The 54,733-nt window shown below is 75.4% G+C and carries 47 protein-coding genes, 2 pseudogenes and 1 riboswitch; of the genes and pseudogenes, 18 read left to right on the forward strand and 31 right to left on the reverse strand.

Annotation, left to right across the window (positions count from 1 at the left end):
- Positions 1–61 precede the first annotated feature (61 nt).
- Entirely contained in the window at positions 62–2,014 is a 1,953-nt protein-coding gene (locus ABTY40_RS28055) for a potassium channel family protein (RefSeq protein ID WP_352062103.1), read from the forward strand.
- A gap of 202 nt (positions 2,015–2,216) precedes the next feature.
- Here ABTY40_RS28055 and ABTY40_RS28060 read toward each other — a convergent pair whose 3' ends face one another.
- The 5 genes from ABTY40_RS28060 to ABTY40_RS28080 form a co-directional block, all read right to left on the reverse strand.
- Complete coding sequence (locus ABTY40_RS28060) at positions 2,217–2,462, reverse strand: hypothetical protein (protein ID WP_345287761.1); 246 nt, start codon at positions 2,460–2,462, stop codon at positions 2,217–2,219.
- 61 nt (positions 2,463–2,523) lie between these two features.
- Positions 2,524–3,000: an NUDIX hydrolase gene (locus ABTY40_RS28065; protein ID WP_352062061.1), complete on the reverse strand. Its 477-nt coding sequence runs from the start codon at positions 2,998–3,000 to the stop codon at positions 2,524–2,526.
- Between the two features lie 72 nt (positions 3,001–3,072).
- Positions 3,073–4,293: an FAD-dependent oxidoreductase gene (locus ABTY40_RS28070; protein ID WP_352062062.1), complete on the reverse strand. Its 1,221-nt coding sequence runs from the start codon at positions 4,291–4,293 to the stop codon at positions 3,073–3,075.
- Positions 4,290–5,708 carry an FAD-dependent oxidoreductase gene (locus ABTY40_RS28075; protein ID WP_352062063.1) on the reverse strand — a complete coding sequence of 473 codons (1,419 nt, stop codon included), beginning with the start codon at positions 5,706–5,708 and terminating at the stop codon, positions 4,290–4,292. The genes ABTY40_RS28070 and ABTY40_RS28075 overlap by 4 nt, the downstream gene beginning before the upstream one ends.
- Positions 5,705–7,159 carry an FGGY family carbohydrate kinase gene (locus ABTY40_RS28080; protein ID WP_352062064.1) on the reverse strand — a complete coding sequence of 485 codons (1,455 nt, stop codon included), beginning with the start codon at positions 7,157–7,159 and terminating at the stop codon, positions 5,705–5,707. The genes ABTY40_RS28075 and ABTY40_RS28080 overlap by 4 nt, the downstream gene beginning before the upstream one ends.
- A gap of 305 nt (positions 7,160–7,464) precedes the next feature.
- Here ABTY40_RS28080 and ABTY40_RS28085 point away from each other — a divergent pair, with 305 nt between their 5' ends.
- Together ABTY40_RS28085 and ABTY40_RS28090 are read left to right on the forward strand one after the other, a co-directional pair.
- Positions 7,465–8,439, forward strand: a complete 975-nt coding sequence (locus ABTY40_RS28085; RefSeq protein WP_352062065.1) for a hypothetical protein — start codon at positions 7,465–7,467, stop codon at positions 8,437–8,439.
- A 150-nt stretch (positions 8,440–8,589) separates the two neighbouring features.
- Complete coding sequence (locus tag ABTY40_RS28090; RefSeq protein WP_352062066.1) at positions 8,590–10,119, forward strand: amino acid permease; 1,530 nt, start codon at positions 8,590–8,592, stop codon at positions 10,117–10,119.
- Between the two features lie 18 nt (positions 10,120–10,137).
- On the opposite strand, the gene ABTY40_RS28095 is transcribed toward ABTY40_RS28090, so the two are convergent.
- The 3 genes from ABTY40_RS28095 to ABTY40_RS28105 form a co-directional block, all read right to left on the reverse strand.
- Entirely contained in the window at positions 10,138–10,908 is a 771-nt protein-coding gene (locus ABTY40_RS28095; RefSeq protein WP_352062067.1) for a GntR family transcriptional regulator, read from the reverse strand.
- A 243-nt stretch (positions 10,909–11,151) separates the two neighbouring features.
- Positions 11,152–12,540, reverse strand: a complete 1,389-nt coding sequence (locus tag ABTY40_RS28100) for an FAD-dependent oxidoreductase (protein ID WP_352062068.1) — start codon at positions 12,538–12,540, stop codon at positions 11,152–11,154.
- A 22-nt stretch (positions 12,541–12,562) separates the two neighbouring features.
- Positions 12,563–12,940 carry an ArsR/SmtB family transcription factor gene (locus tag ABTY40_RS28105; protein WP_345287780.1) on the reverse strand — a complete coding sequence of 126 codons (378 nt, stop codon included), beginning with the start codon at positions 12,938–12,940 and terminating at the stop codon, positions 12,563–12,565.
- Between the two features lie 108 nt (positions 12,941–13,048).
- Between ABTY40_RS28105 and ABTY40_RS28110 the strand changes: the two genes are divergently transcribed.
- Complete coding sequence (locus ABTY40_RS28110; protein WP_352062069.1) at positions 13,049–14,941, forward strand: heavy metal translocating P-type ATPase; 1,893 nt, start codon at positions 13,049–13,051, stop codon at positions 14,939–14,941.
- A gap of 276 nt (positions 14,942–15,217) precedes the next feature.
- Here the strand turns inward: ABTY40_RS28110 and ABTY40_RS28120 are convergent, their stop codons facing one another.
- From ABTY40_RS28120 to dhaK, 9 genes are all read right to left on the reverse strand, one after another.
- A complete protein-coding gene (locus tag ABTY40_RS28120; protein WP_352062070.1) occupies positions 15,218–15,757 on the reverse strand; it encodes a PadR family transcriptional regulator in 540 nt (179 codons plus the stop codon).
- Positions 15,758–15,830: 73 nt separating this feature from the next.
- Positions 15,831–17,846, reverse strand: a complete 2,016-nt coding sequence (locus ABTY40_RS28125; protein WP_352062071.1) for an FAD-dependent oxidoreductase — start codon at positions 17,844–17,846, stop codon at positions 15,831–15,833.
- Between the two features lie 175 nt (positions 17,847–18,021).
- On the reverse strand, positions 18,022–18,912 hold the full coding sequence (locus ABTY40_RS28130) for an energy-coupling factor ABC transporter ATP-binding protein (RefSeq protein WP_352062072.1): 891 nt from the start codon (positions 18,910–18,912) through the stop codon (positions 18,022–18,024).
- Positions 18,909–19,658, reverse strand: a complete 750-nt coding sequence (gene cbiQ / locus ABTY40_RS28135; protein WP_352062073.1) for a cobalt ECF transporter T component CbiQ — start codon at positions 19,656–19,658, stop codon at positions 18,909–18,911. The genes ABTY40_RS28130 and cbiQ overlap by 4 nt, the downstream gene beginning before the upstream one ends.
- Before the next feature lie 6 nt (positions 19,659–19,664).
- Positions 19,665–20,072 carry an energy-coupling factor ABC transporter substrate-binding protein gene (locus tag ABTY40_RS28140; RefSeq protein ID WP_352062074.1) on the reverse strand — a complete coding sequence of 136 codons (408 nt, stop codon included), beginning with the start codon at positions 20,070–20,072 and terminating at the stop codon, positions 19,665–19,667.
- Positions 20,069–20,782, reverse strand: a complete 714-nt coding sequence (locus ABTY40_RS28145; protein WP_352062075.1) for an energy-coupling factor ABC transporter permease — start codon at positions 20,780–20,782, stop codon at positions 20,069–20,071. Before ABTY40_RS28145 ends, ABTY40_RS28140 begins: the two co-directional genes overlap by 4 nt.
- A gap of 29 nt (positions 20,783–20,811) precedes the next feature.
- Positions 20,812–21,005: riboswitch (cobalamin riboswitch) on the reverse strand.
- Between the two features lie 110 nt (positions 21,006–21,115).
- Positions 21,116–21,523, reverse strand: coding sequence for a PTS-dependent dihydroxyacetone kinase phosphotransferase subunit DhaM (locus tag ABTY40_RS28150; protein WP_352062076.1), 408 nt, complete (start codon positions 21,521–21,523; stop codon positions 21,116–21,118).
- Complete coding sequence (dhaL, locus tag ABTY40_RS28155) at positions 21,520–22,179, reverse strand: dihydroxyacetone kinase subunit DhaL (protein ID WP_352062077.1); 660 nt, start codon at positions 22,177–22,179, stop codon at positions 21,520–21,522. Before dhaL ends, ABTY40_RS28150 begins: the two co-directional genes overlap by 4 nt.
- 52 nt (positions 22,180–22,231) lie before the next feature.
- The gene (gene dhaK, locus ABTY40_RS28160) at positions 22,232–23,224 is read right to left on the reverse strand and encodes a dihydroxyacetone kinase subunit DhaK (RefSeq protein ID WP_352062078.1); all 993 of its coding nucleotides are present in this window, start codon (positions 23,222–23,224) and stop codon (positions 22,232–22,234) included.
- 442 nt (positions 23,225–23,666) lie between these two features.
- Between dhaK and ABTY40_RS28165 the strand changes: the two genes are divergently transcribed.
- Together ABTY40_RS28165 and ABTY40_RS28170 are read left to right on the forward strand one after the other, a co-directional pair.
- Entirely contained in the window at positions 23,667–24,068 is a 402-nt protein-coding gene (locus tag ABTY40_RS28165) for a hypothetical protein (protein WP_352062079.1), read from the forward strand.
- A 104-nt stretch (positions 24,069–24,172) separates the two neighbouring features.
- On the forward strand, positions 24,173–24,472 hold the full coding sequence (locus tag ABTY40_RS28170) for a DUF1876 domain-containing protein (protein WP_345287817.1): 300 nt from the start codon (positions 24,173–24,175) through the stop codon (positions 24,470–24,472).
- Between the two features lie 187 nt (positions 24,473–24,659).
- Here the strand turns inward: ABTY40_RS28170 and ABTY40_RS28175 are convergent, their stop codons facing one another.
- Positions 24,660–25,262, reverse strand: coding sequence for a CBS domain-containing protein (locus ABTY40_RS28175; protein ID WP_352062080.1), 603 nt, complete (start codon positions 25,260–25,262; stop codon positions 24,660–24,662).
- A gap of 164 nt (positions 25,263–25,426) precedes the next feature.
- Here ABTY40_RS28175 and ABTY40_RS28180 point away from each other — a divergent pair, with 164 nt between their 5' ends.
- Positions 25,427–26,722, forward strand: a complete 1,296-nt coding sequence (locus ABTY40_RS28180; protein ID WP_352062081.1) for a YncE family protein — start codon at positions 25,427–25,429, stop codon at positions 26,720–26,722.
- A 71-nt stretch (positions 26,723–26,793) separates the two neighbouring features.
- Here the strand turns inward: ABTY40_RS28180 and ABTY40_RS28185 are convergent, their stop codons facing one another.
- The 4 genes from ABTY40_RS28185 to ABTY40_RS28200 all read right to left on the reverse strand — a co-directional run bounded on the left by ABTY40_RS28185 (position 26,794) and on the right by ABTY40_RS28200 (position 31,691).
- A complete protein-coding gene (locus tag ABTY40_RS28185; protein ID WP_352062082.1) occupies positions 26,794–28,857 on the reverse strand; it encodes a galactose-binding domain-containing protein in 2,064 nt (687 codons plus the stop codon).
- Between the two features lie 187 nt (positions 28,858–29,044).
- Complete coding sequence (locus ABTY40_RS28190) at positions 29,045–29,638, reverse strand: TetR/AcrR family transcriptional regulator (RefSeq protein WP_352062083.1); 594 nt, start codon at positions 29,636–29,638, stop codon at positions 29,045–29,047.
- Positions 29,639–29,750: 112 nt separating this feature from the next.
- Positions 29,751–30,440, reverse strand: coding sequence for a GntR family transcriptional regulator (locus ABTY40_RS28195; RefSeq protein ID WP_352062084.1), 690 nt, complete (start codon positions 30,438–30,440; stop codon positions 29,751–29,753).
- A gap of 75 nt (positions 30,441–30,515) precedes the next feature.
- On the reverse strand, positions 30,516–31,691 hold the full coding sequence (locus ABTY40_RS28200) for a CaiB/BaiF CoA transferase family protein (protein WP_352062085.1): 1,176 nt from the start codon (positions 31,689–31,691) through the stop codon (positions 30,516–30,518).
- Between the two features lie 153 nt (positions 31,692–31,844).
- Here ABTY40_RS28200 and ABTY40_RS28205 point away from each other — a divergent pair, with 153 nt between their 5' ends.
- Positions 31,845–33,047: an acyl-CoA dehydrogenase family protein gene (locus ABTY40_RS28205; RefSeq protein ID WP_352062086.1), complete on the forward strand. Its 1,203-nt coding sequence runs from the start codon at positions 31,845–31,847 to the stop codon at positions 33,045–33,047.
- Positions 33,048–33,110: 63 nt separating this feature from the next.
- Here ABTY40_RS28205 and yczR read toward each other — a convergent pair whose 3' ends face one another.
- The gene (yczR, locus tag ABTY40_RS28210) at positions 33,111–35,162 is read right to left on the reverse strand and encodes a MocR-like transcription factor YczR (RefSeq protein WP_352062087.1); all 2,052 of its coding nucleotides are present in this window, start codon (positions 35,160–35,162) and stop codon (positions 33,111–33,113) included.
- Positions 35,163–35,302: 140 nt separating this feature from the next.
- Between yczR and ABTY40_RS28215 the strand changes: the two genes are divergently transcribed.
- Both ABTY40_RS28215 and ABTY40_RS28220 read left to right on the forward strand, forming a co-directional pair.
- Positions 35,303–35,485 (forward strand): hypothetical protein, encoded by a 183-nt coding sequence (locus ABTY40_RS28215; protein ID WP_352062088.1) that lies wholly within the window; start codon positions 35,303–35,305, stop codon positions 35,483–35,485.
- Complete coding sequence (locus ABTY40_RS28220; protein WP_352062089.1) at positions 35,482–36,045, forward strand: universal stress protein; 564 nt, start codon at positions 35,482–35,484, stop codon at positions 36,043–36,045. The genes ABTY40_RS28215 and ABTY40_RS28220 overlap by 4 nt, the downstream gene beginning before the upstream one ends.
- A 21-nt stretch (positions 36,046–36,066) precedes the next feature.
- Here ABTY40_RS28220 and ABTY40_RS28225 read toward each other — a convergent pair whose 3' ends face one another.
- The gene (locus ABTY40_RS28225) at positions 36,067–37,470 is read right to left on the reverse strand and encodes a DUF6777 domain-containing protein (protein WP_502990695.1); all 1,404 of its coding nucleotides are present in this window, start codon (positions 37,468–37,470) and stop codon (positions 36,067–36,069) included.
- 240 nt (positions 37,471–37,710) lie between these two features.
- Here ABTY40_RS28225 and ABTY40_RS28230 point away from each other — a divergent pair, with 240 nt between their 5' ends.
- The gene (locus ABTY40_RS28230) at positions 37,711–39,072 is read left to right on the forward strand and encodes a streptophobe family protein (protein WP_502990696.1); all 1,362 of its coding nucleotides are present in this window, start codon (positions 37,711–37,713) and stop codon (positions 39,070–39,072) included.
- 36 nt (positions 39,073–39,108) lie between these two features.
- On the opposite strand, the gene ABTY40_RS28235 is transcribed toward ABTY40_RS28230, so the two are convergent.
- The 3 genes from ABTY40_RS28235 to ABTY40_RS28245 are packed head-to-tail and all read right to left on the reverse strand — an operon-like array spanning position 39,109 to position 43,383.
- Complete coding sequence (locus tag ABTY40_RS28235; protein ID WP_352062092.1) at positions 39,109–40,110, reverse strand: serine/threonine-protein kinase; 1,002 nt, start codon at positions 40,108–40,110, stop codon at positions 39,109–39,111.
- Positions 40,107–40,805 carry an SH3 domain-containing protein gene (locus ABTY40_RS28240; protein WP_352062093.1) on the reverse strand — a complete coding sequence of 233 codons (699 nt, stop codon included), beginning with the start codon at positions 40,803–40,805 and terminating at the stop codon, positions 40,107–40,109. Before ABTY40_RS28240 ends, ABTY40_RS28235 begins: the two co-directional genes overlap by 4 nt.
- Before the next feature lie 13 nt (positions 40,806–40,818).
- A complete protein-coding gene (locus ABTY40_RS28245; protein ID WP_352062094.1) occupies positions 40,819–43,383 on the reverse strand; it encodes an FHA domain-containing protein in 2,565 nt (854 codons plus the stop codon).
- A gap of 126 nt (positions 43,384–43,509) precedes the next feature.
- On the opposite strand from ABTY40_RS28245, the gene ABTY40_RS28250 reads away from it, so the two are divergent.
- From ABTY40_RS28250 to ABTY40_RS28270, 5 genes and pseudogenes are all read left to right on the forward strand, one after another.
- Positions 43,510–44,160 carry a TetR/AcrR family transcriptional regulator gene (locus ABTY40_RS28250; protein WP_352062095.1) on the forward strand — a complete coding sequence of 217 codons (651 nt, stop codon included), beginning with the start codon at positions 43,510–43,512 and terminating at the stop codon, positions 44,158–44,160.
- 187 nt (positions 44,161–44,347) lie between these two features.
- Positions 44,348–45,052 (forward strand): ThuA domain-containing protein, encoded by a 705-nt coding sequence (locus ABTY40_RS28255; RefSeq protein ID WP_352062104.1) that lies wholly within the window; start codon positions 44,348–44,350, stop codon positions 45,050–45,052.
- Between the two features lie 103 nt (positions 45,053–45,155).
- Complete coding sequence (locus tag ABTY40_RS28260; RefSeq protein WP_352062096.1) at positions 45,156–46,553, forward strand: NADP-dependent succinic semialdehyde dehydrogenase; 1,398 nt, start codon at positions 45,156–45,158, stop codon at positions 46,551–46,553.
- Positions 46,554–46,573: 20 nt separating this feature from the next.
- A pseudogene (locus ABTY40_RS28265) lies at positions 46,574–46,767 on the forward strand (GNAT family N-acetyltransferase); the annotation flags it as partial.
- A 169-nt stretch (positions 46,768–46,936) separates the two neighbouring features.
- Positions 46,937–48,274: an outer membrane protein assembly factor BamB family protein gene (locus ABTY40_RS28270; protein ID WP_352062097.1), complete on the forward strand. Its 1,338-nt coding sequence runs from the start codon at positions 46,937–46,939 to the stop codon at positions 48,272–48,274.
- 15 nt (positions 48,275–48,289) lie between these two features.
- Here ABTY40_RS28270 and ABTY40_RS30960 read toward each other — a convergent pair.
- A pseudogene (locus ABTY40_RS30960) lies at positions 48,290–48,391 on the reverse strand (HAD domain-containing protein); the annotation flags it as partial.
- 218 nt (positions 48,392–48,609) lie between these two features.
- On the reverse strand, positions 48,610–48,948 hold the full coding sequence (locus ABTY40_RS28280; RefSeq protein ID WP_352062098.1) for an ArsR/SmtB family transcription factor: 339 nt from the start codon (positions 48,946–48,948) through the stop codon (positions 48,610–48,612).
- Between the two features lie 105 nt (positions 48,949–49,053).
- Between ABTY40_RS28280 and ABTY40_RS28285 the strand changes: the two genes are divergently transcribed.
- A complete protein-coding gene (locus tag ABTY40_RS28285) occupies positions 49,054–50,037 on the forward strand; it encodes a quinone oxidoreductase family protein (protein WP_352062099.1) in 984 nt (327 codons plus the stop codon).
- Positions 50,038–50,061: 24 nt separating this feature from the next.
- On the opposite strand, the gene ABTY40_RS28290 is transcribed toward ABTY40_RS28285, so the two are convergent.
- Both ABTY40_RS28290 and ABTY40_RS28295 read right to left on the reverse strand, forming a co-directional pair.
- Positions 50,062–51,105, reverse strand: coding sequence for a PHP domain-containing protein (locus ABTY40_RS28290; protein WP_352062100.1), 1,044 nt, complete (start codon positions 51,103–51,105; stop codon positions 50,062–50,064).
- A gap of 7 nt (positions 51,106–51,112) precedes the next feature.
- Entirely contained in the window at positions 51,113–53,203 is a 2,091-nt protein-coding gene (locus ABTY40_RS28295; RefSeq protein WP_352062101.1) for a SpoIIE family protein phosphatase, read from the reverse strand.
- Between the two features lie 241 nt (positions 53,204–53,444).
- Between ABTY40_RS28295 and ABTY40_RS28300 the strand changes: the two genes are divergently transcribed.
- Positions 53,445–54,733, forward strand: a 1,289-nt coding sequence (locus ABTY40_RS28300) for an AfsR/SARP family transcriptional regulator (protein ID WP_352062102.1), incomplete at its 3' end; no start/stop codon positions are given.

The raw sequence follows: 54,733 nt of genomic DNA on the forward strand, positions 1-54,733 counted from the left end.
CCCGGCGGCCGCGCCCGCCCTCCGCGCCGACCGGGCGCCCCGCTCCGCCGCCGGCGGACACATGATCGTCTGCGGGGGCGACGCCCTCGCCCACCGCCTCGCGCGCGAACTGCACGAGGTGTACGGGGAGCGGGTCACCCTCCTCGTACCGGCGCGGCCCGACGCGCCCAGCACGCCCGCCACCCGCCCCGGCCGCGCGCTGTCCCTCTTCGGCCGGGTCACCGCCGCCGTCACCCGCACCACCACCGTCTCCGGCGGGGACGCCGGCCCCGGCGGGCCCGTGGGCCCGGGGTACGGCAGCGGGCTCGGCGCCGAGGGCAGCCTGACGGTCGTCGAGAGCGCGGAGGCCGACGACCGGGCCCTCACCGACGCGGGCGCGGAGCGCGCCGCCGCCCTCGCCCTCGTGCACGAGGACGACGAGACGAACATCCGGGCCGCCCTCGTCGCCCGCCGCCTCAACCCCCGCCTGCGACTGGTCATCCGGCTCTACAACCGCAAACTCGGCCAGTACCTCGAAACCCTCCTCGACCAGGCCGCCGCCGTCGCCGAACCCGGCCTCGACCCCGAGAAGCTCGACGCCGCGACCACCGTGCTCTCCGACGTCGACACGGCCGCCCCGGCCCTCGCCGCGGCGGCCGTCGCCGGCACGAGCAAGGTGGTGCAGGCGGGCGGACTGCTCCTGCACGCGGTCGAGCGGACACCGTCCACCGACGGCACGGCGCCCGACCGGGGCCTGTGCACCCTCGCCCTGCTCTCCGCCACGGCCCGCGACCCGGCCGGCTGGGAGGGCTCCGAACGCAGCGGCGACGAGGGCCCGCGCCTCCTGCCCGACGACCGCACCGTCACCGAGTCCACCGGCCGTGTCACCGTCACCCTCGAAGCGGTCACGCCCGCCGGCAGCACCGCGGGCCCCGGGCGGCTCGCGGGCGCCGCGCTGCCCGTCGCCTCCCTCTTCTCCCGCCGCCTGCGCTGGTCCCTGGCGGGCGCCGCCGGCGCCGTCCTCGCCCTCGCGCTCGCGCTCACCGTGGCCACCGGGGACCACCCGCTGCACGCCGCCTACCTGACCCTGCTCGACATCTTCGCCATCGGCGAGCCGGCCGTCGGCGAGGCGACCAGCCGTCAGGTCCTGCAGATCCTCGCCGGCTTCGTGGGACTGCTCCTGCTGCCCGTGATCGTCGCCGCCGTCGTCGAGGGCCTCGGCACCTTCCGTACTGCGACCGCGCTGCGCCGCCCGCCGCGCGGCCTGTCCGGCCATGTCGTCCTCCTCGGCCTCGGCAAGGTCGGCACCCGTGTCCTCGCCAGGCTCCGCCGCCTCGGGATCCCCGTCGTCTGCGTCGAGTCCGACCCGGAGGCGCGCGGCATCGCCGTCGCGCGCCGGCTCCGCGTCCCCACCGTCATCGGCGACGTCACCGAGGAAGGCGTCCTGGAAGCCGCGCGCATCCCCCGCGCCCACGCGCTCCTCGCCCTCACCAGCGTCGACATCACCAACCTGGAGGCCGCGCTCTCCGCCCGCGCCCTCGCCCCCGACCTGCGGGTCGTGCTCCGCCTGTACGACGACGACTTCGCGACCGCCGTCTACCGCACCCTGCGCACCGCCCACCCCGGCGCCCTCACCCGCAGCCGCAGCGTCTCCCACCTGGCCGCCCCCGCCTTCGCCGGCGCCATGATGGGCCGCCGGATCCTCGGCGCGCTCCCCGTCGAGCGGCGGGTCCTCCTCTTCGCGGCCGTGGACGTCGCGGCCCACCCGCTCCTGGAGAACAGCAAGGTGGCCGACGCCTTCCACGCCGGCTCCTGGCGGGTCATCGCCATGGAACGCGCGGCCGGCACCCCCGCCGACGCGCCGCCCGACCGCAACCGGGCGTGGCGCCTCGCCCCCGACCGGGTCCTCGTCCCCGGTGACCGGGTGATCGTCGCGGCCACCCGCCGGGGCCTCGCCGAACTCCTGGGCCGCGGCCGGGCCGCCGGCCGCTCACCCGCTCCCGCCCCCGACGGGCCGGGCCCCCAGGGACCGTGACGCCGGCTCCGGTGAGGGACCCGCGCTTCCGGCACCGCATCCACCGGGCCCCGGACGGCCGTCCCCGGCGGGGCACCCGGCGTCCGCCCCCGCGTCTCGCGGGGGTCACCGGGCCCTCGACGGCACGGTCGTTCCCGGGGGGACTTCGGTCCTCGCCGGGTACGCGGCGGCCGGCCGGGACCCGGAGGCCGGGCCCGGACGGTCAGCCGGACCGCCCCCACTCACCCACGGGCGCGGCCCGCAGCGAGGAGACGAGCCGCAGCAGCCGGTCCTCGTTCCCCGCGAGGCCCGCCGCGCGCAGCGCCTCGTCGGCCTCGGCCATCGGGTTGGCCAGCATCGCCCCCGCGTACGGCGCGAGCGACGGATCGGTCAGCACGGCCTGCGTGGATTCGAGCAGCCGCAGGTACGCCTGGGCCGCGGCGCGCTCGGTGGCGGTGGTCGTGGTCATGTCGGGCTCCCTCTCGACGGATTGCCGCTCCCACCCTCTCGCACGGGTCTGACAATCGCCCTCAGCCACCGCCCTGGAGGTGTGTCACCAGCCGCTCCAGGAACACCCGCTGACCCGCCACGAGGAGCGGAGCCGCCGCCTCCGGGCCGAACCAGCCCACCCGGTCGACCTCCGGGAACTCCCGTGTCACCCCGGACCGCGGCGGCCACTCCAGCGCGAACGTGCCCGGGACGACCAGGTCCGGATCGACGTCCCCCTCCACCGCCCAGACGGTGACCGTCTTCCCGTTGCGCTGCCGGACCTCCCCGAGCGCGATCCACGGCCCCTCCGGCGCGGGCAGCCCCAGCTCCTCCTCGAACTCCCGCCGCGCCGCCGCCTCCGGCTCCTCCTCCGGCCCGTACTCGCCCTTCGGCACCGACCAGGCGGCCTCCTCCCGCGCCGCCCAGAACGGCCCGCCCATGTGCCCGATGAGCACCTCGACACCACCGTCGGGGGTACGGCGGTAGACCAGCAGACCCGCGCTGCGTTTGTCCGGCATGCCGTCAGTGTGGCCGAGGCTCCCCTCCCCGGCGCGGGGACGCGCCCGCGCCGCTCCGGCCGCCGCCCCGCCTCACTCCCCGGCGGCGACCACCACCGGACCGCCCTCCGGATCCGCCCCACCGGTCCAGCGCGGGCCGAGACGCAGCGAACGCCACGGTACGAGACGGGCCGGGAGCCGTTCCCGGCGCAGCGGTACGCCCCCCTGAGAGACACTCAGCACCGGCCTGTCCAGTGGGCGCTCCACCCGGACCAGCAGGGGGACGGGCTCCGCGCCCAGCAGGCCCGGCACCACCCATCGCAGTGCGCCGGCGGCCTCCACCGGCACCCCCTCCGGCCCGGCGCCGCCCCCCGCGAGCCGGTCGAGCACGGCCGGGGCGACGCGCCGCCCCTCCGCCGCCGCCACCCGCGCCGGCTCGACCCCGCGCAGCAGATTGCCGACCGCGAAGACGCCCGGCACCGCCGTACGGAACCGGCCGTCCACCAGCGGTCCCCGGCTGCCGGGCGCGAGCGGCACCCCGCCGCGCCGGGCCAGTTCGTGCTCCGGGATCCAGTCGCCGGTGAAGACGACGGTGTCGCACCGCAGCGTTCCGGTACGCCCGTCCCGCGCCCGCACCACCACGCCGGTCAGCCGTCCCCGGCCGAGGAGTTCCGCGACGACGGTCCCGGTGAGCACCGGTACGCCACCGGCCGGGGAGGCCGGCGGCCCCTCGGTGACGACCGCCGCGACGTCCGCCCCGGCGGCACGCAGGGCCCGCACAGCGTGCCGCGCCACCGGGTCGCCGCCGACCACCACCGCGCGTCGCCCGGCGAGGTCCCGGAGGCGGACGGGCAGCGCCAGGATCCGCTGGAGCTCACCGGTGGTCATGACCCCCGCCGGGCGGGTGCCCGGCACCAGGCGGGCGCCGCGGGGCCGCTCCCGGGCCCCGGTCGCGAGGATCACGGCCCGCGCCCGCACCACCTCCAGGCCCCCCGGAGCGGTGACCTCCACCGCGAGCGTCCCCGTGGCGGGCCCGCCGCCGGCCCAGCCGGTGACGGAGGCCCGGGTCCGGATCGTGGCCCCCGACCGCAGGGCGGCCCGCACGCAGGCGCGCGCGTACGCGGGCCCGTCCAGCGGCCGGCCCCGCGCGTCGGCGCCGAAACCGGGGTGCGCGCAGTGGCGTGGGACGCCGCCCGCCGTGCTCTCGCGCTCCAGGACCTCGACCCGCCCGGCGCCCGCCGACGCCAGCCGCGCGGCGGCGGCGAGCCCCGCGGGACCGGCGCCCACCACGAGCACGTCCACCCGCCGGTTCACGGCGCCCCCGTCCCGTACCGCGCGAGGAGCACGCGCAGTTCCGCCCCGCAGTGGTCGCCCTGGCAGCGGCCCGCACGCGCGCGCGTGCGGCGGCGCAGCCCGTCGGGCCCGGCCGGTGGGATCGGCGAGGCGAACGCGTCCCGGATCTCGCCCCGGGTGACCCGCTCGCAGTGGCAGACGATCGTGCCGTACTCCGGATCGCGGGCGACGAGACCGGCGTCCCGGTGGGGGCGGGGGAAGGCCGCGCCCAGGTTCGGCATCCGCACCGGCGCGAGGGCCCGTTCGGGGCCCGGGTCGAGTCCGCAGTCGGCGAGGAGGCCGAGCACGTGCTCGGCGAGGGCGAGGGAGGAGGAGAGGCCGGTGGACCGGATGCCGCCGGCCGTCACGTACCGCTGCCCGGGGTGGGCCGCGCACCGGTAGTCCTCCTGGCCGGTGGCCGCCCGCAGTCCCGCGTAGACGGCCGTGACCTCCTCCTCCAGGAGCGCGGGCAGGATGCGGGCCCCCTGGGCGCGCAGTCCCGCGAGGCCCTCGGCGGTCGTGCCGGTGGCCCCCTTGTCGCTCAGGTCCTCGGCGGTGGGGCCGAGCATGACGTTGCCGAAGACGGTCGGGGTGATCAGCACGCCCTTGCCGAGGCGGCCGGGCACGGGCAGCAGGATGTGCCGGACGAGGTCACGGGCGAGGGAGTCGAAGACGAGGAGCTGTCCGCGCCGCGGGGTGACCGTGAAGTCGTGGCGGCCGAGCAGCGCGTCGAAGGCGTCGGCGTGCAGGCCGCAGGCGTTGACGAGGTACCGGGCGCGCAGCACCCCGCGCGGGGTGACGAGCCGGTGCCACGGCTCCCCGGGGACGACCCCGTCGACCCGGCAGTTCAGGTGCAGGTCGACACCGGAGAGGACGGCCTGGGTGGCGTACGCGAGGGTGGTCGTCCAGGGGCAGATCACCGACTCGCCCGGCACGTCGAGGGCGGCGAGCGCTCCGGGCCCCAGGTGCGGTTCGCGTCGCCGCAGTTCGTCCGCGCCGATGATCCGGGTGCGGTGGTGGCCGTTGCGGGCGGCCTTGTCGGCGAGTCCCGGCAGTGCCGCCCGCTGGTCGTCGTCCCAGGCGACGAGCAGCGCGCCGAGCGGCTCGACGGGGATGCCGGCCTCGGGGGCGTACGCGGTCAGCATCCGGTGCCCGTCGCGGACGAGCCGCGCCTCGAGCGTGCCGGGCGCGGCGTCGAAACCGGTGTGGAGGAGGGCGGTGTTGGCCTTGGAGGTGCCCTCGCCGACGTCGTTCGCGGCCTCGACGAGCGCCACGCGCAGCGGGTGACGGGCGAGGGCCCGCGCGACGGCGCAGCCGACGACCCCCGCGCCGACCACCACGACGTCGTACGCGGCGGCCGGGCCGGCGGGCAGCGGGCCGGTGCGCGTGACGCTCACGACGCGCCCCGCGCGGGGCGCTCCGCGAGGACGGCGGTCACGGCGGTACGGAACCGGCCGAGCCGCTCGGCGGCCTCGTCGGGCCCGATCCGGGGCTCGTACACGGCGGCGGGCCGCCACTCCGGTACGGCCTCGTGGACGGCGAGCCCCGGCCGGCGGCCGAGCCGGGCGACCGCGCCCACGCCCAGGGCGGTGGCGTCCGGTGAGGAGGCGACCTCCACGGGCAGTTGGAGCAGGTCGGCCTGGGTCTGCATGAGCAGCGCGGAGCGGGTCAGGCCCCCGTCGGCACGGAGCGAGGTCAGCGGCGCTCCCCGGTCCGCGGCCACGGCCGAGGCGAGGAGCACGACCTGGGCGGCGATGCCCTCGCACAGGGCGCGGACGAGGTGGCCGGGCGTGGTGTCGAGCCCGAGCCCGGTGAGGGATCCGCGCGCGTCGCCCCGCCACCAGGGAGCGGCGAGGCCGGCGAGCGCGGGCACGAAGGTGACGCCCCCGGAGTCCGGTACGCCCCCGCCGACGGGGTCGATCTCCTCCGCCCCGGCGAGCACCCCGAGGTCGGTGAGCCAGCGCACGGCGGAGGCCACGGTGTACACCTGTCCGTCGAGGCAGTGCGTGACGTCGTCGCCGAGCCGCCAGGCGACGCAGCCCACCAGTCCCGAGGTGCCGCGCCGGGGCTCGGGTCCGGTCTGCGCGAGGAGGAAGGCGCCGGTGCCGTAGGTGCACTTGGCGGCGGCCGGATCGGTGGCGCTCTGGGCGAGCAGGGCCGCCTGCTGGTCGACGAGGAGTCCGGTCAGCGGCAGGGGCGGCCCGAAGGCGGTGGTGGTGCCGACCGGGGTGTCGCAGCCGACCACACGGGGGAGCCGCTCCCCGTCGAGCCCCCAGAGGCCGCGGGCCCGGTCCGACCAGGCGACCGTGTCGAGGTCGAGGAGTCCGGTGCGTCCCGCCGTCGCCGCGTCGGTGACGAAGGCGCCGGTGAGGCGGTGGACGAGCCAGGCGTCGCTGGTGGTGACGACACCCGCCGTGGTGGCGTGGCGGCGGATCCAGGCCATCTTCGGCGCGGCGAAGTAGGGGTCGACCGGAAGGCCGGTCACGTACGCCAACTCGTCGGCGTGAGGGGCGAGTTCGTCACAGATTCCGGCGGCCCTGCGGTCCTGCCAGACGAGCGCGTCGGTGAGCGGCCCGCCGGTGGCGGGGTCCCAGGCGAGGACCGTCTCGCCCTGGTTGGCGAGACCCACCGCCTCGACCGGGGTGCCGGCCTCGGCGAGCGCCGCCCGGCCGGCCGAGACGACGGAGTCGTACAGCTCACGCGGGTCGACCTCGACCCGTCCGCCCGGCAGGTACCGGGGCCGTACGGGCGCCGTGCCCGTACCGATGACTCCGCGCTCCGGGCAGAGGACGAGCGCCTTGGTGCCGGAGGTGCCCTGGTCGACGGCGAGTACCGGGCCGCCCGTCATGCCACCGCTCCTGTCGTTCCGTCCGCTCGGTGATCATGTGGTCACCGAAAAGGGCCAGGGTGCCGCCGCCCGCCCCGGGCGTCAAGAGCCGTCCGGGGAACCTGTCAGGTCACCCTCGGCTCACGGACGAAAAGCCAAATCCGGTCGCTGGCCGGATAGTTACGGTCACGCAGGAAAGTGGACCGGTCACGTCCAGTGCCCCCTATAGTGATCGCCGACCGACGGCCGGGACTCCCGCCGGGGGACTGACCACCCCCTTCACCGCACCGAGGAACCATGTCATCCACACCCCGCCCCACCCCCTGATGGCCGGTCACGGATTCCGGCCCGTCTACCACCCCGCCGGCCACGACCACGCCCTGCGCCACGCCGTCCAGGAGGTGCGCACCGGCCGCTGGGTGGCGATGGCCGGCCTCCTCGACGAGACCTCGGGATGGGACGCCTGGACCCGCCGCACCCAGGTCCTCGCCACCGTCGCCGCCGGCACCGACGTCGTGCACGCCTGGCGCACCGAGGAGCCCGCGAGCCTCGCCGCCGCCGTCATGGCCTGCCGCGTCGCCGTCGAGCGCGCCGTCCGCGCCCACCGCTCCGGCCACGTCCGCGCCCGCGACCTCTGGCACGAGGCCCGCGCCGCCTGCCGGGAGACCGCCGACCGCGTCCCCGCCGACCCCGTGCCATGGATCGGCCTGCTCGCCCTCGCCGCCCTCGACATCCGCCGCGACCTGCCCGAACACCGGCTCGCCCCGCCCGGCCCCATGCTGCCCCCCGGCCCCTGGGGACTCCTCGCCGAGGCGGAGAAGCGCGACCCGCACAACCGCGAGGCCCACCACCGGATGCTCCAGTTCGTGTACGCGGGCAGCGGCGGTCCGCTGTCGGAGGCCGTCAACTACGCCCGCTGGGCCGAGGCCCAGGCCCCCGTCGGCTCCCCCCTGCACGCCCTGCCGCTCTACGTGCGCGTCGAGCGCTACCGCCGCGAACGCGGGCACGAGCGCGCCCTCGACCTCCACTGGGTCACCGAGGACGCCGTGCGCGACGCCCGCGCCGCCCTCGACGGCTGGTTCCTCTTCTGTGCCACGGAAGAGGCCTCCCAGCTCGACCTCAACCACCTCGCGCACGCCCTCTTCGGGGCCCTGCGCTTCTCCGACGCGGCCCGCGTCTTCCGGGCCCTCGGCCCCTACTACACGACGCTGCCCTGGGCGTACCGGACCGCGCGCCCCGACGACCGGGCCCTCGCCGAAGAGGTCTTCCTGCGCGCCCGCGCCCGCTGTCTCGGCGGCTGACCGGCGCCGGGACCGGGGGCCGCCACCCGTACGCGCAACACCCCGTACGCGTGCCGTCCCCGCGTCCCCCGCCGTCCCCGCCCCCGTCCCAGCCGATCCCGTCCCCGTCCCCGTTCCGCCCTCGTCCCCGTCCCCGGAGGAACACGCCCCATGTCCCGCACCGCTCCCACCGACGCGATACGCACGCCGGCGCCCGCCCCGGACGAGGAGGCCCGGCTCCGCGAGCTGGGCTACCAGCCCGTCCTCGCCCGCCGGATGGGCGGCTTCGGCAACTTCGCCATCAGCTTCTCCGTCATCTCCATCCTCTCCGGTTGCATGACGCTGTACGGCTTCGGCCTCGGCACCGGCGGACCCGCCGTCATGCTGTGGGGCTGGGCCGGGGTCGGTCTCTTCGTCCTCTGCGTCGGCCTCGCCCTCGCCGAGGTCACCAGCGCCTACCCCACCTCCGGCGCGCTCTACTACATGGCGGACCGCCTCGGCGGACGCCGCTGGGGCTGGTACACCGGCTGGCTCAACCTGCTCGGCCTGCTCGGAGCCATCGCCGGCATCGACTACGGCGCCGCCCTCTTCACCGGAGCGTTCCTCAACCTCCAGTGGGGCTTCGAACCCACACCCGGCTCCACCTTCCTCATCTTCCTGGTCATCCTGCTGCTCCACGCCGTCCTCAACCTCTTCGGCGTCCGGCTCGTCAGCGTCCTCAACTCCATCAGCGTCTGGTGGCACCTCGCCGGCGTCGCCGTGATCGTCGGCGCCCTCGCGATCGTCCCCGACCGGCACCAGTCCGCCGAGTTCGTCTTCACCGAGTTCGTCAACGACACCGGCTGGGCCAACCCGCTCTACGTCGCCGCCATCGGTCTGCTCCTCGCCCAGTACACCTTCTCCGGCTACGACGCCTCCGCCCACCTCTCCGAGGAGACCTCCAACGCCTCCGTCACCGCCGCCAAGGGCATCGTCCGCGCCATCTGGGTCTCCTGGATCGCCGGATTCGCCCTGCTCGCCGGCCTGACCTTCGCGATCCAGGACTACGCGGCCACCCAGAACAGCGCCACCGGAGTCCCGCCCGCCCAGATCCTCCTGGACGCCCTCGGCTCCGGCGGCGCCACCGCCCTCCTCCTCGTCGTGATCGTCGCCCAGCTGTTCTGCGGCAACGCGGAGGTCGCCGCCGCCAGCCGCATGGTCTTCGCCTTCAGCCGCGACAACGCGCTGCCCGGCTCCGCCCTCTGGCGCAAGGTCAGCACCCGCACCCAGACCCCCGTCCCGGCGGTCTGGCTCGCCGTCGCCGTCGCGGCGGTCCTCGCCCTGCCCTCGCTGTACTCGGCCACCGCCTACGGCGCGGTCACGGCGATCAACGTCATCGGCATCACCCCCGCCTACGCCATCCCGATCTACCTGCGGCTGCGCGCCGGCGACCGCTTCGTCCCCGGCCCCTGGAGCCTGGGACGCTGGAGCAGGCCGATCGGCTGGACCGCCGTCGTCTGGGTCGGGCTCGTCACCGTCCTGTTCTGCCTGCCGCAGAAGTCCCCGGTGACCGTCGACTCCATGAACTACGCCGTCATCGCGCTCGCCGCCGTCCTGCTCCTCGCCAGCGTCTGGTGGTACGTCGCCCGCCGTTCGTACGGCACGCCGACCACCTACGGCAGCGCCCGCGAGGAGTCGGAGATCGCGGAGAGCATCGTCTGACCGGCGGACTGGGGGCCCTCAGGCGCTGAACTCGTACGTCCAGGCCGCCGACCGCGCCGAGAAGTCGATGTCCGTGATCTCCAGGGCGTGCCCGTGCTGGTCGCTCACCACGCGGTGGACGAGCAGCCGGGCCGCCTCGCCCGCCGTCCCGGTGCCGGCTGCCCCGGCCGGCACCGGGGAGACGCCGACCGACTCCCGGTGGGTGAGCCGCAGCCCGGCCTGGTGCATCCAGTGGTAGAGCAGCCGCAGGTCGGGGCGGCGGTGCCGGTCCCTTCCCCGGCGGTAGCGGCCCAGTTGGGGGATCTCCGTGAGCGCGGGCCGGGAGAACCAGGACACCGCCCGCTGGAGCGGGGTGCCCTGCGGGCCGAGCACCACATGGCGGTGGACGAGCGTCGCCTCGCCCGGGGTGAGCAGCAGCCGCCCGGTCAGGTGAGCGGGCGGCACCTCCCAGGTGAGGGTGGCCCGCACCTGTGACCCCGCCGCCGGCGGCCCGCCGGGGAAGGCGGGACGGCGTGCCGTCAGGGCCGGGGCGCCGGTCTCCGCCTCCTCGGGGGCGCCGGCCGCGAAGGTCCCCCGCCGGTCGGTGACGACGAGCCGCTCCTCGCGCAGGAGGCGCAGGGCGCTCCGTACGGTCTGGCGGTTGACGTGATGCCGGCGGGCCAGCGTGCGCTCGGACGGGAGCCGGGTGCCGGGGGAGACGCGCGGCTGCGCGAGCTCCTCGCGCAGGGCGGCGGCGACCCGGAGATAGAGCGGCGCGTCCGCCACGGCCTGGGATTCGGGCTCGGCCATGAGAAACCCTCTCTTCGCTCTGCGTGACCGCGTGGAACGTGTGCGTCACCCTTCCTATCATTGGTCTAAACCAGTCCGCCAGGCTTGCCCGGCAGACTGGCCGAAAGGGACGGCGCGCACCGCCCGGACGCGCCCCCGTACGACGGCGCCGGCCCCGGTCGGAGGACCGGGGCCGGCGCGGGTTCGAAGAAGGATTCCGGGACGTCCGGGGTGTTTCTCCGGGCCCTTCCGGCCCGGGCCCGCCTACGCGTCCCGGCGCAGCGGCGGCTCCGTCGGCGACGGGTGGACGGGGCCGAGGAGGACCGCCCGCGCCACCCGTGGCGCGAACAGTGCCGTCAGCGGCTCCGCCAGGGTCAGCGCCCGGCGGAACGCCCCGCCGACCACCGGGTCGCCCGCCGCCCGCTCCTGGACGCGGCGCAGGTACCAGCCCACGGCCTGGTCGAGCGGTCCCGGGCGGGCCGCGTCGCCGAGGGCCCCCGGCATCTTCTTGTCGGCGCCCGCCGAGATGTCCCAGGCCTGCCGGGAGGCGCCGAGCAGCGCCTTCTGCACCGTCCGGGTGGTCGGGGTGCGGCGGGGGTCGGACAGGGCGCGGCGCAGCGCGACCGCGCTCATCGCGGCGACGGCCATGCCCTGCCCGTAGATCGGGTTGAAGGCGCAGAGCGCGTCGCCGGTGGCGAGGAAGCCGGCCGGGCGGCGGCCCGGACGGTCGTACCGGCGGCGGACGTTGGCGGTCCTGCGGAAGCCGTGCACGGGCGAGACCGGCTCCGCCCGTGCGATCCACTCGCTGATCACCGGGTGCGGCAGCCGCTTCGCGTACTCCTCGAACCCGCTCTCGTCCGTGGGCGGTTCCTCGCCGCGCAGCCCGGACAGGGTGACCAGGTGGTGGCCGTCCCCGAGGGGCAGGACGACCGCGCCGTAGGTCTGCGCCGGGCCCGGCACGATGTAGTAGCCGAGCGCGTCGGTGTCGAGGTCGGCCGGCGCCTTGTAGACGCGGGTGCCGTAGGCGAGTCCGGTGTCGAGGGTCTCCTCGTGCGGGGCCTCCGCCCCGATGTCGGCGAGCCAGTCGGAGGCCTTGGTCGAGCGCCCGGAGGCGTCGACGACGAGGTCGGCCTCCAGGGTGCGGACGGCGGCGTCCGGTCCGGCGCCCCGCTCGCGGAGCCGGACGCCGCGGACCCGGCTCGCGTCACCGGTCAGCCCCACGGTCTCGGTGCCCTGGAGGAGTTCGACGCGCGGATCGGCGAGGACCCGCTGCCGTACCAGCCACTCCAGCTGGGGGCGCGGCCCGCTGTAGAAGTGCGCGGTCGCCGGGGTCCGGCGGAACCAGCGGCCGGACTGCCACTGCACCATGTCCTCCGGTACGCCCACCTTGGGCGCGCCGAGTTCGCGCAGCTCGTCGGTGAAGCCGGGCAGCAGTTCGTCCAGGGCGCGCTGGCCGCCGGCGATCAGTACGTGGAGGTGCCGGCCCTGCGGTACGCCGGGGCGTGCCTCCGGCCCGTCCGGGACGCGGTCGCGCTCGACGACCGTCACCTTCTCGGCGTGCTCGGCGAGCACGCGTGCGGCCAGGAGTCCCGCGAGACTTCCCCCGATGACCACCGCGTGACGTGTCCCGCGGGTCCCCAAGTCGTCGGTCATTCCCGCCCTTTCGTGTCGTGGACTACGACTGCCCAGTATCCACGGCGGTACGGGCGGCGTCGCGGGCGCCGAGCCGGAGGTGCTCGATGTGGTAGACGGCCTCGTCGAGGAGCTGGGCGACGTGGTTGTCGTAGAGGCTGTACTCGATGCGGCGGCCCTGGCGGACGCCGGTGACCAGGCCGAGCGCGCGCAGCAGCCGGAGCTGGTGGGAGACGGCGGACTGTTCCATCTCGACGGCCTCGGCCAGCTCGGTCACGCCGCACGGGCCCTGGCGGAGCTTGGTGAGGATCATCAGTCGCGAGGGCGTGGCCAGGGCCTGGAGGGTGGCGGCGATGGTCGCCGCGGACTCGGCGTCCAGGCGGGTGGCGGGGGTCGTCTGGCCGTTCGCTCCGTGTCCCATGGGCTCATCGTAGCGGCGCTCGTATGTCAATACGTGAAGACCTCTTCATGTATTCGGGTATGGTGGTGCCGTCCTCCTTCCCTCCCCGCCCCGAAAGAGGTCCCCTCCATGGCCGTCCCGGAGCTCGCCGCCGCGCAGGCCCCGCCGCCCGTCCGCACGCCCCCGCCGCCGCGGCGCACCCGCGCCACCGCCCTCCCCGAGGTGCGCTGGGCGGCCCTGGCCGCCCTCGCCTTCCTCCTCGCCTTCCCCCTCGACCTCGCCGGCGCGCCCGCCTGGGCCTGGGGCCCGCTCTACGCCGTCTGTTACGCGGCCGGCGGCTGGGAACCGGGACGGGAAGGCCTGCGCGCCCTGCGCGAGCGGACCCTCGACGTCGACCTGCTCATGGTGGTCGCCGCCCTCGGCGCCGCCGCCATCGGCCAGTACCTCGACGGCGGCCTGCTCATCGTCATCTTCGCCGTCTCCGGAGCCCTGGAGGCGCTCGCCACCCGCCGCACCGCCGACTCCGTCCGCGGCCTGCTCGACCTCGCCCCCGCCACCGCCGTACGCCTCACCCCCCGCGGGGAGGAGACCGTGGAGGCCGCCGCCCTCGCGGTCGGCGACACCGTTCTCGTACGCCCCGGCGAGCGCCTCCCCGCCGACGGCACCGTCCTGCAGGGCGCCGGCGACGTCGACCAGGCGACCATCACCGGCGAACCGCTGCCCGCCGCCAAGGCCCCCGGCGACGAGGTCTTCGCCGGCACCCTGAACGGCGCGGGGGCGCTCCGCGTCCGCGTCGACAAGGACGCCTCCGCCTCCGTGATCGCCCGGATCGTCGCCCTCGTCGAGGAGGCGAGCGCCACCAAGGCCCCCACCCAGCTGTTCGTCGAGCGCGTCGAACAGCGCTACTCGGTCGGCGTCGTCGTCGCCACCCTCGCCGTCTTCGGCCTGCCCGTCCTCCTCGGCGGCGACGTCACCGAGGCCCTGCTCCGCGCCATGACCTTCATGATCGTGGCCTCGCCGTGCGCGGTCGTCCTCGCCACGATGCCGCCGCTGCTCTCCGCCATCGCCACCGCCGGACGCCACGGCGTCCTCGTCAAGTCGGCCGTCGTGATGGAGCGGCTCGGCGCCGCCGACCGCGTCGCCCTCGACAAGACCGGCACCCTGACCGAGGGGACGCCCCGGGTGACCGCCGTCCACGGCGACGAGAAGGCCCTCGCCCTCGCCGCCGCGGCCGAACTGCCCAGCGAGCACCCGGTCGCCCGCGCCGTCGTCGCCGAGGCCCGCGCCCGCGGACTGCGCCTGCCCGAGGCGACCGACTTCTCCTCCGAACCGGGCACGGGCGTACGGGCCGTGGTCGAGGGCCGGGAGGTACGGGTCCGCAGGGCGCCCGGCACCCACGCCGACACGGCCGTCGAGGTCCTCGTGGACGGCGCGCCCGCCGCCGTCCTGGAACTCTCCGACCGCCTGCGCGACGGCGCCCCCGAGGCGGTCCGTGCCCTCGCCCGGCTCACCGGCACGGCCCCCGCCCTGCTGACCGGAGACAACGCGGGCGCCGCCGGCCGGATCGCCGCCGAGACCGGCATCGCCGACGTCCGTGCCGGGCTCCTCCCGCACGAGAAGGCGGAAGCGGTACGGGAGTGGGAGCGGGCGGGCGCGAAGGTGCTGGTCGTCGGGGACGGCGTCAACGACGCGCCCGCCCTCGCCGCGGCCCACACGGGCATCGCGATGGGACGGGCCGGTTCCGACCTTGCCCTGGAGACCGCCGACGCGGTCGTCGTCCGCGACGAACTCGCGGCGATCCCCGCCGTGGTGGCCCTCTCCCGCCGCGCCCGCAGGCTGGTCGTGCAGAACCTGGTGATCGCCGGAGTCTGCATCGGCGTCCTGGTCGTCTGGGACCTCGCCGGCCACCTCCCGCTGCCCCTCGGCGTCGCGGGCCACGAGGGCTCGACGGTCCTCGTCGGCCTCAACGGCCTGCGGCTGCTGCGGGACGCGGCATGGCGGAAGGCAGTGAACGGCGAGTGAGGGGAGAGGTGTGAGGCCGGGCCGTCGCGCCCCCTCCTCCATGCGCGCGCCGGACCCGGGAGCCGGGTCCGGCGCCGGCCCGTTCAGCCCTCCGGCCGCAGCGGGCCGCGCTCGTGGGCCGCGACCGGGCGCTGCGGGACGCGGTGGACCACGCCGTCGACGGTGACGGCGACCAGCGGGGGGACCGCCTTCCACCGGGAACGAGCGGGACGCCGTGCGCTCGGGCACGGCCCCGGGGAGGCTCCGGGCGGTGCTCCCGGCGGCCGGGCCCGCCGGTCACTCCTCCGGCCCGAGCTCCGCCAGGGCCCCCGTCAGCCACTCCACCCAGAACCGTTCCAGCTCGACCCCGCCCCGCAGCACCAGGTGACGCAGCCGGTCAGGCTCCGACCGCCGCCGCTCCGGCGGGAAGTCACGCTCCTCGATCGCCAGGTACTGGGCCAACTGCCCCTGGTGCAGGGAGAGATGGCGCTCCAGCTCGGCTCGCAGCCCCGCGGAGCCCACGACGGCCGCCGCCCGCATGCGCAGCAGCAGCGCCGAGCGCAAGGGCTTGGGGTCCTCCGTCCTGGCCACCCACGCGCTCAGCTCGGCGCGGCCCGCGGGCAGCACCTCGTACTCCTTGCGCTGCCCGCGCACCGGAACCGGTGCCGGCAGGGCCCGGATCTGCCCCGCCTGCTCCAGCTTCCCGAGCTCCCGGTAGATCTGCTGGTGAGTGGCCGACCAGAAGTAACCGATCGACTTGTCGAAGCGGCGCGTCAGTTCGAGACCGGAGGACGGCTTCTCGAGCAGGGCGGTGAGGATCGCGTGCGGGAGGGACATGCTCGCATCCTAGGTTCGGCCGCCCCGCGCTCCGCGGACGGTTCACGGGGCGGCCGCCGGGGCCGGGGACGGATCAGAGGGTGGCGGCGAGCCGCGTCCCCTGGTCGATCGCGCGCTTGGCGTCCAGCTCGGCGGCCACGTCGGCGCCACCGATGAGGTGCGCCGTGCGGCCCGCGGCCACCAGCTCCTCGTACAGGTCCCGCCTCGGCTCCTGACCGGCGCAGAGCACCACCGTGTCGACCGGCAGCACCTGCGGCTCGCCGTCGATCGTCAGGTGCAGGCCCTCGTCGTCGATCCGCTCGTACGACGCGCCCGCCACCATCGCCACGCCCCGGTGCTTCAGCTCGGTGCGGTGGATCCAGCCGGTCGTCTTGCCGAGGCCCGCCCCGACCTTGCTGGTCTTGCGCTGGAGCAGGTGGACCTGGCGCGGCGGCGCGTTCCGCTCGGGAGCGCGCAGGCCGCCCCGGTTCTCGTACGAGGTGTCGACGCCCCACTGGCGGAAGTACGTCTCGGGGTCCTGGCTCGCGCCCTCCCCGCCGTCGGTGAGGAACTCGGCGACGTCGAAACCGATGCCGCCCGCGCCGATGATCGCGACCCGCTCGCCGACCGGCGCGCCGTCCCGCAGCACGTCCAGGTAGCTGAGGACGCTCGGGTGGTCCTCGCCCGCGATGCCCGGGGAGCGCGGGGTGACGCCGGTGGCGACGACGACCTCGTCGAAGTCCGCCAGGTCCCCGGCGGCGACCGGGGTGTTCAGGCGGACGTCGACACCGCGCTCGTCGAGCTGGACCCGGAAGTAGCGCAGGGTCTCGTCGAACTCCTCCTTGCCCGGCACCCGCTTGGCGACGTTCAGCTGGCCGCCGATCTCGGCGGCGGCGTCGAAGAGGGTGACCGAGTGGCCGCGCTCGGCGGCGGAGACCGCGCAGGCGAGCCCGGCCGGGCCCGCGCCGACGACCGCGATCCGCTTCGCGCGCCGGGTGGGGGAGAGGACCAGCTCGGTCTCGTGGCAGGCGCGCGGGTTGACCAGGCAGGAGGTGATCTTGAGGCTGAAGGTGTGGTCCAGGCAGGCCTGGTTGCAGCCGATGCAGGTGTTGATGGTGTCGGCGCGGCCGGCGGCGGCCTTGGCGACGAAGCCGGGGTCCGCGAGGAACGGGCGGGCGAGCGAGACCAGGTCGGCCCGGCCCTCGGCCAGGATCTCCTCGGCGACCTCGGGGGTGTTGATGCGGTTGCTGGTGACGAGCGGCACGGAGACCGTCCCCATCAGCTTCTTCGTCACCCACGTGTAGGCGCCGCGCGGCACCGAGGTGGCGATGGTGGGGATGCGGGCCTCGTGCCAGCCGATGCCCGTGTTGATGAGGGTGGCGCCGGCCGCCTCGATCTCCTTGGCGAGCTGGACGACCTCCTCCAGGGTGGACCCGCCGGGCACCAGGTCCAGCATGGAGAGGCGGTAGATCAGGATGAAGTCCGTGCCGACCCGCTCCCGGATCCGCCGGACGATCTCCAGCGGGAACCGGACGCGGTTCTCGTACGAACCGCCCCAGCGGTCGGTGCGCCGGTTCGTGGCGGCGGCGATGAACTCGTTGATCAGGTAGCCCTCGGAGCCCATGACCTCGACGCCGTCGTAGCCGGCCTCCCGGGCGAGCTCGGCGCAGCGGACGTAGTCCTCGATGGTCTGCTCGACCTCGGCGTCGGTCAGCTCGTTCGGTACGAAGGGGCTGATCGGGGCCTTGAGCGCGCTCGGGGCGACCAGGGCGGGGTGGTAGGCGTAGCGGCCGAAGTGGAGGATCTGCATCGCGATGCGGCCCCCCGCCTCGTGCACGGCCCCGGTGATCAGCCGGTGCTCGGCGACCTCCTCGGCGGTGGTGAGCTTGGCCCCGCCGTCCCAGGGCCGCCCGGCCTCGTTGGGCGCGATGCCGCCGGTGACGATCAGACCGGCGCCGCCGCGGGCGCGCTCGGCGTAGAAGGCGGCCATCCGCTCGAAGCCGTGCTCGGCCTCCTCCAGGCCGACGTGCATCGACCCCATGATCACCCGGTTGGGCAGCGTGGTGAACCCCAGGTCGAGCGGGCTCAGCAGGTGGGGGTACGGGCTCATGGGGGCTCCTCCTCGCACGGTCGTCGTGCTCTGTTGTAGGCGAGGCGGAGGTGGTTCTGCAACTAGTTGCAGAAGAATCGGGGCGTGATGTCCACTACTCCCGGACCCGGCGCGCGTGGGGACGGCGAAGGCCCCGGGCGCGCGGGGCGTCCGGGGCTTCGGAGCACGGGCCCGGTCAGGAAGGGCCGGGCGCTCCCGGCTCTCCCCGCGCCCCCAGGGCTTCCGGTACGAGCGTGGCCGCCCAGGCGTCCAGCTCCTCCGGCGTACGCGGCTCCCGCGCGCCCTCCGGGAGCAGTCCGTGCGCCCGCAGCAGCCGCCCGACCGACGTGCCCCACGGCCGCCGCAGCCGGGCCGCGTCCAGGAGGTCGTGGTCCCCGAGCAGCCGGTCCACCGGCCCGGTCCGCAGCCCGCCGGGGGAGAGGACCGCCGCCTCGTCGGCCCAGCGCAGCGCCAGGTCCACGTCGTGCGTGGCCATGACCACCGTCGTGCCGTCCTCCCGCAGCCCCTCCAGGGCGTCGAGCAGCCGTTCCTGGCCGTGCGGGTCGAGCCCGGCCGTCGGCTCGTCCATGATCAGGACACGGGGTCGCATCGCCACCGCCCCCGCGATCGCCGCCCGCTTCCGCTGCCCGTACGACAGCAGGTGCGTCGGCCGGTCCGCGAGCGCCGTGATGTCAAGCGCCGCGAGCGCCCGCGCCACCCGGAGCCGTACCTCCTCCTCCGGCAGCCCCAGGTTCATCGGCCCGAAGGACACGTCCTGCGCCACCGAGGCGGCGAACAGCTGGTCGTCCGGGTCCTGCACCACGAGCTGCACCGTGGTCCGCAGCCGGGTCAGCCCCTTCCGGTCGTACGCCACCTCCGTACCGTCCAGGAGCAGCGCGCCGCTCCCGCAGCGCAGACCGCCGCTCAGCAGCCGCAGCAGCGTCGTCTTGCCGCTGCCGTTGCGGCCGAGCAGCGCGATCGCGCGCCCCTCCGGGACCGCGAAGTCCACGTCCGACAGGACGGCGGGACCGTCCTCGTAGGCGAACCCCGCCCCCACCAGCTGCACCACGGGAGGAGACGCCGTCATGGCAGGAACCTTTCCAGTACGAGGGTGAGGGCGACGAGCCCGGACAGGAGCGCGCCCGTCGCCGCGAGGAACGGCCGGGAGACCGCCGCGGCCGGGACCAGGACCCGCAGGGTCCCGTCGTAGCCGCGCCCGGCCAGTCCCGACTGGAGCCGGTGCGCCCGGTCGAAGGCGCGGACGAAGGCGGTCGCGCCGAGCCCGGCCAGCGAACGCCAGGCCGCCGCCCGGGTGGTGTGCCCGAGCCGGGCGGCCTGCGCCTGCCGGATCTTCGCCAGCGCGTCCAGGAGCAGGAAGACGATCCGGTACATCACGAGCGCCACGTCCACGACCGGCGCCGGCACCCCGGCCCGCACCAGCCGGGGCAGGACGTCGTAGACGGGTGTCGTGAACGCGAACAGCAGCACCCCGAGGGACGCCGACGCACTGCGCAGGAGCAGTTCGGCCGCGTGGACCGGGCCGTCCGGTGCGAGCGACACGAGCCCGTGGCCCCCGCCCACCTGGAAGAGGAGCGGTACGGCGCCCGTGACGCAGAAGCCGAGCGGCACCCGGAAGGCCCGCCACAGTGCCCGGCCCGGCACACCCGCCGGACCGAGGAGGACGGTGAGGGTGGCCGCGGCCACGAGCACGGCGCCCGGCCACGGCGGCAGCGACACCGCGCACAGGGTGAGCCCGAAGCCGAGCAGCGCCTTCTCGGCGGGATGACGGCGGCGCCAGCGACTGCCGTGCGCCGCCGCGTCGATCGGCAGCATCGGCGGTTACGCGTCCCCGGGCGGCGGGAGCACCGGCCCGGCACCCGCGTCGGGCGCGGCCCCGGCCTGCCCCGCGGCCCGCGCGCCGCCCTCGGCGCGCACCCTCGCCTCCGCGTGGGCCTCACCCTGCCTGCGCCCGCGCCGCACGCCGAAGTAGTACGCGAGGACGCCGGCGCCCAGCGCCGCCTGGAGGGCGAACAGCGCCGACTCCACCTCGCCGGACGGCGGCTCGTACAGCGGGGCGAACCAGGGCTCGTAGTCCGGCCGCAGCTCCGTGATCGCGCTCTCCGCCTCCGCGTCCGCCCCGGCGAAGGGCTCCTCCTTGTGGTCGCCGAGCCCGAGGGCGAGCGGCAGGACCGCCAGGGCCACCACGACGAGCAGCAGCAGCGCGTTGATCTTCGCGTTCCGGCTCATCGGGCGCTCGCCCCCTCGGACGGCGCGGCGTCACCGGCTGCCCCGGCCGGCCGGGCGAGAACGCCGAGCCGGATCAGGTCGCCCTTGCTGGACTGCGCGAGGAGCCGCATCACGAGCACCGTGAGCAGGCCCTCGCTGACCGCCAGCGGGATCTGCGTCACCGCGAAGATGCCGCCGAACTTGGCCAGCGCGCCCGCCACGCCGCTCCCGGGGTCGGGGAAGGCGAGGGCCAGCTGCACGCTGGTCACGCAGTACGTCGAGAGGTCCGCCACGAACGCGCCGGCGAACACGCTCACCATCAGCGGTGCCCCGGCCCTCCGCAGCAGGACGTACGTCCCGTACCCCGCCCACGGGCCGGCGACGGCCATGGAGAAGGCGTTCGCGCCGAGGGTGGTCAGGCCGCCGTGCGCCAGGAGCAGCGCCTGGAAGAGGAGCGTGAGGGTGCCGAGCACCGCCATGATCGGCGGGCGGAACAGGATGGCGCCGAGTCCCGTACCGGTCGGGTGCGAACAACTGCCCGTCACCGAGGGCAGCTTCAGCGCGGACAGGACGAAGGTGAAGGCGCCGGAGGCGCCCAGCAGCAGGGTGGACTCGGGGTTGGACCGCACCTCGCGGGTCAGCGCGCGGACTCCGTGGACGATGAACGGTGCGGCCGCGACGCTCCAGGCGGCGGCGTGCACAGGGGGCAGATACCCCTCGGCTATATGCATGGTTGGGAGACCCTCTCCAGCACCTCGTGGATGGACAACGCGCCCTGGCCGGTCTCCTGGCTGACGGTCATGCCGCCCGACTCCGCCTTCCCACACCCCGGCGGTCTCCCGCGGCGGTGCAGTGGCTTCCCCTGGGGGATGGAGCCGGACCTCCCGATCACAGTGGCGAGGGCCGCACCGGTACTGCACCGGTTTCCCGTACACCAAGGCGGTGCGACACTAGTGGGTTGACCAGGTGCATCACAACACGGTGGCCACCCGGCGCGTTCTCCCGCTCACTGCGCGCTGTCGTCGTACGCCCCCGCGCACCCCGGTACCGGCCACCCCCTCCGGTCACTCCTTCCGGTACGTGTACGCCTCCGAGGCCGCCGCGGCGACCTCGTCCAGGTCGCCGCCCGCGCTCGCGGTCACCACGGCCGCGACGGCGCCCTCCACGAAGGGGGCGTCCACCAGCCGGGATCCCTCGGGCAGTTCACCGCCCTCCGCGAGCAGCGCCTTGACGGTGAGCACGGCGCTGCCCAGGTCGACGAGGAGCGCCACCCCGGCGCCGCCGTCGACCGCCCGCGCCGCCTCGGCGATCAACTCCGCGCTCGTGCCCAGGGCCCCGTCCGGGGTGCCGCCGGCCGGCCGGACCGGGGCCGTGTCGCCGCCACCGGCGAGGCCCCGGGCCAGTTCGGCCACGGCCGCCGCCACCCCGGCGCTGTGCGAGACCAGGACGATCCCGACCTGCCCGGCGCTCATGCCGTCCCCTCCCCGTCCGCCGTCGTACCGTTCGTCCCTTCCGCCCCGGCCGTGGCGGCGAGCGCCGCGAACAGCAGCGCCGACGAGGCCGCGCCCGGGTCCTCGTGCCCCACCGAGCGCTCGCCCAGATAGCTGGCCCGGCCCTTGCGCGCCCGCAGCGGTACGGTCCCGAGGGCGCCCTCACCGGCCCGGTCCCGTCCTTCCGTGAAGGACACCTTCAGCCCCTCCGCCCCCGGCACCAGCGCGTCCAGCATCGTCTTGTCCCCCGGTCGCGCGCCGCCCAGCCGGGAGACGGCCTCCACCCCCTCGCCCAGCGCCCCGGCGAACCGCTCCCGGGTCACCCGCGGATCGTCGCCGAGCGCCTTGCCCGCGCGCCGCAGCAGCGTGCCGTACAGGGGTCCCGACGCGCCGCCGACCGTGGAGATCAGCTGCTTCCCGGCCGCGACGAGCACCGCTCCCGGCGCCGTCGGCGGCTCCTCGTCCAAGGCCTTCCGCACGGCCGTGAAGCCGCGCCGCAGATTGGCCCCGTGGTCGGCGTCCCCGATGGCCGCGTCCAGCTCGGTCAGCCGGTCGGCCTCCCGCTCGACCGCCTCGGCCACCGCCTCCAGCCAGCGCACGAAGAACTCCGTGCCGTACGTTCCCGCCGTCTCCGTCATCCCGGTCCTCTCCCGTGTGTCCCTGACGATGTGCCCGCGACTCCGGCCCGGCTCACAGCCCCCAGCGGAGCGCGGCCGTCCGCACCGGCGCGTCCCACAGGCGCAGCAGCTCCTCGTCCGCCTCGCACAGCGTCACCGAACAGCCGGCCATGTCCAGCGAGGTCACATAGTTCCCCACCAGGGCCCGCGCGACGGGCACCCCGCGCTCCCCGAGCACCCGCGCCACCTCCGCGTGGAAGCCGTACAGCTCCAGCAAGGGCGTCCCACCCATGCCGTTGACCAGCGCCAGGACCGGGCCCGAGGGCCGCAGGTCGTCCAGGACGGCTTCGACGGCGACGTCGGCGATCTCCCGGGCCGTCATCATGGCCCGCCGCTCCCGGCCCGGCTCGCCGTGGATGCCCACGCCCAGCTCCAGTTCGCCGGGCGGCAGGTCGAAGGTCGGCGATCCCTTCGCCGGGGGGGTGCAGGCGCCGAGGGCCACCCCGAAGGAGCGGGACCGTTCGTTCACCCGCCGGGCGACAGCCTCGACCCGCTCCAGCGGCGCGCCCTCCTCGGCGGCGGCCCCGGCGATCTTCTCCACGAACAGCGTCGCCCCGGTGCCGCGCCGCCCCGCCGTGTAGAGGCTGTCCGTGACCGCCACGTCGTCGTCGACGAGGACCCGGGCGATCCGCACCCCCTCGTCCTCGGCGAGTTCGGCCGCCATCTCGAAGTTCAGCACGTCACCGGTGTAGTTCTTGACGACGAACAGCACCCCGGCACCACTGTCGACGGCCGCCGCGGCCCGCACCATCTGATCGGGGACGGGCGAGGTGAACACCTCGCCCGGACACGCGGCGTCCAGCATCCCGGGCCCCACGAACCCGGCGTGCAGCGGCTCGTGGCCCGACCCGCCGCCGGACACCAGCGCCACCTTTCCGGCCACCGGCGCGTCCCGCCGCACCACCACCCGCCGCTCCACGTCCACGGTGAGCTCGGGATGAGCGGCGGCCATGCCCCGCAGGGCGTCGGCGACGACGGTCTCGGGCACGTTGATGAGCATCTTCACAGCGGTCTCCTCGGGCCTCGCGAGCCGGTGGCCCGCTCCCCTCCCGGTGGGGGCGGGCCGTCCGGCGGGCTGGTCTGACGGCGTGCGGCTGACGGTGGTGCGTGCTGCTCGAAGGCCGGTCCCGGCGGTGACCGCCGGGGTGCCCCTGCCGAGTATCGGCCCTGCCGCCGCCGCGGTCACGTACGCGACGGGCTCCGCCTGTGGGCGCTCGGCACCTCGTACCGGTACAGGTCCGTCCCCCGCGCCGGCCTGCTCTGGTGGCCGCTCCGGATCGGCCTCGCCCGCGCGACCGTGAACCGTCCGCGCCTGTGGACCCCGGTGCTGTGCCTGTCGGCGCCCCTCTCCGTCGTCCTCGCGGTCACCTTCTTCTCCGGCCGCTGGGCGGGCTGACCCCGTCGGACCCGGTGCGGTACGGGGCGGCCGCCTGCGGTATGAAGGTCCGATGACGACGTGGCACGAAGGCCGACGGGTGAAGCTCGCGGCGGACCTCAGGCTGGCCGGGACGCTCGTGCCGGCCGGCGGGCATGCGGAGGAGGAGACGGAGGCCCCCGCCGGGACGTTGTTCCTCGCGGCGGGGGCGGAGGGCACCGTCGTACGGGCCGAGGAGCACCGGGCGGAACCCGGCCCCGAGGTGCGCGAGTACGAGCGGCTCAAGGCGCTCCTGGACGACTTCGGACACCAGATGCCCCCGGCGAGCAGGGAGCGGCTCGTGGCGGAGGTCGCGTCCCTGGAGCCCGCGTGGACCGCGTACCGGACGGCGGCGCGCCGGGTGAGGGTCCGGGTCCGCCTCGACAACGGTTTCGTCCTCGGCGACGCCCGCGCGGACCTCTTCACCCCCGCCTGACCGGCCGGGGACCCCGTGCGCCGGGGCTCCGCCGGGAGGATCCTGGAAGGTACGGAAAGGGGCCGCGCGCCCGTGGGCCGCGGCCCGGCGTGAGGAGGCAGACCATGACACGGCACCTCGAGTGGACGGTCGGCCTGGACCTGGTCGAGGAAGGCGGCAGGACCAGGGCGGAGGCCCGGCTGGACACCGGCACCTCGACCCTCACCGGTCACGGTTCCGCCCGGTGCAACCCGGCGGACGCGGACGTGCCGGTGATCGGGGACGACCTCGCCGCGAGCCGGGCGATGAAGGACCTCGCCGGAAAGCTCATGCGGGAGGCCAACCGGGAGATGGAGGCGGTGGGAGCCGGGACGCTCCCGCGGCGCACGGGCCCGGGATACGGCTGGCCGGAGGCCGTCACCTGAACCCCGTCACCTGAACCCCGTCGCCTGAACCCCGTCCCCTGAATCCGGTCAGCTGCGTCCGGCCGGCTGGAGCGCGTCACCGAGCGGCCACCGGGCCGGCCGCGCCGGGACACCGGGGCCTGCGCACGGACGCACCGGGCGCACGGCCGCACCCGGCGCAGGATCGCGCCCCGCGACCGGCGCCCCGTCACGCGCCGTCCGCGGCCCCCTCGTACACCAGACGGTCCACGACCTCCACCACGCCGTCCACCGACTCGCACAGCCGGACCAGGATCGGTCCCAGGGCGGGGCGCGCCAGGGTGCCGCTCAGGGTCACCCGGCCCTCGTCCACGTCGATGTGCACGGCGGCGGGGGAGAGGCGCAGGATGCGGACGACGACGTCCTCCCGGATCTCCTCCTGGATCGAGCGGTCCCGTCGCAGGAACAGCTGGAGGAGATCGCTCCGGCTGAGGACGCCGATGAGCCGGCCGTCCGCGTCCACCACCGGCAGGCGCTTCACCCGGTGCCGTTCCATCAGCCGGGCCGCCTCGACGGCCGTCCAGGAGGGCCGGGCGGTGACGACGGGGCTGGTCATCATGGCCTCCGCCGTGCTGGGGCCGTCCTTCGCGGTGTGCCGGCGCAGCAGGTCGGCCTCGGAGACCACGCCGACGGGCCGGTTCTCCTCGTCCACGACCGGCACCGCGGTGATCCCGTACTCGTCGAGGAGCCGCGCGATCTCCTTGAACGGGGTCCCGCGCTGCACCGCCACGGCGGTCGGCGTCATCAGGTCCGCGACACTGCGGTGCCTCATCGTCCGTTCCGTCCCTTCTGGGTTCCGGACCCCATGATCCCGCACGGCGGCCGGTCCGGGGGTATGGGGGCGGTAAGGCGCGGCCGGACGAGGACTTGTGGGCTTGTCATGGACATGCTTACTCTCCGGTACGTCGCCGTCGCGAGAGGGAAGAAGGACCCCCCATGCCCGCTCCCCGCACCTCCGCCCACCGCGCCCGCCGCCCCCGCAGCGCCTCGCGCGTCCGCCGGGCCGGCGGCCTCCTCGCCGCCGCCCTCGCCCTCCTCGCCGCCTCCGGCGGCACCACGGCCGCCACCTCCGCGCCGCCCCCGGCCGCCCTGCGCGAGGTGATGTTCGTCGGCAACAACTGGGACGGCACCGCCGATGTCATCGCCGCGCGCGGCGACTTCCACCGGATCGGCCGCGTGAACGTGATCCCCGACAAGGAGGAGCGGCTCCGCGAGATCTACCTCAACCCCGTCAAGCTCGCCTTCTTCCTCGGCGTCCGCAACGGGCCCGGCGAGGGCCACGACCAGTTCGTGGACGACATGTACGCCACCCCCGACGGCGGCTCCATGGTCGTCTCCCGCCCCAGCTTCGCCGACGTCGTCTCCCTCGACCTGCGCACCGGCCGCGTCAACTGGCGCTTCCCCGTCGCCGGCCACCGCTCCGACCACATGGCCGTCTCGCCCGACGGCACCCGCGTCGCCGTCTCCGCCTCCACCGCCAACACCGTCCACGTCCTCGACATCGGGACCGGACGCCAGGTCGGTTCCTTCGCCACCGGGGACAAGCCGCACGAGAACGTCTTCACCTCCGACGGACTGCTGTGGAACATGTCCATCGGCGAGGTCACCACCGCTCTCGACGCCCCCTGGCTCGACTGGACCAAGGGCGACCGGCGCATCACCGTCGTGGACGCGCGCACCTTCGAGACGGTCCGGGTCGTCGACATGCGCGCCCGCCTCGACGCCTTCGGCCGCTCGGACCTCTCCGACGCCGTCCGGCCCGTGGCCTTCACCCCGGACGAGCAGAAGCTCTACTTCCAGGTCTCCTTCCTGGGCGGCTTCCTGGAGTACGACCTGGCCACCGACCGGATCACCCGTCTGAAGAACCTCCCCGGCGGCCCGGCGACCGACCCCGACCGCACCACCTGGGTCAACGACTCGCGCCACCACGGCCTCTCCATCAGCCCCGACGGCAGCAAGCTGTGCGTCGCCGGGACCATGGACGACTACGCCACCGTGGTCGACCGCGCCACCCTCCAGGAGGGCCCGCTCGTCCCCGCCGCCAAGCCCTACTGGGCCACCGTCAGCGGCGACGGCCGGTCCTGCGTGATCTCCGAGAGCGGCTCCGACCGCGTCTCCGCCATCGACTTCGCCACCGGCCGGCGCGTGGCCTCCGTCGAGGTCGGCGACCACCCACAGCGGGTGCGCCTCGCGCGCGTGCCGGCCGACTGGACCGGCCCCACGGCCGGCTGAACCGGCCGCCCGGCCCCGCGCGGCCGGGGCCGGCCGGACTCCCCGGGGTCCGGCCGGCCCCTTCTGCGCCGTCACGACCGGCGCACGGTCACCTCGTGCAGCGAGTAACCCCAGTCGGTGGCCCGCCGCACGCCCTGGACCCGGACGTACCGGGCCGGCTGCGAGGCGAACTCCGCCGTGTCGTACCCGCCGTCGCCCGCCTCCGTCGACCACGCCGTCCGCCAGGTCTCACCGTCCTCCGACAGTTCGATCCGGTACGCGCGCGCGTGCGCCCGCTCCCAGTCGAGCGTGACCCGGCCGACCCGGTGCACCGCGCCGAGGTCCACCCGCAGCCACTGGTCGTCCGACCACTCGCTGGCCCAGCGGGTGCCGGTGTCACCGTCGACGGCAAGACCCGGCGCGAAGCTGACGAACGGGTTCCACCACTGCGTGGTGCTCGCCGTCACCGGCCGGCCGGCGGCCAGGTCGATCCCCGGCTCGTGGTCCTCCGTCGCCTTCCACGTCCTCAGGTACGACTCCGCGCCCAGCGCGAGCTCGTCCACGACCGCCCGGCCGCCGTCGGTGAGCCGGATCTGCTCGATCCAGTCCGGTACGAGACCGTTGTGCGCCGCCCCGTCCGTGTTGAGGTCCCAGGTCCGCTCACCGGTCACCTGCCGGTCCAGGACGGAGCCGCCGTCGACGCTGCGGAAGGGGTACGTCACGGCGTTCGGGGCGCCCGCGCCGACCGGGCCCGGCCAGCCGCCGACCCCGTTCATGTCCGTGCCGTAGCCGAACCCGACCCCGTACTTCCGGCGCAGCTCCGCCTTCTGCGCGGCCTCGCCCACGAATCCCTCGGCGCCGTGCATGTACGAGGCGGCGAAACCGCCGAGGCGGTACAGCCGCTCCGTCCAGTCCATGTCCATCCAGCTGTGGCTGGACAGGACACCCGGGTACTCCTCCGCCTCCAGGATGTCCAGCGCCCGCCCGGCGGCCTTGACGCTCATGTGGTCGAGCTCCAGCATCATGCCGCGGTCGATCATGCCCCTCAGGGCGTACTCGCCGAGCCGCGTCAGACCGCGGGTGTTGCACCGGGCGTCGGCGGCGTACGAGGGGACGCTCACACCGGCCGGCAGCTTCGCCGCCATCGCCGGGGGCGCGGTCAGGCCGATCGGGTTGTCCTGCTGCGGGCCGGAGCACTTCTCCGTGGTCCAGAAGGTGCCGGTGGACAGGAACTGCCCGATGTTGACCGCCACTCCGGTCGTTCCGCTGTCGAAACGGACCCCGCAGAGCGCGTTGTCGAACTTGTGGCACAGGAACATGCTGCGCACCCCGAGAGCGTGCAGCTCGTCCAGCCCGCGGTCGATGTCCGCCCGGTCGCACTGCGCCACGTCGAGGACCTGCTTGCAGCCGAACGGCTCCGAGGTCTCCACCCCCAGGACGACCGCCAGTTTGCCCTGCTCGACCACGGAGCGGGCCTGCGCGGCGCCGGTGACGATCCGGAACCAGCCCTTGCCGGGGCCGCCGTACATCCGGTCGACGTAGTCCTGCATCTCGTACGTCCTGCGGGCCTGCAGCCGGATCGACTCCATCTCGTCGCAGCCGCGGTCCCGGGGCAGCAGCGAGCAGATCAGGCCGTTGGTCACCAGGTCGTTGACGAGCACCCGCTGCCCGCCGCGCCAGGCGCGCTCGACCCACGCGTAGTAGTTCTGCTGGTGGCTCAGGGAGTCGTGGGCGGGCCAGTCCTCGAACGTCGGCCAGCCGACCGGGTCGTGGTGGCCGTCACCGCCCGTCAGATTCTCGAAGACGGCGCCCGAGCCGTCCGGATAGTGCTCAGGACAGTCCTTCAGGGCGTCGGTGACGCCCGCGTCGGAGAACGGCTTGCCGCAGATCATGCGGCCGCCGAACCCCTCGTTGGACATGAGGTGGTTGTGCGCGTCGACGAAGCCGCGCACCCTGCCCTGCGCGTCGATGCCCCGGAACGGCGCGCCCGTCACGTTCACGCCGGAGTCCGGCGAGGGGCGGGAGACGGGCTCCCACCAGGCGGTGCCCGCGTCGGCGGCGGGGATGGGGGCGGAGCCGAACAGGACGGCGGCGAGGGCCAGAAGGAGGGGGACGAGAACGTATCCGCGTGCTCTGTGTGTCGTGGGTCGCGTCATGAGCTGCGATGCCTCCGGTCGGTGGGGGTGTACCGGGCGCCCCGAGGATCGCGGTGCGGGTGGAGCGAGTCAAGGGTCCGGGACGGACGACCTGTTGAAGTCCGCGCGAAGGCGGTGGACGCCCGGGTGCGTCCACCGCGCGCGAGCCGTCCGGCCCGGCTCGCTCCCCCGGGGAGGGAGCCCCGCCTCAGCCCTCGATCAGCCGGACGAGCTGATCGGCCGTCACGTCCAGCAGCTCCTCGGCCGCCCGTTCGTCGCCCAGGACCAGGAACTGCAGCGTCAGCCCGTCGATCGACGCCGCCAGACAGCGTGCGATCACCTCCACCGGCACCCGAGGCTCCACCCCGACGACCGCCGTCACCTGCTCGACCAGTGACGCCGCCGAGGCCACGTACCGCTCGTACTGGGCCCGTGCCAGGTCCTCGAACCCGGGCTCGCGCAGCGCGTACTGGGTGAGGTCGTAGGTCAGCATGTGCTCGCCCGGACGGGCCGTCACGTCGTCCCAGTACGTCCGCAGTGCGCCCCGCACGGTCTCGCGCAGCGTGGCCCTCGGCTCGACCGCCGCCATCACCCGGGTCACGTACGACCCCGTGATCGTCTCGATCGCCGCCTCCAGGAGCGCCTGCTTGGAGTCGAAGCAGTAGTGGAAGACGCTGAGCGAGACCCCCGCCTCGGCGCAGATCGACCGCGTGGTCGTCCGGGTGACCCCGTCCCGGGTCATCGCCCTGATCGCCGCCTCGACCAGCTGCCTGCGTCGTTCGGCCGACGGCATCCGCGCCATGGTTCGTTCCTCCTCGGTCCGGCGCCGCCAGGGTAACCGGGCGCCGGAGCGGCCCCACGGGCGGTAGGGGCACGGGCCGGGCCCCGGTGGTGCTCCCGGCCCCGGCGGCGGGTCAGAACCCGGCGCGCCCCGGGGCGGGTGGCAGGTCCAGGACCTCGCGCAGCGCGGCCACCGCGTGGGCGCGGTGTTCGTCCAGCCACCGGACGGCCGCCTCCTCGTCGCCTTCGACCAGCGCGGAGATCACGGCCCGGTGCTCGCGCACCGCCTGCTGCCGGTGCGGCGCTTCGGTGTAGTAGAGCGAGCGGTACGCGTCGGTCGCGTCCCACAGGGTGGCGACGAGGCGCACCAGACGGGGCATCCCGGAGGCCTCGATCAGGGTGAAGTGGAAGCGCCGGTTCGCGGCGGCCATCGCGGTCACGTCACCGGCCCCGGCCGCCGCCTCCACCTCCCGCTGGATCCGTTCGAGCGCGGCGATCGTCCCGTCGGGCATCCGGACGGCGGCCTTGCGGACCGCCTCCGTCTCCAGGAGCTGCCGGATGCGGTAGATCTCCTCCAGGTCGGCGAGGGACAGCTCGGCGACGAAGTAACCGCGGTGTATGCGGTGCACGACGAGGCCCTCGGCCTCCAGCGCCTTCAGCGCCTCGCGCAGCGGGACCCGGCTCACGTCGAGGCGCGCCGCGAGCGCGTCCTGCCGGATCGGCGCGCCGGGGCGGAGCTCCCCGCTGGTGATGGCGCGCCGCAGCTCCGCAAGGACGAACTGCTGGGCCGTCGGGGGCCGCCGCCTCTCCACCGCGCCGCTCATCGTCTCCGACCCTTCCGTTCCGTCACTCCCCGGCCCGCGGGCCACCGCCGCCGGTCCGGACCATCTTCCTACGGATCAGCCGGTGCCCGGCGGCCGTCCCAGCTCCGCGAGCACCGCCTCGGTGTGCTCGCCGAGGCGCGGCGGAGCGGCCCGGTAGGACGGCGGGGTCGCGCCGAACCGGATCGGATGGGCCACCTGGCCCGGACCGGCCGCGGACGGCGGTACCCGGGCGCCCAGCCCCAGCCGGTCGGCGAGCGCGAACGCGGCGGCGAGGTCGTTGATTGGCCCGCACGGCACCCCGGCCGACGTGAGCTCCTCGAACCACGCGTCGGCGGTCCTCGTGCCGAGCGGCCCCGCCAGCGCCGCCACCAGCTCCTCCCGGTGCGCCACCCGGTCCGTGTTGGTGGCGAACCGCTCGTCCGCGGCCAGCTCCGGCCGGCCCAGCCGCTCGCACAACGCCCGGAACTGCCGGTCGTTGCCCACCGCCAGGACCAGCGGCCGGTCCCGCGCCTCGAACACCTCGTACGGGGCGATGCTCGGGTGCCGGTTGCCCAGGGCGCGGGGCACGACGCCGGCGCCCAGGTGCGCGGCGGCCTGGTTGGTCAGCGCCGAGAGCAGCGAACCCAGCAGGGACACCTCCACGCGCTGGCCCTCACCGGTCCGCTCCCGGTGGCGCAGGGCCGCCAGGATCCCGAGCCCGGCGTGCAGGCCGGTGATGACGTCCACGAGCGCGACCCCGGCCTTCGTCCCGGGACCGCCGGGTTCACCGGTCACGCTCATCAGGCCGCCCATGGCCTGCACCAGCAGGTCGTAGCCCGGCAGCCGGGCGCCCTCGACGGTGCCGAAGCCGGTCACCGAGCAGTAGACGAGCCCCGGATTGGTCCTGCGGACCTCCTCGTGGCCGAGGCCGAGCTTCTCCATCGTGCCGGGCCGGAAGTTCTCCACCAGGACGTCCGCGCGGTCCACGATCGACCGCGCCGCCGCCAGGTCCTCCGGGTCCGTCAGATCGAGCGACACCGAGCGCTTGTTCCGGTTGACCCCGAGGAAGTAGGTGGCCTCGCCGTCCGCGAACGGCGGTCCCCACGCGCGCGTGTCGTCGCCCGACCCGGGACGCTCGATCTTGATCACGTCGGCGCCCAGATCGGCCAGGAGCATCGTCATGTACGGCCCGGCGAGAACCCTCCCGAAATCGGCGACGACGATTCCGGACAGGGCGCCGGCGGCCGGGTGCGGCGGGTCTGCGGGGGCCATGGTGTCTCCTTCGCCGACGGTCAGGGGAGAGCGGATCCCGTCGGACGGTAGGGCCGGGTCGGCGGATTTTCAATACTGGATCCAAAATCCGATCTGCCGCTACGCTTCCGCTCGCCGCGTCGCACCCACACCGTCGCCACCAGGAGGCCGCCCGTGAACTCGCCGAAGTCGCCGAAGCCGTCGCCGTCCACGCCCGTCCACCCCTTCGACCTGCTCGCCGTCGACGGACTGCTCACCGACGAGGAACGCGAGATCCGAGCCACCGTGCGCGCCGTCGCCGACCGCGAACTGCGCCCCCACGTGGCCGGCTGGTTCGAGAAGGGCGAGATCCCCGCCCGCGAACTCGCCCGCACCCTCGGCGGCGTCGGCGTCCTCGGCATGCACCTGGAGGGCTACGGCTGCGCGGGCACCAACTCCGTGGCGTACGGCCTGGCCTGCCTGGAACTGGAGGCCGTCGACTCCGGCCTGCGCTCCCTCGTCTCCGTCCAGGGCTCCCTCGCCATGTACGCCATCTGGAAGTACGGCTCCGAGGATCAGAAGCAGCAGTGGCTGCCGCGGATGGCGGCCGGCGAGTACATCGGCTGCTTCGGCCTGACCGAGCCCGACGCGGGCTCCGACCCCGGAGCCATGCGGACCACCGCCAAGCGCGACGGCTCGGACTGGGTGCTCAACGGCACCAAGATGTGGATCACCAACGGCTCGGTGGCCGACGTCGCCGTCGTCTGGGCCCGCACCGAGGACGGCGTCCGGGGCTTCCTCGTCCCGGCCGGCACCCCCGGCTTCAGCGCCCCCGAGATCCGGATGAAGCTGTCGCTGCGGGCGAGCGTCACGAGCGAACTGGTCCTGGAGGACGTCCGCCTGCCGGCCGACGCCGTGCTCCCCGGCGCCCGCGGCCTCTCCGGTCCGCTCGGCTGCCTCAACGAGGCCCGCTTCGGCATCGTCTTCGGCGCCCTCGGCGCCGCCCGCGACTGCCTGGAGACGGCCCTCTCCTACGCCCGCGACCGGATCGTCTTCGCCCGCTCGCTCGCCTCCTACCAGCTCACCCAGCAGAAGCTCGCCGACATGTCCGTCGAGCTCGGCAAGGGCATGCTCCTCGCCCTCCACCTCGGCCGCCTCAAGGACGCCGGAACCCTCACCCCCGAGCAGGTCAGCGTCGGCAAGCTCAACAACGTGCGCGAGGCCATCGCCGTCGCCCGCGAGTGCCGCACCATCCTCGGCGCCAACGGCATCACCCTGGAGTACCCGGTGCTCCGGCACGCCAACAACCTGGAGTCGGTCCTCACCTACGAGGGCACCAGCGAGGTCCACTCCCTGGTCATCGGCAAGGCGCTCACCGGCGAACAGGCGTTCCGCTGACGGGCGGCGGCCCGCCGGTGCCCCGCGGGCGGCCCACCCGGCCCGCCCGCGGGGCGCGCGGCCTCAGGCCGCCGTGACCCGGGCGAGGAAGGCGTCGAGGTTGCCCATCGTGCGGGCCACCCGCTCCTCGATCGACAGCGTCTCGTCGTGGCGCTTGCCCCCGCGCAGCCTCGGCTGCCGCTTGCCCCGGATGTAGAGGGAGCAGGCGAGGTCGGCGCAGACGTAGATGCCGACCGTGTTCCCCTCGCGTCCCCGGCCGCCGGCCAGCGGCGCGGCGAGCAGGGCGACCCCGGAGGAGGCGTGCGCGGTCAGGCACACCTGGCACAGGCTCGTCTTCACGGCGCTGGTCCGCCCCACGGCCGGGACCCGCAGGGTCACGCCCAGCGGACCGTCCTCGCGGGGGACCACCAGGTGCGCCCGCAGCGGCGCGCCGGGGTCGACCCAGCCGAGGAAGTCCAGGTCCTCCCATGGGAGTTCGGCGAAGTCCAGCGGCAGTTTGAGCCGCGCCGCCTCGCCCTTCGTGCAGTTCACGAAGGACGAACGGATCTGTTTGTCGGTCAATGGTTCCACTCGTTGGACCGTACACGGATCCCCTCCGGGCGGCATCCGAATATCCACGGGCGCCGGGCCCCGCCCCGGGGCCGCCTCACGCCACCCAGTCCGGCAGGGCCGGTCCGCGAAGCGCCCCGGCGCCCCGTCGAGCGCCGCCGCGAGCCGCTCGGCGGCCGGCTCGTACACCTCCTCGGCCAGCGTGTACGGGATGCGCAGCCGGTGCTCGTGCGTCCCCGGGTCCACCCCGAACCGCGCCCCGCCCTCCACCCGTACCCCGTGCCGGAGCGCGCGGGCGGAGAGCGCGGAGGCGACCGGCCGTCCCAGGTCGATCCAGAGGCACATCCCGCCCGGCGGCACCGTCCACCGCCACTCGGGCACGTGCCGCGCGAGAGCGGCGGTCAGCGCCTCGCGCCGCCGCCGCAGCTCCGCGATCCGCGCCGGCAGGATCGTGCCGAGCCGGTCCATCAGCTCCACCGCCACCAGCTGGTCGAGCACCGAACCGGCCAGATCGGCGGTGATCCGCACCCGGGCCAGCTCGGTCACCACGCCCGCCGCCGCCCGCACCCAGCCGACCCGCAGCCCGCCCCAGCAGCTCTTGCTGAGCGAACCGACGGAGACGATCTGCTCGCCGTCGCCCCCGCCGACGCCCGAGGCGAACGGCCCGGGCGCGGGCACGTCCAGCGCCATGTCGGTGAGCGTCTCGTCCACGACGAGCCACGTCCGCGTGGCGCGGGCCGCCCGGGCCACCTCCCGCCGCTGCTCCTGGGGCATCAGCCGCCCGGTCGGATTGTGGAAGTCCGGGATCAGGTACGCGAGCCGCGGCGCGGTCTGCCGCAGCGCCGCCTCGACCAGCCCGGTGTCCCAGCCGGCTTCCGTCACCGGCACCGGCGTGACCCGCAGGCCCCGGCCGCGCATCGCGTCGAGCGCGTTGGCGTACGAGGGGTTCTCGGCCAGCACCCGGTCGCCCGGCCGCCCGAGGAGGGTCAGCACCAGTGAGAGGGCCTGCTGGGCACCGGTGGTCACGAGGATCTGCTCCGGCCGGGTGGGCAGGCCGCGCGCCGTGTACCGCGCGGCGACGGCGGCGCGCAGGGCCGGCAGACCGTACGGGTGATAGCCCTGCGTCCCGGCGTAGCGGGGGAGTTCGGCGGACGCGGCCGCGAGGGCGGCGGCCAGTTCGGCGGCGGGGGCCTCCGGGGCGGCGAGGGCCAGGTCGATGGTGGCGGTCCCCTCGCCGTGGAAGGAACCGAGCGGGGTCGGGGCCTGCCCCTCGGGCAGGGCGGTCCAGGTGCCGGCGCCCCGCCGGCTGTGCGCGTACCCGCTCTCCCGCAGCAGGTCGTACGCCCCCGTCACCGTCGTCCGGCTCACCCCGAGCACCCCGGCGAGCTCCCGCTCGGCGGGCAGCCGCAGGCGCAGCGCCACCCGGCCGTCGAGGAGCGCCTCGCGGACCGCCCGTGCGAGTTCGCGGTAGCCGAACCGGCCCTCGGCGGGCGGGGTCAGGAGGGACGCGAGCTGGCGGCCCGTCAGCGTCCGGTCCGCGGTGTGGACCACTCGGCCCTCTGCCATGCCAATCACTCCTCATTGGCTCTGCTGTCCGGGCCAATAAGGCTACAGACTCTGTCCAGTGGCCTGGTGGCCGCCCACCGGCGGCCCGCGCGCGGCACGTTCGACGTGCCAGCGGAGGGCCGACAGCGAAGGAGACCGCGATGACCGCCCACTTCACCGACCGTGACGAGCGCCTGTGGCAGCGACGTGCCGAGGAGCGCCCGGTCCGGCCCTGGGCGGTGCGCGCCTGGGTCCGCCGCCTGCGGGCCACGGCCGCCGCCCGCCACGCCCGCCCCGCCACCGCCGTGCGCCCCGCCCGCGCCCGTGCGTGGGAGCCGTTGTGACCCCCGGCCGGGTGGTCGTCGGGGTGAGCGGTTCGCTCGCCTCGCTGGCAGCCCTCCGGCAGGCGACCGCGCACGCCCGGCGCGCGTCCGTGCCGCTCGTGGCCCTTCTCGCCTGGGAACCGCCGGAGGGGGAGGCGCTGTACGCCCGCCGCCCCGACCGGGCCTGGGCGCGCCTGTGGGCCGAGGACGCCCGAACGCGCCTGGCCCGCGCCGTCGAGGACGGGCTGGGCGCGGTCCCGGACGGCCCCGCCGTCGAGCTGAGGACCGTGCGCGGCGCCCCCGCCGCGGCCCTGTCCCGGGCGGCCGACCGGCCGGACGACCTCCTCGTGCTCGGCGCGGCGGCCCGCCCCGGGTTCACGGCGCGCCTGCGGACCCGTCCCGTACGGCGCGGGGTTCTGGCCCGGGCCGCCTGTCCGGTCCTCCTCGTCCCCGGGCCCGCCCTGCGCCCCGGTGAGGCCCGCGTCCTGCGCCGGAGTGCCCGTACCCCCGCGCCGGACGGGGCCGGGGCGGGGGTACGGGGCCGGGATCGGGGCGCCGGGGCCGGGCGCCGCCCGGGGTGACGGGGGCTCGGCGGCCGCCGGTCACATCAGGCGGCCGGCGGGCCCGGGCGCCGGGGGAGAGTCGGTCGTGGTCGTGGGGTCCGTCGGGGATTCGGTCGACGGCGCGCTCGACGGGACCACGGCCGGGGCCGACCGGTCCGTCGTGTCACCCGGTGAGTCGGTGACCGGGCCGGACGGCGGGGACGCGGGGCTGTCCGACGGCGGATCGGACGGGGGATCCGACGGGGGATCGGAGGGCGGCGAGGACGGTGGTGAGGACGGCGAGTCCGGGGACGCCGGCGACGAGGTCGGGGTCGACGGGGAATCGGTCGGCGGCGACGACGGGGAGTCCGTCCCCGGGGACGTGGGCGGCGTGGACACCGAGGGCGTCGGCCGGGGCGGCGGGGGCGTCGGCCGGTCGCGCTCCCCGGTGTCCCCCTGCTTGCGGGCGAACCAGCCCTCGTCGACCGGGTCGTACACCACGAAGACCTTCACCACGGCGGGCGCCGGAGCCACCACAACGACCTGCGCGGCGTTGAACCCCTGCCACGGTGTGCCCATCGTGCGCGGGGCCCGCTGGGCCACCGGGTCCGTCAGCGGATTGCCGCACGCGCACCGCACGCGGGGCATCCCGCGGCCGTCCACGAGCACCGCCGTGCCGGTCTGGAGGATCGCCTGGTAGGAGGTGGCGGCGCCGTTCCGGAAGCCGTGGTTCGTCACGCGCGTGTCCACCCGCAGGTTCAGCGGGGTGAGGGACCGCAGATACGACGGGACGTCGTCCGGCCGGATGCCGAGGACCTTGGCGAAGGCCGTGTTCTTGGCGGGTTCGTCCGCCAGGAACCGGATCTGCCGCTCCACGTCGCAGCTCGCCACGGACCGCGTTCCGCCGTACAGGCCGGGCGCAGCGCCCGACACCCGCGGGGTGCCCGCCTCGGCGGACGCCGTACGGGGCGGCAGCGAGGCCGGCGACGAGGAGGCGCCGTCCGTGCGGGCGGTGGAGGGGGTGAACGGATCGGGGCCGGTCGCCGAGGCATTCTGCAGGAAGACCTCGCCGCCGCCGGACCGGGGCGTGTCGCCCGGTCCGTCCGGCCGGTTGGTGAGGACCACGGCGAGGGCGGCGACGGCGACCAGGGCGGCGGTCACCGAGGCGACCTTGGGGACGGAGCGCCACCAGGGGCCACCGCCCTTGCCGCCGTCGGCCGGGGAACTGCCCGAGGGGCCGCCGCCCGGGGGGCCTCCGCCACCCGGACCGCTTCGGCCGGCCCCGCCCGGTCCACCGCCGCTCGGTGGCCCGGGCGGCGGAGGAGGACCGGCGGAGCCGGTGGAACCGGGGCGGGCGCCGGGACCGGAGAGGGGTCCGGAGGGCGGGCCTGCGGGGGGCCCCGACGGGGGGCCGGACGGCGGGTGGGAAGTCACGTTTTTCCCTTTCTTCCGTTCCGCGCCCATTGTGTGCGCGGAACGGCCGCCCCCCGCAAGCGGAGCGCCCCCATTTTGGAGCGAGTGCCGGAGCGCGGGAGGCGGAAGCAACCGCCGCCCGTCACCGGTCGGAAGCGGCCCGGCGGCGTCGGGCACCGCCCCCTTCCGTGACGGTCGGGATCCGTTCGGCGGCGCCCGAGTTTCGGCGTCCGTCACCGGTCGGACGCGGCCCGGCGGCGCGCCGGCCCCCGCGGTACTAGCGTGGGCGGCGTGAGCAAGCGGCTCCCCACCCCCACTCCCCGGCCGGCGTCCGCGACGACCGGAGGCCACCTCGTCCGCGTGGCCGCACAGGCCCTCGCGGCCGTGGTCGCCGGACTGATCGCCATGGCGGTCACCGCGGCGCTCGGCCTCTGGGCCGCCGGCGCCGCCGACCTGCCCGGCGGGTTCCCCGCCGTCGTCGCCGCGGTCGTCGTCATGGCCGCCGGCGGCGCCGTCGAACTCTCCGGCGACGCCGGGGCGCTGGCCGGCACCCGCGCCGAACTCACCGCCATGCCCCTCACCGTCACCCTCGTCGGCGCGCTCGTCACCGGCGCCCTCTTCCTGCGCCCGCTGCGCCACCACGCCGTGACACCCGTCCGTGAACTCCTCCTCCGGGCCGCCTGCACCGTCGTCCTGTGGCTGCTCGCCCTCACCGGCCTCGCCGCCCTCGCCCGCCACGACTTCCGCCTCACGCTGCCCGGCGGCCCCGAGGACAGCCCCCTCACCGACCTCTTCGGCGAGCTCCTGGACGCCGCGAACCCCACCGTCGGCTTCCGCGCCGACCTCGGCCCGACCCTCTTCCACGGACTCCTGTGGATCCTCGGCGTCCTCCTGCTCGCCCTCCTGGTCTCCCGCGCCGCGCCCCTGCCCGCGCGCCTCCTGCGCCATCAGGAGGCCGTGCGGCCCGCCGCCTCCGCGATGCTCCTGCTGCTCCTGGCGTACGTCCTCACAGGCCTCGTCGTGGGCCTGGTCGTCGCCGCCACCCGGGGCCACGCGGCCCAGACGTTCGCCGTCCTCCTGCTCGGGCTGCCGAACATCACCTGGCTCGCGCTCGGCGTGGGCGTCGGCGGTGCCTGGGAGGGCAGGGCCGAGGGCCCGTTCGGCCTGCCCATGCCGCAGGTCCTCGACGCCGTGCTCCGCTCCGGCGGCGACGGCGGCGTGGACCCCTTCGGCGACGGGCGGCCCGGCCTGTCCACGGTCGACCTGTCCTCGCTCGCCGCGCAGGACGGCCGCGCCTGGTGGCTCCTGCCCGTCGCCGCCGTGCTGCTCCTCGCCGCCGCGTTCGTGGCGGCCGTCCGCTCGCCCGCCCGCGTACGGCCCTGGCAGCACGCCCTGCACCTCGGCATCGCCTTCGCCCTGACCCTCCTGGTCGCCGCGCCGCTCACCCTCGTCGAGGCCCGCTTCGGCCTCTCGATCCTCGGCATCGGCGAACTCGACGCCCTCGGCGGCGAGGTCCTGCTGCGCCCCCACGTCTGGCGGACCGCCGGCCTCGCTCTCCTCTGGGGTCTCGTCGCGGGCCTGATCGGCGGCCTGCTCGCCTCCCGCGTGCGCCGCAAGGGCGAGGTCCCCGCCGCCCCCTCCGCACCGTCCTGACCCCTGCCGCCGGGGGCCGTCCCCCGCGCCCCGTCGCTACACCTCGCGGAAGACCGGCCGCGCCCACGCGGGCGGCGCCGGCGGCGGACCCACCGGCCCCGCCGAGGAGCCGGAAGCCCCCCGCCCCGGCTCCCACTGCGTCGCCCCGGCGCCCGACAGCAGGGCCGCCCGCAGTTCCGCGACGAACTCCAGACACGTGCCGTACCGCTCCTCGGGCGTCTTGGCGAGCGCCCGCGCGAACACCGCGTCGGCCGCGCCCGCGAGTCCCGGCCGCAGCTCGGAGAGCGGAGGCGGCGGATCGTACTGCTGCGCCCACAGCACCGCCCAGTTGGTGTCCCGCCGGAACGGCGGCGCCCCCGCCAGGGTCTCGAAGACCACGCACGCCAGCCCGTACACGTCGCACCGGCCGTCGACCGGCTTCCCCGAGATCTGCTCCGGTGCCACGTAGTCGAGCGTGCCCACGAACTCGCCCACCGTCGTGAATCCGGTCAGCGACAGCGACTTCTTCGTGAGCCCGAAGTCGGTCAGGTAGACGTGCTCCGGATGGTCGCCGTCCGTCCCCTCCGCCACCAGGATGTTGCCCGGCTTCACGTCCCGGTGGACCAGGTCGTGCGCGTGCGCCGCGTCCAGCGCCGACGCCACCTGCGCCGCGATCCGGCCCGCCTTCGCCGGCGGCAGCGGCCCCTCCCGGCCGAGCAGCGCCGCCAGGTCCTGCCCCGCCACGTACCGCATCGCGATGTACAGGACCCCTTCCGTCTCCCCGGCGTCGAAGACCGGCACGATGTGCGGGTGGTCGATGGAGGCCGCGACCCGCGACTCGTGCGCGAACCGCTTCCGGAAGGTGTCGTTGCGGGCCAGCTCGGGCGCCAGCAGTTTCAGCGCCACCGTCCGGTCGAGCCGGAGGTCGTGCGCGCGGTAGACGACCGCCATGCCGCCGCGCCCGATCTCGTCCTCCACCCGGTAACCCGCGACCTCCCGGCCGAGCAGCCCTGAGGGCCGGCCGGCCGGAAGACCCGTCTCCCGGTCGCCGCCCGTCACGGACCCTCACCCGCCGGGCCGGACGGCCGGTTCACGACCTGCGTCGGCGGGGGCCCCGCCGCCCCGGACGAGCCCAGCCCCGGCACCACTCGCGTGGGCTCGTGGCCGGCCGGCGCCGCGTCCCCCTGGCCCGGGCGGCCCGCCGCCTCGTCGCCGTCACCGTTCCCGTCGCCGTCCGGGACCACCGCCCGCCGCGGGGCCGCGGAGACCGCGTACGTACGGAGGCCGGAGCCGTCGCAGTACACCCAGCGCTCGTGCTCGGCGTCGTACAGCCACACCGACTCGCCGTCCACGACCATCCCCACCCGCAGCCCGCGCGTGCGCCGCCGGAACGTCTCGCCGTCCAGGCGGCCCGCCGCCAGTTCCTCCGCCGCGCGCCGGTAGCGGCCGAGCGCGTCCTCGGCGCGGGCGATCAGCGGCCTGGGGTCGGCGGTCCGCGCCGCCGCCCGGCCGGCCGCCGGCGGGTCGGCCGGCACGGAGACGAGCAGCCGCGCGTCCACCCAGGCCGTCCAGCCGTTCGAACACACCACGCGCCCCCAGTCGCCGCTGCGCTCCACCAGCTCCACCGGCAGGAACGCGTCGAGCGGCACCGTCGGCAGCGCGGGGTCCGGCGCCTCCCAGGCGTCGAGCCCGTCCCGGGGCACGACGTGGGTGGGCCGGAAATCCGGCAGGTAGTCGGGTACGGGAACGCTCACAGGACCACCCTTCCTACCGCCGCCGCATGACGACCGGTTCGTGACGCCGCAGCAGCCGGGCCACCAGCAGACCGAGGACGAGGCAGAGCACCGCCAGGACACCCATGTCGAACAGCCAGGCCTCCGCCGTGTGCCGCATGAGCGGGTCGGACGTCTTCTCGCCCGGCACGGTCCTCCCGATGTCGACGGTCGCGCCCATCGCCGCGAACGCCCAGCGGGACGGCACCAGCCACGCCAGCTGCTCCAGGACGGGTGTGCCGCGCACGGTGAGCAGGGCGCCGCAGAACACCACCTGCACGATGGCGAGGAGGACGAGCAGCGGCATCGTCACCTCCTCCTTGCGGACGAGCGCCGAGACGAGCAGGCCGAGCATCATCGCGGTGAAGGCGAGGAACGCGACCGCGAGGGTGAGCTCCACGAGCGGGGGCAGCAGGACACCCTTCCCGTCGGGGACGTTCAGGGGCACGCCGATCAGGGCGACCAGGGTGAGCACGACGGCCTGCACGACCGTGATGAGACCGAGGACGACCACCTTGGAGGCGAGGTAGGCGGAGCGGGACAGGCCGACGGCTCTCTCGCGCCGGTAGATCGTGCGTTCCTTGACCAGCTCGCGGACGGCGTTCGCGGCGCCGGTGAGGACCCCGCCCACACAGAGGATGAGCAGGACGTTCAGGGTCGACTCGGGGTTGAGCCGCCCCTCCGACAGGGCGCGGGCCATCGCCCCCATCACGAACGGCAGCGCGATCATGATGGCGAGGAAGGTCCGGTCGGCGGCGAGCGCCGCCGCGTACCGTCGGACCAGGGTCCGGAGCTGGGCGCCCCAGCTCTGCGCCTTCGGCGGCGGCGCCGGCTCCCCGGCCGCCGCGGGCCCCGCCCCGGCCCCGGCTCCCTGGCCCCGCGGGGGCAGAGGCAGGTCCGCGCGGGCGGTGGCCTCGGCGATGTACCGCCGGTGGAAACGGGAGGAGAGGTACGTCCCCGCCCAGTCGCGGCCCCGGTCGTTCTCGAAGGCCTCGAAGGCCTCCGGCCACTGGGCGAAGCCGAAGAAGCCGAGCGCCTCGCCGGGCGGCCCGTAGTAGGCGACCCGGCCGCCCGGCGCCAGCACCAGCAGACGGTCGCAGACGTCCAGGCTCAGCACGCTGTGGGTCACCACGACGACGGTGCGCCCGTCGTCGGCGAGGCCGCGCAGCATGTGCATCACCGAGCGGTCCATTCCCGGGTCGAGACCGGAGGTGGGTTCGTCCAGGAACAGCAGGGACGGTTTCGTGAGCAGTTCGAGGGCGACGCTCACGCGCTTGCGCTGGCCGCCCGAGAGGCTGTGGATGGGCTGGTCGGCGCGTTCGGTGAGGCCGAGTTCCCCGATCACCTCGTCCACCCGGCCGCGCCGCTCGGCGCGCGCGGTGTCCTCGGGGAAGCGGAGCTCGGCCGCGTACCCGAGGGCCCGGCGCACGCTCAGCTGGAGGTGCAGGATGTCGTCCTGCGGGACGAGGCCGATGCGCTGCCGCAGCTCGGCGTAGTCCCGGTACAGGTCGCGGCCGTCGTACAGGACGGTGCCCCGGTCGGCGGGGCGCTGCCCGGTGAGGGCGTTGAGGAGCGTGGACTTGCCGGCGCCGGAGGGTCCGACGACCGCCAGCAGGCACTTCTCGCCCACGGGGAACGACACCTCGTCGAGCAGGGTCTTCCGGCCGTGGTCGACGGTGACGGAGAGCGCCCGCACGTCGAGGGAGACCTCGCCGCTGTCGGTGAACTCGACGAGCTGCCCGCCGATCAGGCAGAACGCGCAGTGGCCGATGCCGACGATGTCGTCGGGGGTGACCCGGGCGTCCGCGACCGGCCGGCCGTTGAGGAAGGTGCCGTTGTGGCTGCCGAGGTCGTGGATCCAGTACGTGCCGTCGGGGTGGGCGCGCAGTTCGGCGTGGTGGCGGGAGACGACGAGATCGGCGACGACCACGTCGTTGTCGGGCGCACGGCCGATGCGGACGCTGTGGGCCGGGAGCGGCCGGACGGAGGTCGGCTGCCGGAAGGTGCCGGTCGCGGCGGGATGCGCGACGGAGGGCGGCCGGTACGCCTCCGGCACGGAGGCGGGGGCGGGGTCCGGCGGCGCGGGCGTCTCGCGTACGGGACCGGGCACGGGGTCTCCCAGGGGCCCGGCGACGGGCGGCTCGGGAGGCGGCGGCGGAGGCGGGGGAGGCGGCGGGTCGGGTGCCCGTACGCCCCGGGGCTCCGGTGCGGCCTCCGGGCCCGGTCCGGGGGGCGGAGCCGGGTCGGCGAGGACCGCCACGGGGCCGTCCTGCGGGTGCCCGAACCGCACGGACGTCCCGGGCCCGACCGCCCGTGGCGCGTCCAGACGCCGTCCGTCCGCGTAGGTGCCGTTCGTACTGCCCTCGTCGGTCAGGGTCCACCGGCCCCCCGCGGCGCGGAGCACCGCGTGGTGCCAGGACGCCCGCGCGTCCGAGAGCACGATGTCACTGGTGGGGTCGCGCCCGATGCGATAGACGCGGCTCGGGTTCATCAGCGTCGCGTCCCCGTCGATCTCGAGGACCAGGGCGGGTGCGGCGGGCGCGCCGGGCCGCTGTCCCATGGGTGAAATCCTATCCGCCGATGCCGATCCGCGCCCGGCCTGGAGGCGCCGGTAAGGTGGTCGCCTCCGGCGCGGGGAGGCGGCGGAGGCCGCGCGGGAGCGGCCCGGACACGGGAGGGGACCACGGTGCCGAAGGGTGTCACGGGTGTCACCGGCCGGCGTCCGAGGACGCGGGCGGCCCTCCTGAAGGCCGCCCTGGAGACGTTCGCGGAGCACGGCTTCCACGCCACGACCATCGAGCAGGTCTGCGAGCGCGCCGGTTACACCCGGGGCGCCTACTACTCGAACTTCGCGAGCAAGGAGGAGTTGTTCCTCGCCCTCTTCGACGAGCACGGCGAGCGGATCGTCCGGCGGCTCGCCGAGGCGATCGACGCGCTCGGCCCCGAGGAGCACACCGTCGCGCGGATCGCCGAACTCGCCGCCCGGGTCGAGCCGGAGGAACGCGACTGGTACCTCGTCACCACCGAGTTCACCCTGCACGCCATCCGCGACCCCCAGGCCGCCTGGGTCCTCGCCCGCCACGAGGAGCGCCTGCGCGCCGAGATCGCCCGCGGCCTCGCCCTGGTCCTGCGCCGCGCCGGACGCGTGCTCACCGTGGACACCGACCGGTTCGCCCGCCTGGTCATCGCCCTGCGCGAGGGCGGTCTCGCCCAGAGCTACGTGGAACCGGAAGCCCTCCCTCCCGGCACCCTGGAGCGCGAGTTCCTGCCCGCGCTCCTGGAGGCCTCGACCCGGGACCTGCCGGACGGGCCCGAGCGGGAGCCGGACGAGCGCTGACCGGTGGAGCGGACGGTCCCGTCTCCGGCTCTGCGGCGGTACGGGCCGGGGGCGGGCCCGGTGGCTTGCGGCGCGCCGGGCGACCTGGCTACGGTCGGCACCGGGCGCGCACCGAAAGCGCTTTCACGCCGCGTCCGCCCCGCCCGCCCCGTACTCCCGAGCCCAGGACGGAGACCGCCGCGTGCCCCTGCCCACCGCCGACGTCCTGATCTTCACCCGCACCGCCGGTTACCGTCACGACTCGATCCCGGACGGTGCCGCCGCGCTCACCGAGCTGGCGGCGGAGCTCGGCCTCACGGCCGACGTCACCGAGGACCCGGCGGCCTTCCACGGCGAGGGGCTCGCCGGCCGTGCCGCCGTCGTCCTGCTCTCCACCACCGGCAACGTCCTCACCGACGAGGGCCGCACCGCCCTCGAGGGCCACCTGCGCGGTGGCGGCGCCTTCCTCGCCGTCCACGCGGCGGCCAACGCCGAACCGGACTGGCCGTTCTACGGCGAGCTCCTCGGCACCCGCTTCGCCGGTCACCCGGAGATCCAGCCCGGCCGCGTCCTCGTCGAAGACCCCGGCCACCCGGCCACCGCCCCGCTCCCGGCCGCCTGGACCTGGACCGACGAGTGGTACGAGTTCACCTCCGCCCCCCGGGCCACCGGTGTCCGTGTCCTCGCCCGCGCCGACGAGTCCTCCTACCGGGGCGGCACCCACGGCGCCGACCACCCGCTCGTCTGGTCGCGGCGGATCGACCGGGGCCGCTTCCTCTTCACGGCGCTCGGGCACGCCCCGGAGGCGTACCGCGACCCCGCCTTCCGCGCCCATCTGTCGGGCGCCCTCGCCTGGCTGACCGGAGCCGCGCAGGAGGGCGCCGCCCCGGCGCCCCCGCCCGCCGCGGGCTGAGCACCGGGTCACCCCACCGCACCGCCCCTGTTGCGCGCGCACGCCCGACGCGGGAGGTTGCCCGTGGGGGTACGCGGGGGCGAGGGCGGAAGGAGAACAGGTCATGGGCATCGCCACCGTCAACCCCGCGACCGGTGAGACGCTGCGCACCTACGAGGCCCACGGGCCCGACGAGGTGGAGCGGCGCGTCGCCGCCGCGCACGAGGCGTTCCGCCAGTACCGCACCACCTCCTTCGCGGAGCGCGCCCGACTGCTGCGCGCCGCGGCGACCCTCCTCGACGAGGACACCGAGGACATCGCCCGCACCATGACGGTCGAGATGGGCAAGCCGATCGTCGCCGCCCGCGCCGAGGCCGCCAAATGCGCCAAGGCCATGCGCTGGTACGCCCAGCACGCCGAGGCGCTGCTCGCCGACGAGCACCCGAGCGAGCACGACGTGCAGGACTCGGGCGCCGACCGGGCCCGCGTCCACTACCGGCCGCTCGGACCGATCCTCGCCGTCATGCCGTGGAACTTCCCGCTCTGGCAGGTGATCCGGTTCGCCGCGCCCGCGCTCATGGCCGGCAACACCGGCCTGCTCAAGCACGCGTCCAACGTGCCGAGGACCGCGCTCTACCTCGGCGACCTCTTCCGCCGCGCCGGGTACCCCGACGGCTGTTTCCAGACCCTGCTCATCGGCTCCCGCGAGGTGGAGGGGGTGCTGCGGGACCCCAGGGTCGTGGCGGCCACCCTCACCGGCAGCGAACCGGCCGGACGGGCCGTCGCCGCCGTCGCGGGCGAGGAGATCAAGAAGACCGTCCTGGAGCTCGGCGGCAGCGACCCGTACATCGTCATGCCCTCCGCCGACGTCGTACGGGCCGTCAAGACGGCCGTCACGGCCCGCGTCCAGAACAACGGCCAGTCCTGCATCGCCGCCAAGCGGTTCATCGTCCACCAGGACGTCTACGACGACTTCGTGGAGCGCTTCACGGCCGCGATGAACGCCCTCACCGTCGGCGACCCCCTCGACGAGTCGACCGACGTCGGCCCCCTCGCCACCGAGCGCGGCCGCGCCGACCTGGAGGAGCTCGTCGACGACGCCGTACGGCGCGGCGCCACCGCCCTGTGCGGCGGGCGGCGCCCCGACGAGCCGGCCCTGCGCGACGGCTGGTACTACCGGCCGACCGTCCTGACCGGCATCACACCGGAGATGCGGATCCACCGCGAGGAGGCCTTCGGCCCGGTCGCCACCGTCTACGCCGTCCGCGACGCCGACGAGGCGGTGGCCGTCGCCAACGATTCGCCCTTCGGGCTGAGCTCGAACATCTGGACCCGCAAGGACGAGGAGATCACCCTCTTCGTCCGCGACCTGGAGGCGGGCGGCGTCTTCGTCAACGGCATGACCGCCTCGCACCCGGCGCTGCCCTTCGGCGGGGTCAAGCGCTCGGGGTACGGCCGCGAACTCGCGGGCCACGGCATCCGCGAGTTCTGCAACGCGACCACGGTCTGGCAGCGCGCCTGACACCCACCGCCGCGGCAGGCGGGAGCGGCGAGTTCGTCTGCTGGCTGTTGCCCGCCGGCCGCGGGCGCGGGCGTGGCCAACACGGGCTCCTGCAGGGTGGCCACGCAAGCCGGGTTCGCCTGGAAGGACGATGCGCAGCGCGCTCCTCCACGCCGACGGCTGGCGCGACGAACACCTCCACGCGCGCGTCGAGGGCGACACCGGGCCACCGTGACCCGGCGGAGCCGTCCTTGCCCAGGCGGTGCGGCCCCCGCGCCTCGATGCGCTCGGGTGGCAGGGGATGCTCCTTTCCCCGGGCGGACCGGACCTCTAGGATGATCGCCGCCGAGGAACGCGGGGGACCCTGTGGGCCGTCGACGGCGACACGCTCGGGGGGAACCGACATGACCGCGCAGGTGGACGACGTGTCGTCGGGCGGACGGACCAGGCGCAGTCTCGCCACGAGGGCGGCTGCTCTCGTCGCCCTGTGTTCACTGACCGCCGGGTGTTTCCTGTTCGGGGACGAGGCCGACGAGATGGGCGTCGTCTGGGACACCCCCGCGGATCCCAAGGCCGAAGAGCAGGGCAACGGAGCCTGGCTGTCGGGCGACACGCTGGTCCGTAGCCGCTTTGACGCGGTGAGCGGGTACAACGCTCGTGACGGCAAGCGGACGTGGGAGTACGTGCCGCCCGGCCGCTCGGCGATCTGCCGCGTCGCCGCCGACACCAAGAGCTCGGTCCTGGTGCTCACCCGCGACGGGGACGGTGCCACCGCTTCGGCCAAGGGCAGGGGCTGCGCCACCGACGTCGCCCTCGACATGAAGAACGGTCGGGAGCTCTGGCGGGCCCCCCAGTCCGTCGCGGAATCCCGCCTCGACGAGAGCCCCGTGATGTCCGTGGGTGGCGGGATCGCCGTAGACGTCAAGGGGAGCGACCTGCGGGCAGTGGACGTGCGCACCGGGAAGCCCCGCTGGAAGGCGGCCCTGCCCAAGGGGTGCGTACCGGGCACGCCCGCGGTGGCCGAGCGCCGGGTCGCCGCCCTTCTCGCCTGCGGCGGTACCGCCGAACCCCGCTATGGCGAGAAGATCCCGACAGACGCCGAACTGCATGTCGCCGCCTTCGCGCCAGGCAGCGGCGCCCTCCTGTGGTCCGCCCCGCTGGGCGGGCGGCTCGCCATCCCCTGGGACGCCGAGGCCAGGTTTGTTTCGGCCGACCCGGTGGTCGTGGCAGCCTCGCAGGGCGGGGGCTCCGGCGCCGGGGCCTACCTCTCCTTCGGCAGCAACGGCCGCCCGAACCCGCCGATCGATTTCAGCGGTCCCTACGGCCAGATCCAGTCGGAGGATCGGCTCACAGCGGCGGTGGACGACAGGAGGCTCTACACCCTGACCTTCCACCGGGTGCGGAACAGCCGCGTCGACGCCTACCGCGTGACCACCTTCGACCTGGCCACCGGAGAACTCCTCTGGGGAGGCACCGTCGACGACGATCGCCTCGGCCGCCGCACCGCCTACCACATCCTCCCCCAGGACGGGAAGCTCACCGTCCTCACCGTTCCCGTCCGCGGCGACCGTCGGCTTTACGTCCTGGACGCCGCCACGGGCGAACAGCGCGACGCCCACAGCTTCCCCGAGGGCCACGACTCCGTGGACACGGTCTTCGCGTACGAGGACTGGCTCATCGGCGCCCGGTACGGGGCCGCCACGGAACCGTCCAAGCCCTTCACCGCCTACAAGCGCCCTTGACAGCGATCAGGACGCGGAGGGCTCCGGCCATTTCACGACCGGCAGTCGCGGCAGGCCGAGTCGCGGTGCCGGCTCGATATTCGCCTCCTCTTCCCAAGTCGTGGCCCAGGCCAGGTCACGAGTAGCCGTTCTGGAAAGTGACGCCCTCGCGGACGATGTCGTTCACCAGGGAGTCGGTCCCGGTGGTTCCGTCGCTGTTGACGACGCTGAGCACCGGCGTGCCTTCCCGACCCGCGCGCCAACGCGAGCCTACTCGCGGACTGGCGAAGGCGCGCTCGTCGACCCAGCGCATCTTGCCCAGTCCGGGCCCATGAACGACGCCGGGTCGCGCGGCCTCAGGCGTCCTCGCGGCCCTCCGCGCGGAGCACCAAGTCCAGCAGGCCCGGGAAGCGGGCGTCGAATTCCTCGTGGCGGAGGCGGTTGACGCGCTTGGGGCCCTGGTCGCGCTGTTCGACGAGGCCCGCCGCGCGCAGCACGGCGAAGTGGTGGCTGAGGGCCGCCTTGCCGACGGGTACGTCGAAGCTGCCGCAGGACCGCGTCCACGCGGGGGAGGACGCCAACTCGCGTACGAGGGTGAGTCGTACGGGGTCGGCGAGGGCGGAGAGCGCGGCGAGGACGGGGACGTCGTCGGGGTGGGTGTGCTCGGGGGCCGCCCGGTGGCTGGTGGTGGTCACGTGGTCCTCCCTGCGCTGACGGCGGGGCTTGCGGAGTGTTCGATGGGAATCTTACACTCGTGACTGTTCGCTTTTCATTGAACAGTTCGGAGTCGGAGGTACGTCATGCGCGCGGTCGAGCTGATGGAGCACGGTGGTCCCGAGGTCCTCAGGGCGGTGGAGGCGGAGACCCCCGAGCCCGGCCCCGGGCAGGTCGCCATCGACGTGGCGTACGCCGGGGTCAACTTCGCCGACCTCAAGGCGCGCGCCGAGGGCTACCGGGTGCCGGCGCTGCCCTTCCGCCCCGGACTCGAGGTCTCCGGCCGGATCCGGGCCGTCGGCGCGGGCGTGACGGGTCTCTCCGTCGGCCAGGAGGTCGCCGCCCTCACCGGCGGCGGCGCCTACGCCGAGGTCGCCCTCGCGGAGGCGGTGACCGTCTTCCCGCTGCCGACCGGCGTCGACCTGCGTACGGCCGCCACCCTGCCGACCGTGCTCCCGACCGCGTACGCCCTCCTGCACGCCGTCGGCCGGTTCGCTCCCGGCGAGACCGTCCTCGTGCAGGGCGCGGCGGGCGGCGTCGGCACCGTGGTCGGCCAGTTGGCGAAGGCGGCGGGGGCGGGCGCCGTGTACGGCGTGGTGTCCTCGGAGGCCAAGGTCGCGCACGCGCGCGCGTACGGCTACGACGAGGTGTTCGTCGGCGCGTTCGAGAAGCCCGTACGGGCGGCCACCGACGGCCGCGGCGTCGACCTGGCCCTCGACCCCGTCGGCGGCGACACCTTGAGGGGCTCCCTCGCCTCCCTCGCCCCCTTCGGCCGTCTCGTCTCCTTCGGCAACGCCTCCTCGGCGGCCCCCTGGAGCGTGGGACAGCCCGACCTCTACCCGCTCGGAGTCGCGGTGGCCGGCTTCTCCGTCCTGACGCTCGCCACGACCGCCCCGGCCGTCCTCCGCGAGGTGGCGGACCGTGCCTTCGCGAAGGTCGCCGACGGCACGGTCTCGATTCCGGTCACCGCCGAGTTCCCCCTCGCGGAGGCCGCCGAGGCCCACCGCCTCCTCGGCTCCCGCACGAGCACCGGCAAGCTCCTCCTGACCGTGGGCGCGACGGCCTCGTAAGGAGGAGCGGGGTACGCGGGCCGCTCACGCCGCCCCCGTACCCCCGTCCCGCGTCCACGCGATGAGCCGGTCCGCCGGCCAGGTGGTGATCACGCGCTCGGCGGGCACACCGCACTCCTCCGCGCGGGCGCAGCCGAGGATCTGCCACGCCAGCTGACCGGGCGCGTGGGCGTCGGTGTCCACGGCGAAGTGCACCCCGGCCTCCACGGCGAGCCGCAGCAGCCGGCGCGGCGGATCCAGCCGCTCCGGGCGGCTGTTGATCTCCACCGCCGTCCCCGACTCCGCGCAGGCCGCGAAGACCCGCTCCGCGTCGAACTCCGACTCGGGACGCAGCCGCCCGCCCGCCACCAGCCGCCCCGTGCAGTGGCCGAGCACGTCGAGCAGCGGATTGCGCACCGCGCGTTCCATCCGGCGCGTCATCGACCGCGCGTCCATCCGCAGCTTCGAGTGCACCGAACCGACCACCACGTCCAGCCGGTCGAGCAGTTCCGGTTCCTGGTCGAGGGAGCCGTCGTCCAGGATGTCGACCTCGATGCCGGTGAGCAGCCGGAACGGCGCCCACTCCTCGTTCAGCCGCTCCACGACGTCCAGTTGCTCCCGCAGCCGGTCCGCGGACAGGCCACGGGCCACCGTCAGCCGCGGCGAATGATCGGTGAGCACGGCCCACTCGTGCCCGAGGCCCGCCGCCGTACGCCCCATCGCCTCGATCGTCGCCCCGCCGTCCGACCAGTCCGAATGCAGGTGGCAGTCCCCGCGCTGCGCCGCCCGCAGCGCCTCACCGGTCTCCGGCCGTTCACCGGCGCCCAGTGACTCCTCCAACTCGCTCTCCAGCCGGGCCAGATACTCCGGTACACGGCCCTCCAGCGCCTCGCGGACCACCGCCGCCGTCTTCGGGCCGATGCCCTTCACCGACTCCAGCGTGCCCGCCCGCGCGCGCTGCGCGGCCTCGCCCTCCGGCAGCACGGCGAGCGCCGCCGCGGCCGTACGGAAGGCACGCGCCCGGTAGCCGGGGGCGCCACCGCGCTCCAGCAGGAACGCGATCCGGTTCAGGGCGGCCACGGGGTCCATCGGCGGCTCACCCCCGTCCCGGCACGGACGCGTCGGTCACCACCACGGCCGGCGGCCCGATCTCGCACCAGACGGCCTTGCCCTCGCCGCGCGGCTCGACCCCCCAGCGGGAGGCCAGCGCGTCGAGCAGCATCAGGCCACGCCCGGAGGTCGCCGCCTCGCCCGGAGTACGCCGCCGGGGCCACGCGCTCGACCGGTCCTGCACCGACAGGCGCACCCGCCGCACCGGCTCGGGCAGCACCTCCAGGGTGAGGACCGCGCCGCCCTCGGTGTGCAGCAGCACGTTCACCAGCAGCTCCCCGGTCAACAGCTCGGCGTCGTCGGCCAGTTCCGGCATCCCCCAGTCGCGCAGCGCCTGACCGACCGCCGACCGCGCGTCCGAGAGCCCCGCGGGGTCGGCCTGATGGATGTACTGGTGGATGCGCGGCGCCCGCGGGGTGCCCGGGTCCGGACTGCGCCGCAGCACCAACAGGGCCACGTCGTCCCCCGCGCCCCACCGCTCCCACAACCGGTCCGACAGGTGGTCGGCGAGCGCCTCGGCCTGCGGCGGCCCGCTGCTCACCGCCTCCGACAGGGCGGCGAGCCCCGCCGCGATGTCCGTACCGGGCTGCTCGACCAGCCCGTCCGTGCAGAGCACCAGGGTCTCCCCGGGCACCAGGTCGAGCCGGGTCTCCGGGAACTCCTCGTCCCCGAAGACCGTCGCGAGGCCGAGCGGCAGCCCGCCCCGCAGCTTGGGCTGCCCCACCCGGCCGTCCGTGTGGCGGATCAGCGGCCCCAGATGCCCCGCCCGCACCGCCCGTACGGTCCCGCTCGCCAGGTCCACCTGCGCGTACGTGCAGGTCGCGAAACGGTTGGTGTCCAGCTCCGCGAGGAACCGGGAGGCCCGCGCCAGCACCGTCGACGGCGCGTGCCCCTCGCCCGCGTACGCCCGCAGCGCGATCCGCAGCTGGCCCATGATGGCGGCGGCGTGCGTGTCGTGCCCCTGCACGTCACCGACGACGATCCCCACGCGGCTGCGGGGCAGCGCGATGACGTCGTACCAGTCGCCGCCGACCTGCCGTCCGCTCCACGCGGCGTGGTACCGCACGGCGATCTCGCCGCCCGTGATCTCCGGGATGCGGCGCGGCAGCATCGTCTCCTGGAGGCCGGTGGCGAGCTCCCGCTCCTCGTCGAAGAGGATCGCCCGCTGGAGCGACTGGGCGACGATCGCCGCGAGCCCGAGGGCGAGGATCCGCTCGTCGGCGGTGAACTCGCTGCGCCCCCGGTAGAACAGGGCCATGCCCCCCAGCGAGCGGGCCTGCGCCACCAGCGGCAGATAACAGGCGGAGCGGAACTTCAGCCGGTCGACGTACGGGGCGAGTTCGGGGAAGTCCCGCCCCAGGGACGGGAAGGACGACACGAAGCGGGGGCGCCCGCTCAGCACCGTCTCGGCGAGCGGCAGCCCCCGGTCCAGGCGGCGGGTGCGGAAGACGTTCAGGGCGTCGAGCGAGTCACCGCTGAGCGCGATCACGTTCAGCGAACCGTTCTCGACCAGCCCGAGCGCCAGCCCGTCGGCACCGAGCCGCGCCAGGCCCCCGGGACCGGTCAGGGCTGCTGTCACGTCGTCCACGGTCACCGCCCGCGACAGCGCCTGCGTGGTGCGCTCGACGATGCTCGTCTGGTGCTCGCGCCGCCGCTCCAGCTCCTGCACGAAGGCCGAGTGCGTCACCTCGGCGGTGGTGTCCCGGACGATGCCGACGACCCGCCGCGCCCGCCCGTCCGGCGATCGCAGGATCCGGGCCTGCACGTGCGTCCAGTGGGGTGTCCCGTCGTCCTGCGGGATCGGGAAGTGCGCGGTGTACGAGGAGGAGCCCCCCGTCAGGGCCGTACGCACCACCGCGTCCAGCCGGACCCGCTCCTCCGGCGCCAGCCGGGCGACGAGCGTCACGGGCCGGCCGTCGAAGGCGTCCGGGCTCAGCCCGAAGACCAGCAGCCCGGACTCGTCGACGTCGATGGTGCCCGAGTCGAGATCCCAGTCGAAGCTGCCGGTCCGGTTCATGGCGAGCCACTCGGTGGGCCCGATCTCGCCCCCGTGCGTACGCCGGTCGTCTTCGGTCATCCTCCTCATTGTCGAACCGGCACCCCGCCGACGCCATGGCGACGGCACGGCGTGGCGCCGTTCGTGTCGATTCCGTGTCCGGCGGTACGGGAGCGGGGCGGCGCGCGGGAGGCGGCGAGGCCGGCTCGGCACCCGCCTACCCCCCCGGCCGGAGGCCCCGGTGCGTGGCCGGGCTCCGGCGCGGGCCCCCGGAACGTCCCGGGGCGCCGGACCACCGCCGGCCCCGGGGCAAAATGGCCCGGTGCAGCCCTCCCGCCCCCTCCCGTACCGCGTCCTCGGCCCCGGCCGGGCCCTCCGCACCGACGGTACGGAGGCCACCCTCAGCGGCGCGCGGCTCCGGGCGCTGCTCGCCGCCCTCGCCGCCGCCGGCGGTCGCGCGGTCGGTTCCGGGGCGCTCGTCGCGCAGGTGTGGGGCGAGGACGACGACGCCGGCGTCCGGGACCGCGTTCCCGCGCTCCAGGCCCTCGTCGGGCGTCTGCGCCGCGCGCTCGGCCACGGCGCCGTCGCCTCCGGGCCCGGCGGCTACCGGCTGGTCGCGGAGCCCGGCGACATCGACCTGCACCGCTTCGAGGACCTCGCCGCCGAAGGGTCCGCCGCTCTGGCGGGCGGCGACCCGGACCGGGCCGCCGCGCTCCTGGACGAGGCCCTCGGCCTGTGGCGGGGCCCCGCCCTCGCCGACCTCCCCGCCCGGGACACCGACCCCCTCGCCGTACGCCTCGACCAGCGGCACACGCAGGCGCGGCGGGACCGGCTCGCCGCCGACCTGGCCCGGGGCCGGGCCGCCGGCGTCCTGGCCCCGCTCGCCGCCCTCTGCGCGGCCCACCCCCTGGACGAGCCCCTCCACGTCCTGCGCGTCCGCGCCCTGCGCGCCGCCGGGCGGCCCGCCGAGGCCCTCGCCGCGTACGAGGAGGCGCGCACGGCCCTCGCGGACCGGCTCGGGACGGACCCCGGCCCCGAACTGCGCGCCCTGCACGCCGAACTCCTCACCGGCGCGCCCGGTCCCGCCGCCGCCCCCGCGCCCCGGGGGACGGCCTCCGGTGCCCTGCCCGCGCGGCTGACCTCGTTCATCGGCCGGGACGAGGAACTGGCCGTGGTCACCGCCCTGTCCGAGGACCACCGGCTCGTCACCCTCACGGGTCCCGGCGGGGTCGGCAAGACCCGGCTCGCGCTGGAGGCCGCCGACACGCGCGAAGGGCCGGTGCACCTCGTCGAGCTCGCCTCGGTCCGCGAGGAGGCCGCCGTCGCCGACGCCGTGCTCACCGCCCTCGGCGGCCGGGAGACACAGCTCTGGAACCGGCCGCCCGTACCCGACTCCGGCCCGAAGGACGGCCTCGCCCGGCTCGTGGAGCACTGCGCCGGACGCCCGATGCTCCTGCTCCTCGACAACTGTGAGCATGTGGTCGCAGCCGCCGCCGTGCTCGTCCAGACCCTCCTGGCCCGGTGTCCGGGGGTGCGGGTGCTGGCGACGAGCCGGGAGCCGTTGGGGGTGCCGGGTGAGGTGGTGCGGCCGGTGGGGCCGTTGCCGCGGGA

The organism is Streptomyces sp. NPDC126503 (assembly GCF_040302405.1).
Lineage (GTDB): Bacteria > Actinomycetota > Actinomycetes > Streptomycetales > Streptomycetaceae > Streptomyces > Streptomyces gulbargensis.

Excerpts from the sequence above, each read along its gene's own strand:
- ABTY40_RS28055 (WP_352062103.1), top strand. The coding sequence starts at position 62 with ATGATCGTCTGCGGGGGCGACGCCCTCGCCCACCGCCTCGCGCGCGAA.
- ABTY40_RS28060 (WP_345287761.1), bottom strand. The coding sequence starts at position 2,462 with ATGACCACGACCACCGCCACCGAGCGCGCCGCGGCCCAGGCGTACCTG.
- ABTY40_RS28065 (WP_352062061.1), bottom strand. The coding sequence starts at position 3,000 with ATGCCGGACAAACGCAGCGCGGGTCTGCTGGTCTACCGCCGTACCCCC.
- ABTY40_RS28080 (WP_352062064.1), bottom strand. The coding sequence starts at position 7,159 with ATGACGGGCGGCCCGGTACTCGCCGTCGACCAGGGCACCTCCGGCACC.
- ABTY40_RS28085 (WP_352062065.1), top strand. The coding sequence starts at position 7,465 with ATGGCCGGTCACGGATTCCGGCCCGTCTACCACCCCGCCGGCCACGAC.
- ABTY40_RS28090 (WP_352062066.1), top strand. The coding sequence starts at position 8,590 with ATGTCCCGCACCGCTCCCACCGACGCGATACGCACGCCGGCGCCCGCC.
- ABTY40_RS28095 (WP_352062067.1), bottom strand. The coding sequence starts at position 10,908 with ATGGCCGAGCCCGAATCCCAGGCCGTGGCGGACGCGCCGCTCTATCTC.
- ABTY40_RS28100 (WP_352062068.1), bottom strand. The coding sequence starts at position 12,540 with ATGACCGACGACTTGGGGACCCGCGGGACACGTCACGCGGTGGTCATC.
- ABTY40_RS28105 (WP_345287780.1), bottom strand. The coding sequence starts at position 12,940 with ATGGGACACGGAGCGAACGGCCAGACGACCCCCGCCACCCGCCTGGAC.
- ABTY40_RS28110 (WP_352062069.1), top strand. The coding sequence starts at position 13,049 with ATGGCCGTCCCGGAGCTCGCCGCCGCGCAGGCCCCGCCGCCCGTCCGC.
- ABTY40_RS28120 (WP_352062070.1), bottom strand. The coding sequence starts at position 15,757 with ATGTCCCTCCCGCACGCGATCCTCACCGCCCTGCTCGAGAAGCCGTCC.
- ABTY40_RS28125 (WP_352062071.1), bottom strand. The coding sequence starts at position 17,846 with ATGAGCCCGTACCCCCACCTGCTGAGCCCGCTCGACCTGGGGTTCACC.
- ABTY40_RS28130 (WP_352062072.1), bottom strand. The coding sequence starts at position 18,912 with ATGACGGCGTCTCCTCCCGTGGTGCAGCTGGTGGGGGCGGGGTTCGCC.
- cbiQ (WP_352062073.1), bottom strand. The coding sequence starts at position 19,658 with ATGCTGCCGATCGACGCGGCGGCGCACGGCAGTCGCTGGCGCCGCCGT.
- ABTY40_RS28140 (WP_352062074.1), bottom strand. The coding sequence starts at position 20,072 with ATGAGCCGGAACGCGAAGATCAACGCGCTGCTGCTGCTCGTCGTGGTG.
- ABTY40_RS28145 (WP_352062075.1), bottom strand. The coding sequence starts at position 20,782 with ATGCATATAGCCGAGGGGTATCTGCCCCCTGTGCACGCCGCCGCCTGG.
- ABTY40_RS28150 (WP_352062076.1), bottom strand. The coding sequence starts at position 21,523 with ATGAGCGCCGGGCAGGTCGGGATCGTCCTGGTCTCGCACAGCGCCGGG.
- dhaL (WP_352062077.1), bottom strand. The coding sequence starts at position 22,179 with ATGACGGAGACGGCGGGAACGTACGGCACGGAGTTCTTCGTGCGCTGG.
- ABTY40_RS28165 (WP_352062079.1), top strand. The coding sequence starts at position 23,667 with ATGACGACGTGGCACGAAGGCCGACGGGTGAAGCTCGCGGCGGACCTC.
- ABTY40_RS28170 (WP_345287817.1), top strand. The coding sequence starts at position 24,173 with ATGACACGGCACCTCGAGTGGACGGTCGGCCTGGACCTGGTCGAGGAA.
- ABTY40_RS28175 (WP_352062080.1), bottom strand. The coding sequence starts at position 25,262 with ATGAGGCACCGCAGTGTCGCGGACCTGATGACGCCGACCGCCGTGGCG.
- ABTY40_RS28180 (WP_352062081.1), top strand. The coding sequence starts at position 25,427 with ATGCCCGCTCCCCGCACCTCCGCCCACCGCGCCCGCCGCCCCCGCAGC.
- ABTY40_RS28185 (WP_352062082.1), bottom strand. The coding sequence starts at position 28,857 with ATGACGCGACCCACGACACACAGAGCACGCGGATACGTTCTCGTCCCC.
- ABTY40_RS28190 (WP_352062083.1), bottom strand. The coding sequence starts at position 29,638 with ATGGCGCGGATGCCGTCGGCCGAACGACGCAGGCAGCTGGTCGAGGCG.
- ABTY40_RS28195 (WP_352062084.1), bottom strand. The coding sequence starts at position 30,440 with ATGAGCGGCGCGGTGGAGAGGCGGCGGCCCCCGACGGCCCAGCAGTTC.
- ABTY40_RS28200 (WP_352062085.1), bottom strand. The coding sequence starts at position 31,691 with ATGGCCCCCGCAGACCCGCCGCACCCGGCCGCCGGCGCCCTGTCCGGA.
- yczR (WP_352062087.1), bottom strand. The coding sequence starts at position 35,162 with ATGGCAGAGGGCCGAGTGGTCCACACCGCGGACCGGACGCTGACGGGC.
- ABTY40_RS28215 (WP_352062088.1), top strand. The coding sequence starts at position 35,303 with ATGACCGCCCACTTCACCGACCGTGACGAGCGCCTGTGGCAGCGACGT.
- ABTY40_RS28225 (WP_502990695.1), bottom strand. The coding sequence starts at position 37,470 with ATGGGCGCGGAACGGAAGAAAGGGAAAAACGTGACTTCCCACCCGCCG.
- ABTY40_RS28245 (WP_352062094.1), bottom strand. The coding sequence starts at position 43,383 with ATGGGACAGCGGCCCGGCGCGCCCGCCGCACCCGCCCTGGTCCTCGAG.
- ABTY40_RS28260 (WP_352062096.1), top strand. The coding sequence starts at position 45,156 with ATGGGCATCGCCACCGTCAACCCCGCGACCGGTGAGACGCTGCGCACC.
- ABTY40_RS28270 (WP_352062097.1), top strand. The coding sequence starts at position 46,937 with ATGACCGCGCAGGTGGACGACGTGTCGTCGGGCGGACGGACCAGGCGC.
- ABTY40_RS28285 (WP_352062099.1), top strand. The coding sequence starts at position 49,054 with ATGCGCGCGGTCGAGCTGATGGAGCACGGTGGTCCCGAGGTCCTCAGG.
- ABTY40_RS28290 (WP_352062100.1), bottom strand. The coding sequence starts at position 51,105 with ATGGACCCCGTGGCCGCCCTGAACCGGATCGCGTTCCTGCTGGAGCGC.
- ABTY40_RS28295 (WP_352062101.1), bottom strand. The coding sequence starts at position 53,203 with ATGACCGAAGACGACCGGCGTACGCACGGGGGCGAGATCGGGCCCACC.